This window comes from Lentzea californiensis, from assembly GCF_024648825.1.
Taxonomy (GTDB): Bacteria; Actinomycetota; Actinomycetes; order Mycobacteriales; family Pseudonocardiaceae; genus Lentzea; species Lentzea californiensis.
Genome location: NZ_JANBBE010000011.1, coordinates 225082 through 282201 on the forward strand (window position 1 = coordinate 225082; position 57120 = coordinate 282201).

The following is a 57120-nucleotide window of genomic DNA, read 5'->3' on the forward strand; positions in this document are numbered from 1 at the left end:
GGATGTCGCAGCACAGACTCGTGCTCATCGGCGCGACGATCGCGTTGGGCTACCACGGGCTGATGGTGTTCACCGACTCCATCTGGCAGGTGATGGCCGCGCAGTTGCTGCACGCCACCGTGATCTCGCTGATCATGGGCGTCGGCATCACGTACTTCCAGAGCCTCGACCCCGGCCGCCCAGGCCACGCCACGACGATGTTCAGCAACACCCAGATCGTCGGCGGCATGGTCGCGGGCGCGTTGCTCGGCGTCTCCCAGCAGCTGGGGTTTCGCTGGGTCTACGGCTTCAGCCTGGCGATGTCCGTCGCCGGACTCGCGCTCCTGCTGGTCGCGGGCTCACTGGATCGTCGAAGCGGTGACCTTCGGCTTGCCGCCCACGCCTAGGTAGAAGATCCCCTTGACGGTCTCGAAACCCAGGCTCGGGTTGCGGCGCAACGTGGAGCCCTCGACCGACATCGAGCCCGAGTTGTCGTTGCTGACGAAGAACACCGCGCCTCCGCCCTCGTTGGCCTGGTTGTCCTCGATCAGCGAACCGGCGACGCGCAGCGTGAACGTGTTGCCGTCGTTGTAGATCGCGCCGCCGCTGCCGCCACCCGGCGTGCCACCGCGGGCCGGGTTGGCGCCGCGGCCGATGGCCTTGTTGTTCTTCATCAGGCTGTTGAGCACGACCCAGGAGGCGCCGATGCTGCTCAGCGCGCCGCCGTTGGAGCACACGCCGCCCTCGAACGTGCTGCCCGTGACGTAGACCGGCACCTTCTCGGCCCAGTCGGTCACGCGGATCGCGGCACCGCCGAGGTCGGGGCCGCTGGTGTCGCACCTGTTGTTCGCGAAGCGGGAGTTCACGACCTTGAGCTGACCGCCGCGCACCATGATCGCGCCGCCGCCCCCTCCGTCGGCCGTGTCGCCGGTCGAGTTGCCGTCCGCGAGGGTGATGTTCTGGACCACGAGCCTCGGTGCGTTGTGGTCGAGAACTCGGCGCTGACCCTGGCCGCTCAACGTGATGCGGCCGCCGCCGTCGAGAACGGTCTTCGCGCGGACCTTCGCGGTCGTGGCCAGCGGGATGGTGAGCGGCTGCGCCCCGCAGCTGAAGGTGACGACCCCGCCGGCGGCGACCGCGTCGACCACGGCCTGCGACGTGCAGCTCGCGGGCGTGCCGGTGCCGATCACGCGGGTGGGCTTCGAGGTGTCCTCGGCGGCGGCCTCCGGCGGCACGGCGGTGGTGCCGTTCGGGTTGCCGAACTTCGCGACGGGAGGAGGCGGGGGCGGAGGAGCAGGCGGTGGGACGGCGCTGCTGCTGCTCGGCTGCGGCGTCGTCGTCACGACGGTGACGGTCTGAGGCGCCGAGGTCTGAGGTAACTGCGGTCCGGCGACGGGGGTACCGGGGATCGCCGTGCCGCAACCCGCCACGAGGGCGGCAAGCAGCACGACGGCCTGTCTACCTGAGGGCATGGCGGGCACCTTAAGCGGGCCGGGAGAGCTTGGCTACAGCCGTTCTCACGGGAAGATCGAGACGCTGAACCGGTTCTGCCGCCCCGGAACGCAACGAGATCAAGGCGTTCTGCAGGCGTTTTCGTTCTGTGACACGGGAACTGGGACAAGATCCGGCTTTTCGGGCCCGGTCCGCCGGGTGTGCGCAGGTGCGAGACGGTGCTTAGCTTGACTCACGAGTCAGGAATCAGGGTCTGCTCCGCCGGTTGCCGTCACGTTGCGTAGACGAAACAGTCCAGTTGCCTGCACAGCGTGCGGTCCATTGAGTCCAAACCATCCGTTCGTGAAAGAACCACGCGTTCGGGTGGCCCTATGTCCCTGGCACACTGCGCTCCGTGTCCACCCAGTTCCCCGACGAACCGACCGAGCGCCACCTGGCGCCCGACCCGGCGCTGATGGAGGCTGCCCGCGCCAGGGGTGCCGCCCGCTGGGCCTCGGCCGGTGAGCTCCCGGAGCAGCAGGAGAAGCCGCCGGCCGGTCCGCTCAAGCCCCGCGCCGCCGCGATCGTCGCCATCGCCGCGCTCCTCGTCCTCGGCGGGATCGCCATCGTGACGTTCAACGGTGGTTCCGGCAGCGGCACGGACGTCGCGCAGCCCTCGCACAGCTACATCCCCGGCCTGATCACCCCGCCGGAGGAGCTGCCGTCGGAGGCGACGTCGGTGAACGGCATGGACCCGTCACTCGCCTCGTCCGCCCTGGGCCTGGTGCCGACGACGACGCAGAACGCCGTTCCGCCGCCCGCCGCCGACACCGGCAGGGCTCCCGGCGGTGCCAAGTCGTTCACGACCGGTCCCGGCTGCGGCGGCTACACCAGCGTCGGCTCGTACCGCGACGGCCGCAAGGGCTGGGTCGACCACGGCGACGGCAGGTGCGGCTCGACGTTCGTGTCGATCCCGATGTCCGGCGACACCCGCCGCGACGACAGCTCGGCCTACGGCATGTGGACGTTCGCGGTGACCGGCACGTGCGACGTCTCCGTGCACGTCCCGCAGGGCGATCTGCAGCAGGTCGGGGGTAACCCGACCGTGTACTACGTCTTCGACCGCAACGGTGTCGGCGGCACCCCGATGGCGTCGTTCGCGATCAAGCAGGTCGACAAGCGGGGGCAGTGGGTAGCCGCCGGGAAGTTCAGGGCCAGCGGAAACCTGACCGTGCAGCTCGTCACCCGAGGTCAGGACTGGAACAGCTCCGGACCGACCTACGCCCATCACGCCGCGAGTGCCGTCAAGGCAGACTGCACGGTGTGACAAGAGATCTGCACCTGGTCCGGCACGGCGAGGCGACGAAGGACGAGTCCCGGCTGACGGCGCGTGGCCGCAAGCAGGCCGAGGCACTGGCGGAACGGTTGCGGGGCACGGGTTTCGTGGCCGTGCACCACGGCCCGTCGCCCCGTACCGCCGAGACCGCGTCGATCATCGCCGGCGTGCTGCGCGTGCCCTGCCGCGCCGAGGCGGCGGCGGGCGACTACGTGCCGCACTTCGTCCCCGACCACGACGAGTTCTTCGGCCGGTTCCCGGAGTCGGAACGCACTCGCGGTCCCGCGCTGGCCCACGAGGCCGAGACGCGGTTCGCCCGGCCCGGCGACGGCCCGGTGCTGGTCGTGACGCACTCGTTCCTGATCAGCTGGCTCGTGCGGGACGCGCTGGACGCCCCGCCCGAGCGGTGGCTGACGCTGAACCACGACCACGCGGCGCTCACGGTCATCCGCTACACGACCGGTGAGTCACCCCGCTTGGTCAGGTTCAACGACAGCGGTCACCTCAACTCGCTTTGAGCGTCAGCAGAGTGATCTCGCTGGGCGCGAAGACGCGCATCGGCGGGCCCCAGAAGCCGGCGCCGCGGCTGGTGTAGAGCTGGGTTCGGTCGCTGTGCCTGCTCAGGCCGGCGACCACCGGCTGCTGCAGCCGCACCAGGTAGTGGAACGGCCAGATCTGCCCGCCGTGCGTGTGCCCGGACAGCTGCAGGTCCACCCCGGCGTCGACGGCCTTCTTGATCTCGGACGGCTGGTGCGCCAGCAGCACGACCGGGGCGCCGGAGTCGGCGCCGCGCAACGCGAGCGCGAGGTCGGCGGCGTGGCCGGGCTCGCCGGAGTGGCTGGCCGTGATGTCGTCGATGCCCGCGAACACGAGCTTGGCGCCACCGCGCTCCAGTGCCACGTGCTCGTTGCGCAAGGCCTTCCAGCCCAGCCGGGTCATCAGGTCGATCCAGCCCTGCGCGTTCGAGTAGTACTCGTGGTTGCCGGTGATGTAGAAGCGGTGCCCGGTGTTCACGTCACCGAGCGGGGTGGCCTGCTCCAGGCGCTGCTCGGCGGTGCCGTCCGCGATGTCGCCGACGTGCACGGCGATGTCGGCGCCGAGGTCGTTGACCGCGTCGACCATGCCCCTCGACCACTTCGCGCGGTTGATGGCGCCGTAGTGCGTGTCGGTGATGACGGCGACGGTCAGGCCGTCGAACGCGGGGTCAAGCCGGGGAATCGTCACGTCTTGGCGCTTGATCCGCGGCACGCGCATCGCCTCGTACACCCCGTAGACCGTCACGGTGACGATGAGGACCGCGAGCAACACGGCGATGAAACGGGAGCGGAACGGGTTCTCGACACCGCTCAGCGCGAGTCCGAGCCGCACGACGTCGGTGATCAGCGTCCACACGAACGCGATCCACACGAAGCCCAGCAGGAACTGGGAGATCCGCGCGGCACGGTCGCTGCCGCGCTGGGTGAACAGCACGATCATCGTGATGGCGGCCGCGACGAACACGACGGCGGCGATCGGCCGGACCGGGTCGGGCCACTCCGCACTGGCCGCGAACAGCCCCTCGAACGGCACCCAGAACAGCAACGTCGTCACGCTGAAGAGGACGAGCGTGAACACCACCCGCCGAACCGTGATGCGGGGCCGAGTAGCGGTGGTCGTCATGCGCGCATCCTCCTGGGCTGGACGGTCTCAACCCATCTCAACGCACAGACCGGTCAGTTTGTTCGCTTCGTCCGCGATAGACGTCCATCACAGGTGTTTTCGCAGCTGAGGAGCAACCGTGAGAGAGCTGGAGAGTCCTCTGAACAACACCGGAAAAACCGCCTGACCCGACGACATAGAGTGGGCAACATGATCTTCTACACCGACGAGGAGAGCCGCACGCTGCGCACTGCCGTGTACGGCGCGATGCTGCTGGTTTCCCACGCCGACCCCGGCCCCGTGCTGGAGGAACGCTTCGCCGGCCTGCGCGCTCTCGCGAACCTGTCACCCGATTTACGCATCGTCCTGGGCAGCGCCCGCCCGTCCGTGCCCGCCGGCACCGACGAGGAGATCGAGCCCGTCGTCCTGGAGGCGCTGCGCTCCTCGATGAAGACCCTCGCGGCCAAGTCGCCGGAGGACGCCAGGGACTTCCCGCGCGCCGTGCTGGCGATCTGCCGCGAGGTGGCCGAGGCCGACGGCGTCGTCGTCGAGGCCGAGGACGCGATGGTGGCCCGCATCGAGGGCGCGCTCGCCCTGTAGTCCGTTCGCCGGGACCAGTGTCCGCATGCTGGGCGCTGGTCCGAACGGTCGATGGCGCGGAGCTGTCGCGGTGCCAGGGTGGGGTTCCTAGGGGAACACCATTCGGGGGAGTGCCGCTATGGAACTGTCGCGCCGCGAACTGCTGAGCCGCACCGGCCAGGCCGCCGCCGTCGCCACCGCCGCGTCCGCGCTCACGATCGGCACCGCCGCTCAGGCGGAGCCCGGCGAGCGGGTGAGGCTGACGCAGGGCACCAACATCTCGGTGTCGCGGTCGCGGGACGGCAAGTGGCTCGCCATCGACCTCGTCACCGCCATCTGGGTGCTGCCTTCCGCCGGCGGGGAGGCGCGCAAGCTCACCGACGAGCTGCAGGACGCCACGCTGCCGTCGTTCGGGCCTGGCGGCCAGATCGCGTTCCAGTCCTATCGGGACGGCAACTACCACCTCTACGTCATCGGCCTCGACGGCAAGGGGCTCAGGCAACTCACTCGAGGTGAGTACGACCACCGGGAGCCCGCGTTCTCGCCGGACGGCAGGCATCTCGCGTTCGTCAGCGACCGGGCCGGAAGTTACGGCGTGCACCTGCTCGAACTGGCCACCGGCACGATCACGCAGCTGACCGGGGTGCCGGACGAGGCCGCGGCGCCGCAGTGGTCGAGTGACGGCAAGCGGATCATCTTCACCGTCGGCAACGCGGCGGTCGACACCGTGACGCTGGACGGCGTGCGCGAACGGCTCGTCACGGCGCCGGCGGGCACGCAGTTGTTCGGGGCGGCGTTCGGGCCCGGTGGCCGGCCCAGCTACACGCGGATGCGGCCCGGTCAGGCCGAGCTGGTGCTCGGGACGACCGCGGTGGTCACGAGCGAGGACGTCTTCGGGTTCGCGCCGGTCTGGGACGGTGACAGCGTCCTCTACACCGCTGACGGCAAGATTCGCAGCCGTGCCGGCGGTTCCACAAAGGACATTCCGTTCGAGGCCACAGTTCCGGTGCGCACGAACCGCAGGCCGCACCGCACCAGGAACCTCACCGGCGGCCCGGTCAAGGGCATCGCCGGTCCGGTGGTGTCCAGTGACGGGAAGATCGCCTTCCGGGCGTTGAACGCGCTGTACGTGCTGAGCGGCGGCAAGGCCACGAAGCTCACGGACGGCAGGTACTTCGACTCCGACCCCGACTTCTCGCCCGACGGCGGGAAGATCGTCTACGCCAGCGACCGCACCGGCGTCGCGCAGTTGTGGTTGCGGGATCTCGCTTCCGGGGCGGAGGAGCTGTACGCGCCGGCGCCCCACGCGCAGATCACGCCCCGGTTCTCGCCGGACGGCACCAAAGTCGCCTACCTGGACCAGGACGGCCAGGTGTGGATCACCGACCGGCAGGCTCGCAGGCAGGTCACGCCCACGTTGTTCCAGCCCGGCCGCCCGACCTGGTCGAAGGACGGCGGCACGGTCGCCCTCGCCGCGGTGAAGCCGTTCTCCCGCCGGTTCCGCGAAGGCACCAGCCAGGTCCTGAGCATCGACCTCGTGAGCGGCGAGCTGAAGTACACCGAGCCGATGCCGTTCCGCTCGATCGCCACCCGCGGCGACGACGGCCCGGTGTGGTCGCCGGACGGCAGGCACATCGCGTTCGTCGTCGAGAGCGTCGCGTGGGTCGTCCCGGTCGACGGAAAGGGCACCTTCCAGGGCGAGCCGCGCCAGATCACCCGCGAGGTCACGGACTCGCTGGCGTGGCACGGCGACGACGCGCTGGTGTACCTGAACAACGGCCGGATCCGGAAGTCCACTCTGAACGGCAGGGTGACGACCATCCGGCACGGCCTGACCTGGCGCAAGCCGAAGGCGCCCGAACGCGAGGTGGTCCGCGTCGGCGCCTACTGGGACGGCGAGGCGCACGAGCTCAAGCGCAACGTCGACATCGTCGTCGAGAACGGCACCGTCCAAGAGATCCGCCCGCACCGCGGCAAGCCAGACGTCGACGCGCCAGGCCTCACCGCCATCCCCGGCCTGATCGACGCCCACAACCACTGGCACCTGCGCGGCCGCCAGTGGGGCGCGCGGCAGGGCAACGTCTGGCTCGCGTACGGCGTCACGACCGTCCGCTCACCGGGTGACCCGGTCTACCAGATGGTCGAGACCAGGGAGGCGCTGGCGGCGGGAACCCTGACGGGGCCGCGGTTCTACGCCACCGGCGAGGCCGTCGACGGCTCGCGCGTCTACTACAACTTCATGCGCCCGACGCTCAGCAAGGCCCAGCTCGACCTCGAGCTGCGCCGCGCCCACGAGCTCGGCTACGACATGATCAAGACCTACGTCCGCCTGCCCGTGGAGCTGCAACGCGCCGCCGTGCAACGGTCCCGGGTTCCGCTCTCGTCGCACTACCTGTACCCGGCCGCCAACATCGGCATGGACGGCATGGAACACGTCGGCGCCACCAACCGGCTCGGCTACTCCCACACCATCAGCAGGCAGGGCAAGGCCTACCAGGACGTGGTGGCGCTGTTCACCCGGTCCGGCATGTCGATCACGCCCACGCTGTTCCAGTCACGTGCCCTGTACGACAACGACAAGTCGCTGGTCACCGACGAACGCACCCGCGTGCTCTACCCGTCGTGGGAGTACGAGCGGTACCTGGCCGACGCCAACGCCCAGGGCACCCCGGCGGCCACGGCGTCCCGCGCGGTCCTGAAGGGCTGGGTCGAGTTCGCGCTGAACGTCCACCGGGGCGGCGGGTTCGTCATCACCGGCACCGACGCGCCGCTCGACAGCCCCGCCACCGCCACGCACCAGAACCTGCGCGCGCTCGTCGAATACGGCTTCACACCGAGGGAAGCGCTCATCACCGCGACCCGCAACCCGGCGAAGTGGCTGGGACTGCCGCTCGGCGCGATCAAGCCCGGTGCCGCGGCGGACATCGCGTTCGTGCGGGGCAACCCGCTGGCCGACATCAGAACGGCGGCGAACGTCGAGCAGGTCATGGTCGGAGGGGTGCTCCACCGGGTCCCCGACCTGCTCGAGCCCTACCGGCAGCAGCAACGGCAGGCCCTCACGATGTCAGCCGCGCTCGACCCGTTGCCGTCCGCGGAGAACAAGCACTGGTGGCACGAGCCGGAGTGGGCCGAGCGCGTCTGCTGCGATCACTGAACGGGTGCCGCGAAGCTCGGTTCCGCCGCTGCCAGCCGCGGTGCGGCCACGCCCAGTCGGCGTGCCTCCGCCAGCACGTCCCGGCAGATCGCCCGCGGCTCCTCGGCCGTGGGGTCGGAGTGCGTCGCGAAGTTGTCGCGCACCGGCCCGAAGTGAGCGGTCAGCCAGGCGAACAGGGGAGCCGCCAGCCAGGTCGGCGCGCGGAACAGCAGTGCACGGCGTCCCACGACGACACCTCGTGCCTCGACCAGCGGCAGCAGTTCGCGCCCGGCCAGCAACGCCTCGCGCAGGTCGCGCCTGCGTCCCGCGAGATCGGCCAGCGCGCCCAGCCTCAGCCCCTGCGAGAACAGCCCGGCGTCCGACACGAAGTGGATCAGCAGCCAGCCGCGGAGGTCCGGTTCCTCCTTGATCCGGAACCCCGCCTCGCGGAACACCCGCCGCACGGCCCGCCCCCGTTCCGTCTGCGGGCCGACGGTTCCGAAGAGGACGGACGGCAGGATGGCGCCACGCAGCACGCCGTTCTCGCCGAAACCGCCGCCCGCCTGGGGAAAGCCCCACGCGACCTGCTCGGCGGGCAGCGCGCCGATCGCGTCCAGCGGCTCGGCCCAGATGTTGCCGAACACCAGCACCGTGGCCTTGCCGGCGCGGGGTGCCAGGAAGTCCGCCGCCTCGGTCAACCGGTGGTGCCCCACGCTCAGCACGATCAGGTCGAAGTCGTGGTCCGGCGCCAGTTCCTCGCGCAGGCGCACCGGCCACTCCCGCACGACGCGCTGCCCCCGCAAGCTCCGCCGCATGTCGAGCAGGTCGAGGCTCGTCGTGTCCCCGTACTCCGCCGCGCGGCCGGGCCGGACGTAGAACTCGACGTCGTGCCCGGCCTGTTCCAGCGCCCAGCCGTACACGGTGGCGATCACGCCGCGGCCGAACATCAGGATCTTCACGGTCCACCTCGTGGGTTACGATATAAGTGGAGACAATCTCCACTTTTGAAGCTAGGGAGGCAGGTGCCGTTTGTCAACGCGAGGCAGTGACAGGCCGCTGCGTGCGGACGCCCAGCGCAACCGCCAGGCGCTACTGGTCAAGGCCAGGGAGCTCTTCGAGTCCGGGGAGTTCTTCGACCTGCGCTTCGACGACTTCGCCCGGCTGGCCGGCGTCGGCACGGGCACGCTGTACCGCCACTTCCCGACCAGGGAGGCGCTGGCCGAGGCGGTCTACCACGAGGAGGTCGTCGCGCTGTGCGACCGTGCTCGCCGGCTGCGGGCCACCTTGCCCGCGCTGGAGGCGTTGGCGACCTTCCTCCGCGATTTCGTCGACTACATGCACGAACACCACGGCCTGGCCCGGACGGTGGCCACGCTCATGACCACCGGCTCGGAGACGCTCGCCGAGGGCAGCAGGGCGCTGGAAGAGGCTGTCACCGGCCTGGTGGCCGCCGCTGCCGAGGAGGGGACCGTCCGGGGCGACGTGGGGGCCGGCGCCGTCATGATGGCGTTGCACGGCATCGGCGCGGCCCACGACCGCCCGGGGTGGCGGGCGGAGGCCGACGGTGTCATCACCCTGGTGCTGGACGGGCTCGTTCAGGGAGCCCAGCCGAGCAGCCCGAACGACTCCCCGGCCAGGTGACCGGTGATCCCGGCGGCGGAGTAGGAGAGGAAGTCCTCCGGCAGCGCGTCCAGCCCGAACCACCGCAGTTCCGAACACTTCTCCGGCTCGCGGTTGACCGGCTCCCCGCTCCACCGCCGGACCTCGAAGAACAGCCCGAGCCGCGGTTCCACGCCGGATCCGCTGGCGTGCAAGGTGTGCACGTGCCGCAGGTCACCGGGCTCGATCACCACCCCGACCTCCTCCGCGGCCTCGCGCACGGCACCGTCGAGCACGGACTCGCCCGCGTCGAGCTTGCCCGAGGGCAGGTGCCACAGGCCGTCGAACCGGGGGTCGGCGTCACGGCGCCGGGAGAGGAGCACCTTGCCGTCGCGCACGAGCAGCACGTGGACGTCGATCAGGTGGCGGTCGGCCATGGGCCCACCGTAAATGATCTGCGTCGAGCCGCGGGGCCGTGACACGATCTTGCCATGACAGCCTTCGCGACCCCCGAGAACATCGCCGCCCGCACCACTGCCGCACGAGACGCCGCGGTGGCGGCAGGTCGCGAACTCGGCCTGGAGATCACCGAGGGCAAGGTGCTCTACGAACTGTTCTCCGTCGTCGTGCACCTCGCACCGTCGCCCGTCGTGGCCCGGATCCCGACCGTCCTGCCGCACACCACGACCCTCGAGTCGCTGGCCAGGCGCCAGCAACAGGAACTCGACGTCGCGCAGTGGCTGCACGACCAGGGCACCCCGGTCATCCCGCCGAGCACGCTGGTGCCGCGCGAACCCGTGCAGCGCGACGGTTTCTCGATCACCTTCTGGCCGTTCACCGACGAGGACAAGTCCGCGGAACCGGACTACCTCAAGAACTCCGAACTCTCCGCCGACCTGCACGAGGCGCTGCGCGACTACCCGGGCGAGCTCGAGTTCCTGTCGTCGGCGGAACCGCGGTTCGTCCGCGAAGGCCTCGAAAAGCTCGAAGGCCTGGACATCGTCACCGCGGCAGACCTCCAGCGGGCACGAGCCGAATGGGAGGTCCTGGAGCCGCTCGTCAGCTCCCAGGCCGCCTTCGAGGCGAAGTTCCCCGGCATCGGACTGCAGCCCGTCCACGGCGACTCACCGCCCGCGAACATCTTCGCGAGCACCACCGGCCCGCTGTTCTCCGACTTCGAGCTGATCACCTACGGCCCGGTCGAATGGGACCTGGCCGGCCTCGGCCTGGAGTACGAGGCCGCCTACAACCGCGGCGCGCGCAAGAACGGCCTGCGCGAGCTCGACACGGAGGTGCTCCGGTTCGTCAACGCGGTCGGCGCGATCCGGGTGATCGCCTACCTGTCGTGCGCGGACCAGCTGCCCGCCATGGTCGACTTCATGCAGCCGTTCATCAACCAGTGGCGGGACACCGAGTCCTACGCGTGAGCGGCCGCGCGATCTCCTAGCCAGGCCACGATCTCCTCAGCGGGCAACGGCTCGCTGAGGAAGTACCCCTGCACCACGTCGCACCCGGCCTCGGCCAGAGCCGTCCACGTGTCCTGGTCCTCCACGCCCTCCGCGACGGCCTGCAACCCGAAGTTCCGGGCCAGCGCCACCAGGGCGTGCACGATCGCGCTGTCACCGGCGTCCGTGCACATGTGCGTCACGAACGACCGGTCGAGCTTCATCTCGTGCACCCGCATGCTGCGCAGGTACGAGATCGACGAGTAGCCGGTGCCGAAGTCGTCGATGGACAGCCGCACGCCAAGTTCGGTCAGGCCGCGCAACACCTCCACGGCGCGGTCCGGGTCCGAGATGATCGCGGACTCGGTGATCTCCAGCGTCAGCAGCCGGGCGGGCAGCCCGTGCCGCTTGATCAGGTCGGCCACGTCGCCGGGGAACTCGATGTGGTGCAGGCAGGCCGCGCCCACGTTCACCGAGACCGGCACCTCCCAGCCCGCGTCCGACCACGAACGGCACTGGCGCAGGGCCGCGTCGATCACGTACCGGGTCAGCGGCTCGATGAGCCCGTTCTCCTCGGCGATCGGGATGAACTCGTCCGGGCGCACCAGGCCGCGCGTCGGGTGCTGCCAGCGCGCCAGGGCCTCGACCCCGCACACCGCGCCCGTGTCGGCCAGCGCCTTCGGCTGGTAGTGCAGGAACAGCTCACCGCGGTCGATCGCGTGCCGGAGCTCCGTCACGGCCGTCAGGTGCGCGGCGCCGCGTTCGTGCAGGCGGGCGTCGTAGACGGCGACACCGGACTTCTCGCGCTTCGCCGCGTACATCGCGATGTCGGCGTGCCGCAGCAGTTCGTGGCCGTCGCCCGAGTCCGACGGGCACAGCGCCACGCCGACGCTGGCCGCTATCTCCAGCTCCAGGCCCTCCAGCGTCACCGGCATGGCCAGCGCCTGGAGGATCTTGTCGCCGACCATGCTCGCGTTCTCCGCCGAGCCGACGCCGGGCAGCAGCACGGCGAACTCGTCGCCGCCCAGCCGTGCCACCAGGTCCGTGTCGCGCACCGCCCACGACAGGCGGTTCGCCACCTGGCGCAGCAGCAGGTCGCCGGTGTGGTGCCCGAGCGAGTCGTTGACCTCCTTGAACCTGTCGAGGTCCACGATCAGCAACGCCAGCGGCTCGTCCTTCTTGCGCGCCTTGTCGACGGCCTGCTCCATCCGCCGCGCGAGCAGCGTCCGGTTCGCGAGGCCGGTCAGGGCGTCGTGGTGGGCCTCGTGCTCGTTCTTCGCGGCCTGGCGCAGGATCATGCGGCGCTGCCCGAGCAGCACCATGCCGAACAACGCGACCAGTGCCGCGTCCAGCACGAACACCACGATCTGCGCGATCCGCAACTGCGCGTTCTTCTCGTCGGCCGAACGCAGGTACTCGGTGGTGTCGAGGCGCTTGACCCCGATCGTCGAGGAGATCTGGCGCCGCAACGAGGAATGCGCGAGATCCGCCTGGTCCGCCTGCAACGGGTCGGTGCCGGCGACGACCGCGCGCAGCATGTCCGTGCTCTGGTCGTACAGGGCCAGCACCTTGCCGGCCTCCGCCGCGTCGGACGGCATGCCGTTGGCGCGCAGCCACTCCAGCTCGGCGCGCGCGGAACCGACGGAGTTCCGCAGCGGCTGGACGGTCTGCTCGGTCCGCGCGACCTGCAGGTCGCGCAACGCGTTGTCGGCGACGTTGATGTGCTCCAGCACGCGGGCCCACCGCTCGCTGGTCTCGTTGAGCTCGCGCACGTGCGCTGTCGTGGCCTGCGCGCTGATGCTGCTCCACAGCGCCAGCCCCGCCAGGACCAGCAGCCCGAACGTCAGCCCGACCGTCGCCACCCGTGCGGTGGCGCGGCCCTCCCAAAAGCTCACCGTGCCTGCTCCAACGGTCGCACCCAGCTCGCCGGATCCTCGACGAAGCTGTCGATCTGAGGCTGGAAGAACTCCCTGCGAGCCTTCTCGGACTCCTGCCGGTGCAGGACCTGGTCCAGGTTCGTCGTCGTCACCGTGAGTCCCGGCGTCTCGATCCAGCCCTCCGGCAGCGTCCCGCCGCCCTTCGCATGCCTTGCGAGCAGCCAGCCTGCCACAGCGCCCTTGAGGTAGTGCTCGGGAGAGATCGACGCCACCATCGCGCCGTCCCGCACCGCCTGCAACGTTCTCGGGTCTACCCCGAACCCGCCCACCAGCCACCTCGCCGACTTCTCGGTCTTCAACGCGGCGAGGTTGACGCCGTCGCAGTCGCCCGTACCAACGAACGCGAGGGCGTTCGGGTTCGCCGCCACGAGACGTTTCCACGCGTCGCGATTCGCGGCGTCGTCACGTTGCGTGTCGAACGGGCCCAGCACCACTACCCCCGGTAGCTTTTCGGCGAACCGCCCCCGGATTCCCTCTGCCCGGTCGTCGAACCCGGGGAGCCCGGGAGCGGTGTTTCCCAGCACCACGGTCCCGGTCGCGTCCGGGGGCATTCGGCGCATCAACTCGTCAGCCAGCTTTTCGCCGAGTTCGTAGTTGTCGTTACCGACGTGGAGTTTCACACCCGAACTCGCGGTGAGCCGCATGTCCACGCCGAGCACCGCGACGTGCTGAGCCAATGCCTCACCGATGGACGGCGCCATCAGCGAAGGCTCCGACGTCGCCACGGCGATTCCGCCTTTCGCGGCCATCGTCAAATCCCGGAACAACTCGACTTCCTTGTGCCCGTCCTGTCCGGGAGGACCGGTCACCGTCGCGCTGACCCCGCCGATTCGGCCGACGCCCTCGTGAAAGCCGCTGGTCATCTCCTGCGCGAAGGAACCACCGGTGCGCTTCACCACGAAACCGACGTGCGGTAACGCCTGCGACTCCGCAGCGGCGCCGCAGCCCGACAACAACACCAGACCCAGCACCAGCGCCGCAGCTCGCATGGATGACCTCGGGCTCGCTCGACCTACGGGGTGATTGATCTCCAGAGCGGCCGATGCTACATCGGATGGTGCCAAACCGGGACAACGCCTGCCGATACCGGCAAGCGCTTTCACGTCCCGAAACCGGTCAGGCGGGGTCGTAACCGAGGTTGGGGCGCAGCCACTGCTCGACTTCCGCGAGCGGCTTGCCGTACCGCGTCGCGTAGTCCTGCACCTGGTCGCGGCCGAGCCTGCCGACGGTGAAGTACTTCGCCTCGGGGTGCTGGAAGATCAGGCCGCTCACGCTCGCCGCCGGGTTCATCGCGAACGATTCGGTGAGCGAGATCCCGATTTCCTCTTCCGCGCCGAGCAGGTCGAACAGTTCGCGCTTCACGGTGTGGTCGGGGCAGGCCGGATAACCCAGTGCGGGCCGGATGCCGCGGAACTTCTCGGCGTGCAGGTCGGCGAGCTCCGGCTGGGCGTCCGGCTCGAACCAGTCGCGCCGGGCGCGCAGGTGGATCCATTCGGCGAACGCCTCGGCGAGCCTGTCCGCCAGCGCCTTCACCATGATGGCGCGGTAGTCGTCGTTCTGGGCCTCGTACTTCGCGGCCAGCTTTCCGGCGCCCAGGATCGTCACCGCGAATCCGCCGATGTGGTCGCCTTCGGGCGCCACGTAGTCGGAGAGGCAGCGATTCGGGCGCGACAACGGTTTCTTGGTCTGCTGGCGCAGCATCGGGATTCGCATACCGTTGTCGAGAAGGATGTCGTCGCCTTCGGAATGCGCGGGCCAGTAGCCGTAGACACCCTTCGCCTCGAACAATTCCCCGGCGACGATTTCGTCCAGCAACGTGGTCGCGTCGTCGTAGAGTTCGCGGGCCACCGGCTGGTCGAGGATCGCGGGGAACTTGCCTTTGAGTTCCCAGGCGAGGAACAGGAACGTCCAGTCGATGAACTCGCGCAGTTCACCCAGGGACGGGCTCAGCACACGGGTACCGGTGAATGCGGGCGTCGGCGATTCGGAGAAATCGACCTCTTCCCGATTCGCGCGCGCCTCTTCCAGCTTGAGCAACGGCACCGACTTGCGGTTCGCGTGCTGCTCGCGCAACCGGGCCTGCTCCACGCGGTTGGTGATGTTCAGCTCGTGGGCGCGCCGGTCGTCCAGCAGGTCGGAGACGACGCCGACGACCCGTGAGGCGTCGAGCACGTGCACGACCGGCTCGTCGTAGACGGGGGCGATCTTCACGGCGTTGTGCTGCTTCGACGTCGTCGCGCCGCCGATGAGCAACGGCAGCTTCATGCCGCGCCGCTGCATCTCCTCGGCGACCGAGACCATCTCGTCCAGCGACGGGGTGATCAGCCCGGACAGGCCGATGACGTCGGCGTGCTCCTTGATCGCGGTGTCGAGGATCTTCGCGGCCGGCACCATCACGCCGAGGTCGATCACCTCGTAGTTGTTGCAGCCCAGCACGACGCCGACGATGTTCTTGCCGATGTCGTGGACGTCGCCCTTGACCGTGGCCAGCACGACCTTGCCGTTGCCGCCCGCCGTGGCCTTCGGCTCGGCGTCCATGAACGGCTCGAGGTAGGCGACCGCGCGCTTCATCACGCGGGCGCTCTTCACGACCTGGGGCAGGAACATCTTGCCCGCGCCGAACAGGTCGCCGACGACCTTCATGCCGTCCATCAGCGGGCCCTCGATGACGTCGAGCGGACGCGGCAGGGCCTGGCGGGCCTCCTCGGTGTCCTCCTCGATGAAGTCGACGACGCCGTGCAGGATCGCGTGCTCCAGGCGCTTGCCGACCGGGGCCTCGCGCCACGACAGGTCGACGACGCGCTTCTGACCGGGGCCCTTGACGGTCTCGGCGTGCGTGACGAGGCGGTCGGTCGCGTCCTCGCGGCGGTCGAAGATGACGTCCTCGACCAGTTCCAGCAGGTCGGCCTTGATGTCCTGGTAGACGACGAGCTGTCCGGCGTTGACGATGCCCATGTCGAGTCCGGCCTTGACGGCGTGGAACAGGAACGCCGAGTGCATGGCCTCGCGGACGACGTCGTTGCCGCGGAACGAGAACGACAGGTTCGAGATGCCGCCGCTGATGCGGACGCCGGGACAACGTTCCTTGATCCGCGGCAGGGCGTCGATGAACGCCTTGGCGTAGCCGTTGTGCTCCTCGATGCCGGTCGCGACCGCGAGCACGTTCGGGTCGAAGATGATGTCCTCGGCCGGGAACCCGGCCTTCTGCGTGAGCAGGTCGTAGGCGCGGCCGCAGATCTCGACCTTGCGGTCGGTCGTGTCGGCCTGGCCCTGCTCGTCGAACGCCATCACGACGACACCGGCGCCGTAGTCGCGGATCGTGCGGGCCTGTCGCAGGAACGGCTCCTCGCCCTCCTTGAGGCTGATCGAGTTGACCACGCCCTTGCCCTGCACGCACCGCAGCCCGGCCTCCAGCACGGTCCACCGAGAGCTGTCGATCATCACCGGGATGCGGGCGATCTCCGGCTCGGTCGCGATGAGGTTCAGGAACGTCGTCATCGCCTGCTCGCCGTCGAGCAGGTCGGCGTCCATGTTGACGTCCAGCAGGTTCGCGCCGCCGCGCACCTGGTCCAGCGCCACGGTGAGCGCGGCGTTGTGGTCGTCGGCCTCGATCAGCCTGCGGAACTTGGCGGAGCCGGTGACGTTGGTGCGTTCACCGATCATCACGAACCCGGTGTCGGGGCCGATCTCGAACGTCTCCAGGCCGCTGTAGCGGGTGGTGTGCCGGGGCTTGACCACCTCGCGCGCGTCGATGCCGCGCACGGCGTCGGCGATGGCCTTGATGTGCGCGGGGGTGGTGCCGCAGCAGCCGCCGACGACGTTGACGATGCCGTTGCCCGCGAAGTCCTTCAGCAGGGCGGCGGTCTCGTCGGGGGTCTGGTCGTAGCCGCCGAACGCGTTGGGCAGGCCCGCGTTCGGGTGGCAGGCGACGTAGGTGTTCGCGAGTCGCGCCAGGTCGTTGACGTGCGGTCGCATCTCCTCGGCGCCCAGCGAGCAGTTCACGCCGACGACCAGCGGCTCGGCGTGCGCGATCGAGTCCCAGAACGCCTCGACGGTCTGGCCCGACAGCGTGCGGCCGGACAGGTCGACGATCGTCACCGAGATCCACAGCGGCAGGTCGGGCGCCACCTCGCGGGCCGCGGCGATGGCGGCCTTGCAGTTCAGCGTGTCGAAGATCGTCTCGATCAGCAGCAGGTCGACGCCGCCCTCGCGCAGTGCCGAGATCTGCTCCGCGTAGGAGGCCTTGACCTGCTCGAACGTGACGGCGCGGTACGCCGGGTCCTCGACCTTGGGCGACAGCGACAGGGTGACGTTGAGCGGGCCGACCGAGCCCGCGACGAACCGGCCGCCGAACTCGTCCGCGGCCTGCCGGGCGAGCCGCGCGCCGGCGAGGTTCATCTCGCGGACCCGGTCCTCGAGCCCGTAGTCGGCCTGGCCGATCGACGTGGCGGTGAACGTGTTGGTGGTCGTGATGTCCGCGCCCGCCGCGAGGTACTGCCGGTGCACGTCGAGCACCAGGTCCGGGCGGGTGAGGTTGAGCAGGTCCGGGTCGCCCGCGACGTCGAGGCGGTGGTCGCCGAACTCGGTGCCGTAGTAGTCGGCTGGCGAGAGCTTGGCCTCCTGGAACATCGTGCCCCACGCGCCGTCGAGCACGGCGATGCGAGAGTTCAACAGAGACCTGAGACCAGCCACGCGCGCTCCCGAGTAGTCGGAAGCGCCCTTGTCACGTGTGGTACGAGGCCGAGCGTGGCAGGCGCGAGGCCCGTTGCAGCGCTTCTCGGCTTCGCCGTCAAGGTTACCAATCACGACCATGGACCAGGAACCCGTCCCACTCCATAGGATGGCCGCTGTGACTGGAGAACGAGCGTTGGTGCTGGGCGGCGGTGGCGTCACCGGAATCGCCTGGGAGACAGGGGTTCTGCACGGACTGGCGGAGCAGGGCGTCGACCTGACGGGTGCCGATCTGTTCGTCGGGACGTCCGCCGGGTCCGTGGTGGCGGCGGAACTGGCGGGTGGTGCCCCGCTCGCGGACCTCTACGCGGGTCAGTTGCTGCCGCCCGACGGCGAGATCCCGGCCCGTCTCACTTCGTGGATGATCGTCAGGTACGCGCTTTCCTACGTGATGCCGGGAACGCCGGCGCGCAAGCGGGCCCGCCTCGGACGTGCCGCGCTCAAGGCCCGCACACCCTCCGAGGAGTCCAGGCTGGCGGTGTTCGACTCCCGGCTGTCCACGAAGGACTGGCCCGAGCGCCCGCTCAAGGTCACCGCCGTGGACGCCGCGAGCGGGAAGTTCGTGGCGTTCGACCGGGACAGCGGGGTGCCGCTGGTGAAGGCGGTCGCGTCGAGCTGCGCGGTGCCGCTGGTGTGGCCGCCGGTCAGCATCGACGGCAGCCGGTACATGGACGGCGGCATGCGCTCCGTGGCGAACGTCGACCTCGCCGCCGGGTACTCGCGGGTGGTGGTCGTCGCCCCGTTGACGCGGTCGGCCAGTCCTGCCGCGACGCCGGGTGCGCAGGCGGCGAAGCTCGGGGTGCCGTCGATCGTGATCAGTCCGGACCGTGCCGCGCTGGCCGCCATCGGCACGAACCTGCTGGACCCGGCCCGCCGCAAGCCCGCCGCGGAGGCGGGGTACGCCCAGGCCGTCTCGATCGTAGAGGCCGTGCGAAAGGTCTGGGAGTAGTTCCGCAACCGGTTCCGGCTCAGATGACTGGTCCGCACCTCTTGTCCGAAGTTGACCGGCCCGCCTATGGTCGCCGCGATCGCCCTTTTAGGCAGGTTTGTTAACCATTGATTTGGAGGTGGTTGTGGACAGACGATCGGCGTTGGCGGCGGTGAGCGCGGCCGGGCTCGTGATTGGTCTCCTGGTGGCGGGGACGACCAGTGCGACGGCCGCGGACCCGCTGGTGTCGCAGGGCAAGGCGGTCACGGCGTCCTCTGTCGAGGGTGCCGGGCTGGAGGCGGCGAAGGCCGTGGACGGCGGCACGACGACCCGGTGGGCCTCGGCGGAGGGCAGTGACTCCGAGTGGCTCCGGGTCGACCTCGGCTCGGCGCACTCGGTCAGCCGTGTGCGGCTGAACTGGGAGGCCGCGTACGCCAGGGGCTACCGCGTGCAGACCTCTCCGGACGACTCGGCGTGGACGGACGTGTTCTCGACGAGCACCGGTGACGGTGGCGTCGACGACTTGACGGTGTCCGGCACCGGGCGGTATTTGCGGGTCCTCGGCACGGCTCGCGGCACGCAGTGGGGGTACTCGCTGTGGGAGCTCGAGGTCTACGGCGTGGCCGGCGGCAACCCGCCGACGACCACCACGACGACGACCCCGCCCTCGAACGGACTCGGGTACGCGTTCGGCAGCCGGAAGACGCCCTACGCGGCGGGCATCCTGCGGCCCTCCGGTGCGACGTCCACCTTGGACGCCGCGGTGGTGGACTACTACCAGCGCTGGAAGTCCGCGTTCGTGCGGCAGAACTGCGGCAACGGCTGGTACCAGGTGATCTCACCCGATGCCGACCACCCGTACGTCGCCGAGGCGCAGGGCTACGGCATGGTGATCACCGCGCAGATGGCCGGGGCGGACCCGGACGCGCGGAGGATCTTCGACGGCCTGGTGAAGTGGAAGATCGACCACCCGTCCTCCATCAACCGCGATCTCCTCGCGGCCGAGCAGGACGTGAACTGCCGCAGCGTCAACGGCGGTGACGGCGCCACGGACGGCGACATGGACGTGGCCTACGGGCTGCTGCTCGCCGACCGGCAGTGGGGCAGCACCGGCACGTACGACTACAAGCAGCTGGCGGTCCGGCACGTCAACGCGATCAAGGCCAGCGAGGTCAACCCGTCGACGAACCTGCTCAAGCTGGGCGACTGGTCCAGCGCGGGCGACCAGTACTACTACCTCTCGCGGTCGTCGGACTGGATGGCCGACCACTTCCGGGCGTTCCGGAAGGCGACGGGGGACGGGGCGTGGGACACGATCCGCGCCGCGCACCAGAACCTGATCGGGCAGTTGCAGCAGAACTTCGCGCCGGGCACCGGTCTGCTGCCGGACTTCGTGGAGAACACGAACTCCTCCCCGCGCCCGCCCGCCGGCCAGGTGCTGGAGAGCGTGAACGACGGCAGGTACTACTGGAACGCCTGCCGCGTGCCGTGGCGCATCGGCGCGGACGCGGTGACCAGCGGTGACTCCCAGTCGCTCGCGGCGTCGCGCAAGCTCAACACGTGGGTGAAGTCCAAGGCGGGCAGCAACCCCGCGAACATCGCGATCGGCTACCAGCTCAACGGCACGCAGCTCTCCGGTGGCAGCGCCGCGGCGTTCTTCGCGCCGTTCGCGGTGGCGGCGGCGACCGATCCAGGTAGTCAGGCGTGGCTGGACTCGTTGTGGAACAGGATGCTGCAGACGCCGATCGACGGCGGCAGCTACTTCTCCGCGAGCATCCAGCTGCAGGTGATGATCACGGTCACGGGCAACCACTGGGTGCCCTGACCTGCACTGTCCGATCGCGCACAACTGGTCGGTACCTCTTGTCGAGGTGCTCTGACCTGCATACCGTCGCCAACCACTCGCATTGACAGCTTTATTAACTAATTGCTGGAGGCGGTCGTGGGCGGCAGAACGACGGCGTTCGGGGCGGCCGGGCTCGTGCTCGGCCTCCTCGTCGCGGGAACGACCATCGCATCGGCGGCGGACCCACTGGTCTCCCGCGACAAGGCGGTGACGGCCTCCTCCGTCGAGGGATCGGGATTCGAGGCGGGCAAGGCGGTCGACGGCAGCACCTCGACCCGCTGGGCCTCCGTGGAGGGGCACGACCCCGAATGGCTCCGGGTCGACCTGGGCTCGGTCCACACGATCAGCAGGGTGAAGCTGAACTGGGAGGCCGCGTACGCCAGGTCGTACCGCGTGCAGACCTCTCCCGACGGCTCCGCCTGGACCGACGTGTACTCGACCAGTGCCGGTGACGGCGGCATCGACGACCTGACGCTGTCCGGTTCCGGCCGGTACGTGCGCGTTCACGGCACTGCTCGCGGCACGGCGTACGGCTACTCCCTGTGGGAGTTCGAGGTCTACGGCGTGGGCGGGGGCACCCCGACGACGACCACGACCCCGACGACGACCACGACGACTCCGCCCTCCAGCGGCCTCGGCTACCCGTTCGGCAGCAGGCAGACCCCGTACGCGGCCGGCATCCTGCGCCCGTCCGGTAGCACGTCCAGTTTGGACGCCCAGATCATCGAGTACTACAAGAAGTGGAAGGCCGCGTTCGTCAAGCAGAACTGCGGCAACGGCTGGTACGAGATCATCTCGCCGGACGCCGACCACCCGTACGTCGCCGAGGCACAGGGTTACGGCATGGTGATCACCGCGCAGATGGCCGGTGCCGACCCGGACGCGAAGAAGATCTTCGACGGGCTGCTGAAGTACAAGCTCGCCCACCCGTCGGTCAACAACCCCGACCTGCTGGCCGCCGAGCAGGACACCTCCTGCAAGAGCGTCAGCGGCAGCGACAGCGCGACCGACGGCGACATGGACACCGCCTACGGCCTGCTGCTGGCCGACCGGCAGTGGGGCAGCACCGGCACGTACAACTACAAGCAGCTCGCGGTCAGGAACGTCAACGCCATCAAGAAGAGCCTGGTCAACCCGAACACGAACCTGTTGCTGATGGGCGACTGGTCCAACTCGGGCAACAGCAGGCAGTACTACGGCTCCCGCTCCTCCGACTGGATGTCCGACCACTTCCGGGCGTTCCGCAAGGCGACCGGCGACTCGGCGTGGGACACGATCCGCACCAAGCACCAGGACGTGATCGCCACACTGCAGTCGAAGTACGCGCCGAGCACCGGACTGCTGCCGGACTTCGTGCAGGACACCAACTCCACGGTGAAGCCCGCGGTCGGCGAGATGCTCGAACGGGCCGACACCGACGGCAAGTACTGGTACAACGCGTGCCGCGACCCGTGGCGCATCGGCGCGGACGCCGCACTGACCGGTGACACCAAGTCGCTGGCGGCCGCCCGCAAGATGAACTCGTGGATCAAGGGCAAGACCGGCGGCGACCCGAACAAGATCGCGGTCGGCTACTCGCTCGGCGGCACCCAGATCGAGAGCGGCAGCGACGCGGCGTTCTTCGCGCCGTTCGCGGTCGCGGCCACGACGGACGCGGGCAGCCAGGCGTGGCTGGACGCGTTGTGGAACAAGATGCTGAACACGCCGGTCGACACGAACACGTACTTCGGCGCGAGCATCCAGCTCCAGGTGATGATCACGGTGTCCGGCAACCACTGGATCCCGTAACCCCTCCGCCCTGCCGCCGTGCTGAACGCGGCGGCAGGGCGATTTCGTCGAAAGGGGTTGACCTTGACCCAGGGTCAAGGTTCGAGGGTAGGGGCATGGACAACGACTTCATCGCCCGGACCGCCGCCCGCTTCGACATCCCCGGCGCCGCCGTCGCCGTCTTCCACGACGGGCGGGAACACCACTTCAGCCACGGCGTGACCAGTGTCGAGAACCCGTTGCCGGTCACCGGGGACACGCTCTTCCTGCTCGGCTCGGTCACCAAGACCTACACGGCCACCGCGATCATGCGACTGGTGGCCCAGGGCCGGATGTCCCTGGACGCGCCGGTGCACGAGTACGTGCCGGAGCTCCGGCTGATGGACGACCGGTCGTTCACCGTCCGGCAGCTGCTGAACCACACGTCCGGCCTCGACTGGGGCACGCTGGTGGACACCGGCGAGGGCGACGACGCCCTGGCCCGCCACGTCGGTGAGCTCGCGATCCTGAAACTGGTCGGGGCGGCGGGGGAGCGGCCGTCGTACAGCCAGTCCGGGTTCAACCTGGCCGGGCGGATCATCGAGAACGTCACCGGGCAGACGTACGAGCAGGCCATGACGGCGTTGCTGCTGGAACCGCTCGGACTCGGCAACACGCACTTCGACCGGGACGCGGTGATGACCCGCCGGTTCGCCGTCGGGCACGAGAAGGGCGAGATCGCGCGGCCGTGGCGGCACTGGCGGGCCAACAACCCCGGTGGAGGGATCGCGGCCTCGGCGGCGGATCTCCTCGCGTGGGCCCGTTTTCACCTGAGCGACGGCGACGGGATCGACTTCGCGGAGATGCGCAGGCCCACGGCGGTGTTGCGCGGCAGCAACCTCGGTGACGCCATCGGGGTCGGCTGGTTCCTGCGCGAGATCGATGGCGTGCGGACGATCGGGCACGGCGGTTCGTCCAACGGGCAGTTCGCCGAGCTGCTGATCGTTCCCGAACGCGGCTTCGCGGTGGTGTCGGTCGCGAACCAGGGGCCGGACGGCATCCCGTTCAACCAGGCGGTGGTGCGGCAGGCGTTGGAGGACCACCTCGGCGTCGTGGACCGCGATCCAGAACCGTTGCCGTACAACGCATCGAAGGCCGCCGAGGCCGCTGGAGGCTACGGCAACGACTCGATGATGATGACCATCGACGACACCGGGACCGGGCTGGTGCTGGAGGTGCTGATCCGGCCGGAGATCCGGGAGTCCGCCGAGGTGGAACTGCCGGCGGACCACGCGCCGTTCCCGATGGGGCTGCTGCCGCGCGACGAGTACGTGATCACCGGCGGTGCGTTCGCCGGACAGCGGGGGTTCTTCAGCCGCAACGCTTCCGGCGAGATCACCGGCGTCGATCTCGCCGGTCGGACGTTCGGCCGGGTGCGATGATGGCGCCATGATCACGATCGGTCAGCTCGCCCGGTACGCGGGCGTGACGATCAAGGCGGTGCGGCACTACCACAAGGTCGGGCTGCTGCCGGAACCCGAGCGCGACCACTCCGGCTACCGGCGCTACACCGCCCGGGACGCGGTCGGCCTGGTCAAGATCCGCGCGCTCGCCGAGGCCGGTGTGCCCCTCGCCCGCGTGAAGGAACTGCTCGCGGCGGGGGAGGAGGAGTTCGCCTCTTCGATCACCGAGATCGACGAGGCGCTACGCCGCCGTGAGGAGGAGATCCGGCAGGCTCGCGAACGGGTGGTGCGGCTTAGGGCCGGCGACGCGCTGTTCGTGACCGCGGAGGCGGCCGTGATGCTGGACCTGTTGCGGGAACTGGGAGTCAGCGAGCGGGGCGTCCGGATGGAACGCGAGGTCTGGGTGCTCATGCAGGCCGTCGCCCCGGACGAGGCGGCGGTCTGGCTCGCGGACAAGACCGAGTCGCTCGCCGACCCCGAGTTCCGGCGGATCTACCTGGCCTACGACGAGGCCTTCGGCTTCGCGGCGGAGGATCCGCGGCTGCCCGCGCTGGCACGGCGGGCCGCCGCCTGGCTGGAGCGGCGGCCCGCGATGCCGATGGCGGATCCGGAGGTCACCGCGCTGGCCATGGCGGCGGCCGGTGCCTCGTCACCGGCCTGGGACCGGATGGCCGCGCTGAGCCGGACACCCTGACGTGGATTCGTGGCGACTCCAGGGCTCAGAACAGGGTGCGCAGGAAGGCCGGCCCGCCCTCCTCGGCGTTCAGCCCTTTCTCGACGAACGCGATGTTGTGGTGGAACGAGATCCCGCTGATGTTGCGTTCCAGGTACGAGCCCTCGCCGCGCGGATCCCGCACCTCGGCCTGGTTCAGTCCGTCCACGAAGGACTTGAGCATCCCCATCGACGTGCCGGCGGTCGCCTCGGGGTGGCCGCCCCAGCTCGGCCAGTACGCGGTCTGCAGGTCCTCCACGACGTAGAGGCCGCCCGCGCGGACGTGCGGGAACAGCGCGTGGAACGAGGTCCGCACGTGCTCGTTGAGGTGGCTGCCGTCGTCGATGACCACGTCGAACGGTCCGAGCTCGCGCCCCAGGCGGTCGAGGAACGCGGCGTCGGACTGGTCGCCCAGCACGGTCATGATCCGCGGGCCGCTGACGTTCTTGCGCGCGATGTCGAGGCCGTGCACGAGGCCGCGCCGGAAGTACCGCTGCCACATCCGCAGCGAGCCGCCGCCGCGGTCCGGGTCGTCGTAGCCGCCGATGCCGATCTCCAGCACCCGCACGGGCTCGTCGCGCAGGCGGGCGAAGTGGCGTTCGTAGTGCTGCGTGTACCAGTGCAGGTCGCCCCACTTGTCCGAGCCGTGCTCCACGGCCAGCTCGCCCAGGTCCCGGTCGCCCGGCTTGAGCGCGGACAGGAGCTCCTGGACGGACCGCGCGACGCCCTTGCGGTCCTGGAACCACCCGGCGATGCCGCGTTCGTCGAGATCGGGGTCCGGGGTGGTGACGGCGAGGCTCGGCCAGGGCCGGGCGCCGGTGCCGTAGAGGCCCCTGACGGCGTCGGCCAGGTCGAGCGTGATCACCACTTCGGCGTCCGTGCACAGGTGGGCGGTGGTGTGGCCGTCGAAGTTCAGGTCAAGGCGGACGGCGTGCTCGCCCGTCTCCCGCAGGACCTCGGCGGTGACGGCCTCGGGCGTGAGCCTGCGGATCGTGTCGTCCAACAGGTCGCGTCCGGCCGTGGCGGCCTGCAGCAACGGGGCTGGAACCGTCCACCGGGCGGTGTCGAACACAGGGTTCCCCTCGTCTGGCTTGAGTCTGGCTTGAGCGTGTCCGTTTTACGATCGAATGCATGGGGATCCGACGGATGTCTTGCATGATCTTGGCCGTGGTTCTGGTCGTGTCGGGTGCGGGACCGGCACAGGCGGGAGCGCGGCAGTTGTTGTACTACAACCACGCATGGGGAACGCTCGACCGAGCCACCGCGGACGCGGTCGAGCACTCGCGTTACCTCAAGGACTTCGCGGATCTCGAGGTGCGCACGACGACCGGAGCGGACGGCAAGGTCTGGACGGGGCGTTACCTTCGCGGCCGCGAGACCTACATGGAGGTCTTCGGGCCGGGTGACGTGCCGGGCAAGGACGGTGAACCGGGGTCCGCCGGTCTGGGGCTCTCCACCGAGCACGACGGTGACATCGAGAAGCTCAAGGCCCGGCTGCTCGCCGCGGGTGAGAAGCCGATCGACTTCCAGCAGACCCGCGACTTCGGCGACGGCAAGCCGGTGCCGTGGTTCGACTCGCTGTTCCTGATCGAGAAGTACGAGAGGTTCGGCGCCTGGGCCATGGAGTACCGCGACGAGTACATGGACGACCCGCGCAGCAAGGTCGGGCCCGCGCGGTTCCCGGGCGACGTGACGCGTCAGCGCTACCTCCCGGACGTGTACGAGGACAAGGTGATGCGCGACGTCACGCTCGTCCGCATCGCCGTCACCGCCTCGGACCTGGCGGACACCGTGCCGTTGCTGCGCGCCGGCGGGTTCTCGCTGCGGACCGGGCCCGGCTCGGTCGTGGCCACGCGCGGTGGCACCACGATGCGGTTCGACGAGGCGCCGCCGACGCGGATCGGGCTCAAGCGCGTCGAGTTCGCGCTCAACCGCCCGGTCGCGAAGCACGTCGAGGAGCTCGGCACGTCCACGCTGGTGGTGGGTCCGGGCAAGCGGGCGGTCTGGACTTTCTGACACCCTGGTCCACACGGATCAACGAACGGGGTGTCGGCGGGTGTCGCTGGTCGGGCGGGATCGGGAACGGGAGCGGCTGGCCGCGCTGGCGGCCTCCGGCGGCTCGTTGCTGGTCCTCGGTGAGCCCGGCGCAGGCAAGTCGGCGCTACTCGCCTCGCTCGACGGTCACCTGGTCGTCGGGGTCGAGGCCGAACAGGACCTGCCCTACGCCGGACTGCACCAGGTCCTGGACCCGTTCCTCGACCTGTCCTCTTTGCCCGGTGTGCGGCGCGCGGCGCTGGAAGTCGTCTTCGGACTGTCCGACGGCGCGGCGCCGCCCGTGCACCTCGTCGGGCTCGCCGCGCTGGAAGTGCTGAGCGCGGCGCGGTCCGTCGTGCTGGTCGACGACGCGCACTGGCTGGACCGGGCGAGCCAGGACGTCCTCGGCTTCGTGGCCCGCCGGCTGTCCGGCACCGCCCTGGTCGTGGCCGCCCGGACGCCGGTGTTCGCCGGAGTGCCCACGCTGGTCCTGGAACCGCTGGCCGCCGCGGAGGCTCGTGCGGTCCTCGACGCCGTCGCGCCCGGCCTGGACGCCGGACGCCGCTCGTGGGTGCTCGCGCGGGCGGCCGGGAACCCGCTGGCGCTCACCGAACTCCCGTTCGGCGGCGACTCCCTGGAGGAGACGTTCGCCGCGCGTGCCTCGGCGTTGCCCGCGGAGGTGCGGTCGGCGTTGCTCGTGCTGGCCCTCGGCGGTGCGTGCGGCACGGACCTGACGCCCGCGGTCGAGGCCAGGCTGGTCGACTCCGGCGGCGCGTTCCGGCACCCGTTGATCAGGTCGGCGGTCGTCCGCGCGGCCGGTGCCTCGGAGCTCCGTGACACCCACCGCCGCCTCGCCTTCGCGACCGAGGAGCCGGACCGCCGCGCGTGGCACCTGGCCGGCGCCACGACCGGTGCCGACGAGAACGTGGCCTGCCTGCTGGAGAAGACCGCGGACCGGGCGCTGCGGCGAGGTGGTGCGGCAGCCGCGGTCAGCGCGTTGGAACGGGCCGCGGAGCTGGGCGACGACGCCGAACGGGCCCGGCGGTTGTTGCGAGCGGCCGAACTGGCGGCGGAGGCGGGACGGCGCGACGACGTCGAACGCATCCTGCTGGACGTGCGCGGCTTGGACCTCACCGCACGGGAGCGCGCGCTCGTGACGTGGCTGCCCACGGCGTTCGACGACGGTGTGGGCGAGGGCGTGGCAGGGCCGGGCGAACTGGTCGGGCTGGCCGAGTCCGTGGTGTCCGACGGTGACGTCGAACTGGGCCTGCGGATCTTCTGGAGCGTCGCGATGCGGTGCTTCTGGGTGGAGCCGGGTGCCGCCGTCCGGGAGCGGATCGCCGCTGTCGCGCGCCGGCTGCCGATCGACCCGCGCGATCCGCGCATGCTGGCGATGACGGCTTACGTGTGCCCGGTGCAGCAGGGCGACGCGGTGGTGGCCGGGCTGCGCGGCCGTGCGGTGACCGACGACCCAGCCACCCTCCGCCTGCTCGGCAGCGCCGCGCTCCAGGTCGGTGCGTTCGCCGACTCGGTGCGCTTCTCCGTCGCCGCCCAACCGGGTTTCCGGGCGCAGGGCCAGTTCGGACTCCTCGCCAGGGCTCTGGCCGTGGAGGCGTGGAGCCGCACCCGCCTGGGGGACATCGCCGCCGCGGAACCGGTGGCCCGGGAAGCCGCCCGCCTCGCCGAGGAGACCGGCCAGCCGTACATGCGCGGCCTGGCCGCCGCCGTCCAGGCCGAGATCGCCGCCCTGCGCGGTGCGTACGACCGCTCCGCCGACCTGGCCGCCGAAGCCGAACGCATCGGCCTGGCGGCGGGTGCTCGCCCGGTCCTGGCCACCGTCCAGCTGGCCAGGAGCCTCGCCGCACTGGGCGAGGGCCGCTACGCCGACGCGTTCGCCGCCGTCCGCCGCGTCCACGACCCGGCCGACCCCGCACACCAGCTGGCCCTGCGCCGCTACGTGCTGCCCGAGCTGGTCGAGTCCGCGACCCGCAGCGGCAACGCCGACGAGGCCCGCAAGCTCGTGGAGGAGCTCGACACCACCACCCGGTCGCCCGCGCTGGCGTCCGGCCTGAGGTACGCCCGCGCCCTCCTGGCGCCGGACGACGAGGCCGAGGCGTTGTTCGAGGCGGCACTCGACGCGGAGAACTCACCGTGGGACCGGGCCCGCGTGCAGCTGGCGTTCGGCGCGTGGCTGCGCAGGCAACGCCGCGCGGCCCATGCCCGCCCGCACCTCAAGGCGGCCGCGGAGGCGTTCGAGGCGTTCGGCACCGGGGACTGGGCGGAACGGGCGCGCGAGGAACTGCGGGCGTCGGGCGAGTCGCGGGGCGGCGGCGGCGAGCTGACCGGGCACGAGCTGACCATCGCGCGAATGGCGGCTGACGGGTTGACCAACAAGGAGATCGGGGAGCGGCTGCACCTGTCGCACCGGACGGTGAGCACGCACCTGCACCGGATCTTCCCCAAGCTCGGCGTCACGGCGAGGGCGGAGCTGCGGCAGGCGCTGGCGGACTCCGGATGACGTACCGCGCCGCCGTCACCTGACGCTCGCTACCCGCCACGCGCGCGTCCTACCGTCGACGCCATGATCAGCAGGCGTCAGTTCTCCCAGGCAGTGGCCGTGGCCGGCCTCGCGGCACCGCTCGTCACCGCGACCGCCCACGCCTCCCAGCCGGCCTGGGGCCCGATCAGGCAGGTCAGGGCCGGCCTGCTCGACATCGGTTATGCGGAGATGGGCCCCGCGGACGGCCCGGTCACCGTCCTGCTGCACGGCTGGCCGTACGACATCCACAGCTTCACCGACGTGGCACCGGCACTGGCGGCGCAAGGGCACCGCGTCCTCATCCCGTACCTCCGAGGCTACGGGCCCACGCGGTTCCTGCACGCGCACACGAAGCGCAACGGCCAGCAGTCCGCGCTGGCCGGTGACGTCATCGCGTTCATGGACGCCCTGAAGATCCGCAAGGCGACCGTCGCCGGGTTCGACTGGGGCGCGCGGACGGCGTGCGTCACCGCGGCGCTCTGGCCGGAACGCGTCCGGGCGCTCGTCTCGGTCAGCGGCTACCTGGTCGTGAACCTGCGGCAGAACCAGGAACCGTTGTCACCGCAGGCCGAACTCGGCTGGTGGTACCAGTACTACTTCGCGACGGACCGCGGCGTGAAGGGCTACGAGCAGAACTCCTACGAGTTCAACAAGCTCATCTGGAAGCTCGCCTCGCCCCGGTGGAACTTCGACGAGGCCACCTACGCCCAGAGCGCGACGGCGTGGAAGAACCCCGACCACGTCGCGATCGTCATCCACAACTACCGCTGGCGCCTGCAGCTCGCGCGGGGCGAGCACCGCTACGACGGGCTCGAGCGCGAGCTGCAGGCCAGGCCGGTGATCAGCGTGCCCACGATCACGATCGCGAGCGACTTCGACGGCCCCACCAAGGACGGCATGGCGTACCGCGGGCAGTTCAGCGGCCGTTACGAGCACCGCGTCCTCGACGGCATCGGCCACAACGTCCCGCAGGAGGACCCTCAGGCGTTCACCAAGGCGGTGCTCGACGTCAGCTCGTGAGCCGAGGCGGTGTCTGACGATTTCGTTCGGTGAGAGGCGCGGGCGAGCGATTCGTGGACGGTGTCGCCGCGACGGCCTCATACCGGCCGTATTCGGGCGTTGCGGCGGCGCCGTCCGCGGATCCCTCGGCCGCTACTATCGCCCGACGGAATTGTCGGACACCGCCTACTTCTGGCTGGCGAGCCGGTACGCCGCCGAGCCGATCAGCTCCAGTGACACCTGCAGCCGTTCCAGGCTGATGTTGTCGCGGATCGTGTCCTCCGGGGTGTGGTAGATCGGCTCCAGCTGCGCCGGCCCGCCCTCGCCGCGCCAGCTGAAGTTCGCCGACGCCATGCCCTTCTCGTGGAACGGCACGTGGTCGCTCGACCCGCGCGCCACCGGTCCGTGCACCCTCGGGTCGTAGCCGAGCCTCTGCGCGGCGGCGCGGACTCCGGCCGTCGTGGCGTTGTCGGCGCCGTCCACGGACAGCAGCCAGTACGCCGTGGCCGGGTCGTGGCTGGTGGCGACCATGTCGTTCTGGAACACGCCCTTGATCCGCGCGATCTCCTCCGGCGGGAGTTGCGAGACGTAGTGCCGCGACCCCAGCAGGCCCTGCTCCTCCGAACCCCACAACGCGAACCGCAGCGCCTTGTGCGTGGGCAGGTACCGCAGGACGCGGGCCAGTTCGAGGCAGAGGACCGTGCCGCTGCCGTCGTCATTGGCGCCCGGTGAGCCCGGCACCGTGTCGTAGTGCGCGGTGACCATGACGACCCCGTTGTCCCGCCACGGGAACGTCGCCGGCCGGTCCGCGATCACGTTGTAGGACGTGAGGTTCGGGTGGTGGACCGTGCTGATCGTCAGCTCGCCGGTGCCCTGCGCGCGCAGCTTCTCCGTGTGCACCTGAGCGAGGCCGATGACCGGCACGGTGACGTTGCGGTCGAGCGTGGGGGAGAAGGCGCTGGACTTGCTCGCCGTCGCGGAGATCCGGCCCAGGACCACCGCCACCGCACCGCGTTCGATCGCCGCGTGCGTCGGCGCGGAGCCGGCGGGGGCGTTGACGTAGAACGCGATCTTGCCGGTGAGGTCGGGCAACGCACCGTCGGTGACCTCGACGAACGGGGCCTTGACGGTGACGCCGAGCGAGCCGAAGCGCGAGGCGCCGGCCTGCCAGCCGCCGTTGACGTCGGCGAGGTACTTGTCCGGCACGGTGAACGGCTGCGTCGTCACCTGGTACCGCAACGCCTTGAGCTCGCGGACGAGGAAGTCACGCGCACGGTGCTCCGACGCGGTGCCGCCGATGCGCGGCCCGATCCGGTCGCTCAGGACCTTGAGGTGTTCGAGCGCGTTGCGCGCACGGACCCTTGCCACGACGGGGAAGTCGCCGAGGTCGAGGTCCGGCAGGTGTGAGGCGCCCGGCCGCTGCTCGCCGGCCGCGAGCGCGCTCGCGGGGTTGGCCACGACGGCGGCCACCCCGGCCGCCGCCGCGAAGAAGTCACGTCTGCGCAAGTCGTCCCCCATCTCCCGAAGTTCTCCGGGGGAACGTAGGCAGGACGACGGGCGCGGGACAAGCGACGAAGGCATGTATCGAAGTTTGGTTCGATGAGAGTCGCGCTTGAGGTGGTTCCTGGTGGTGCGGCCGAATGGCCCGCATACCGGTGTTGTATGTGGGTCGTTCGGCCGTGCCACCAGGGGCCGCCTCGGGCCCGGCTATCGCGGACTAGACTTCGATACAGGCCTTAGTGGCTGGCTTTCACCATCTGGTCGCCGGCGTGGTCGAGCACCAGGTCCTGAACCTGCTTGCGCGCGTCCACCCTCGCCTTCTGCACGCAGGCCATCAGCTGCGCCGCGAGCAGTTCTGGTTCGAGCTCGCGCACCTCGGGGCTCAGCGCGATGCCCGTCGTGAGGCCGTTCGAGTCGACCGTCACGCTGATGCCGCCGCGCGTGGCTTCACCGCTGACGGCCGAGAGCAGCGTGACCAGGTCGAGGTAACGGCGCTGCTCGCGTTCGGCGGCCGCGTCACGGCCCTCCTCCCACCACGTGATCCGGCGGCGCAGCAAGGCCTGCGCGGTCGCCGGATCCGCCACGGGAACCGTCCACGAGCCGGACGCGGTGTGCAGCATGATCGCGTGCGAATGCGCTGTCACGCGGAGGATGCGGGCGAACGACACCCCGGCGTCCACCCGCGAACCGTGCCGCGTGGTCCAGTCGACGCGGTCCGTGCCGATCACCACGCGTGCACCGCTGCTGTCGAGCACGAGCGGGAACGCGGTCGACCCGAGTTCGAGGATCGGAGCCGAGAGCAGCGACCGGTGGGCCAGCCGGGCGAGTGCGCTGGCCGATCCGGCGCCGAGCACCCCGGCCGCGCACAACGCCTTCACCGCGATCGCCGCGCCGGGGCTGAGCCGCAACGCGATGCCCGAGCCCGGCAGCACACCGAGCACGAGCTGCGCGCCCGTCATCAGGGTGGTGGCGGGCAGCCACGAGTGCGGATCGCTCAACCCGTTGCGCCGCAACCAGGACAGCAACGCCCACGCGCACGCCGCCGCGGCGACCGCCGGAATCGCCGACCACCACGGCATGATGCGCTGCCCCGCCGAGGTCATTCCGGCCAGAACGATGCACACGATGCCGATGGCGACGGGCAGGACACCGACCGAGAGCAGCAGCAACGTCCTGGTGCGACGCCACCGGGCAGCGAGTGCGTGGACGACCTGGGGATCGTTGATCAGAGGGATCGCGTGGGGGATGAGCGTCATGTGGGCGCTCCTCGTCAGCTCTCCGCCGCCACGCTGTGTGGCGTGCGAGCCGACCAGACTTCCCGGCGCACCTGACCGTTAATATGCCTCAAATGTCCAGATCAGGCAAGCCCTGTCCACTGTGGACGATCAGGGCGCCGTCGTCTTCGCCCGCCTCCCGAGCAGCACGTCGACGGCCAGGAAGATCACCAGGGTAACGCCGAGCAGCGGCACGAACCACCCCGCGAGCAGCGTGCCGAGGCCGAGCGCGATCAACGCTCCGCGCGGGGCCTTGCGCCACTGACCACGCGGGGTCGGACGGCCGAAACCGTTCGTGGGCCTGCGCTTCCACCACATGCGGTAACCGAGCACGACCGAAGCGACCAGTCCACCGCCGATGAGCAACAGCAGCAACTGGTTGGGCCAGCCGAACAGCACACCCATGTGCGCGTCGATGCCCCACCTCGTCAGCTTCGCGCCCAGCGGGAACTCGTCGAACTTCAGCGAACTGACCACCTCTCCGCCGTGCACCGCGACGGCGTCTCCCTGGGAGGGCAGGCCCTTCTCGATCTCGGCCACCTTCCAGGCACCGTCGGGGGTGACGGGAAGACTGATCTCGACCGCCTTGGCGTCGATGCCGGACAGCTTCGCGGCACCGGACACGGTGTCGATCTCGCCGTGCCCACCGGCGGACGAGGTGCTCGAACCGTGGTCGCCGTGGCTCTCACCGGCGCCGGGCATCTTGAGCGCCGGCGTGGACCAGCCGACCGCGGTGCGGAGCATGGCGACGTTCTCGCCCGCGTAGGCCGACCACGTGAGGCCGGTGGCGGACAGGAACAACGCGCCGGCCAGCACCCATACGCCGATCAGCCCGTGCGTCCGGATGCGCTTGCTGTTGCGTGCCCGGGACACCCACAGGACCAGGCCGCCCAGCGCGACGACCCACAGCCAGGAGGCGGCGAGCTCGCTGTAGAGACGGCCGGGTTCACCGAGCATCAGGTTGCGGTGCAACTGGTCCAGCGTCGTGCGCAGCGGCAGCACGCCGCTCGACCCGTAGACCACGAGATCACCGGTGACGCGCCCGGTGCCGGGGTCGACGAAGACCGCGCGGCGTTCGGACTCGCCCAGGCCCTTCTCGGAGAACAGGACGCGGGTCGTGTCACCGGGCTCGGGGGCGGGCCGGACCGCGACGAGCTCACCCTGAGGTGACGTCGCGAGCGCGGCGTCGACCTGCTTGGACAGCGGGAGTTGTTGCGCGGTCGCGGGAACGCGGAGCTGATCGGAGTAGACCCACGACTCCAGTTGCGGTGTCAGGGCGTACAGCACGCCGGTCAACGCGGCGATCAGGATGAACGGGCCGACGAGCACGCCGGCGTAGAAGTGCAGGCGCAGGAAGAGTCCCCGCCACGCGAACGACGTGCGTGACGGAGCGGCTGTGGTGGTCATGGTGCTCCCAATGGGCGTGAACAGGGGCAGGACCGCTCGGTGAGCGGCCCTGTGAAGGGGATTCAGACCTGTTCAGCCGGAGGACCGCGCCACGACAGCACGTCCAGGAAGACGATCGCGGTCGGCGCGGGCGAAGGCGTGGCGACGACCAGGGGTGCGGTGGCGGGCAGGACGGCGAGCCTGCGGGGCAGCGCGGCCGTGACCGCGCGGGCGAGCGCGAGCACGGACCGTTCCGCGGCGGCGAGCACGACGACCGTCAGTGCCGTGGCCACGACGTGCGAGGCGATCATGCGCGCCGGTTCGGCCTCGTGCGTGTGACGGAACGCCGCGAGCGACACCAGCACGTGCATCGCGAGCTGCCCGCCGCCGATCAGCAGGAGCAGCTTCCGCCAGGCCAGCTCGTGCCGGGCGAACCCGGCCGTCGCCCACGTGAGCAGCGCGACGAGCGAGAAGACCAGCCCGGCGTCGGGCAACTGCCCGTCCGCGCTGGAGTGCGCGAGAACCGCGAGCGTCCCGTTGACGATGCCGACGGCAGCACAGCGCGCACGGCGCAGCGGAGCAGTCGGCAGGGTCACGACCAGCAGCTTAGCGGCAGAATTGGTAGAAACCACCCTACGGATGTTCGGGAAGAACGGTTCAATGCTGCGGTGATCTCCTACCGCACCGATCTCCACGGACTGACCGAGACCGATCTCGCCGGGTTCTTCGTGGGCTGGCCCACGCCGCCGTCGCCCGCCCAGCACCTCGCCGTGCTGCGCGGGAGCTATCGCGTGGTGATCGCGCGTTCAGGGGACGACGTCGCCGGCTTCGTGAACATGATCAGCGACGGCGTGCTGACCGCGTTCGTCCCGTGGCTGGAGGTGCGGCCGGAGTTCCAGGGCCAGGGCATCGGCACGGAGCTGATGCGGCGCATCGTGGCCGAGGCCGCACACCTGTACTCCGTCGACCTCACGTGCGACGACGCGTTGCGTCCGTACTACGAGCGCCTGGGCATGACCGCGCTGACGGGAATGGGACTGCGCAACCGCTCCGCGATCTAGATGCCCTCGAGGTCCAGGGTCTGCTGGTGCGGGCCCCCGGTGAACGAACTGGTGAGCAGCCCGGCGGAACGGCAGCGCCCGCACGTCACCGGGGACGTGGTCGCCTTGAAGCGGGTGAAGTCCCAGCTGCCGGTGCCGACGTGGCAGCCGGGGCCCGGCACCTCCAGCCCGAGCCAGCCCTGCAGCCGCACGGCGTGCACGACGTCGGACCCGTCGAGGTAGCCGTTGAGCCGCCCCGCGAACCGGTTGCGCGCCTCTGCCGCGGGCGCGCTGAGTGCCTCCTGCAAGAGCGAAATGCCGTTCATGGACCCGATTCAACCTCACCCCGGCGCGTCGAGCCGGGCACCACGCCGCTCCAGCACGGTGAGGCTCCTGGCACACCACCGCACGTTGTCCCGCTCGAACGACAAGCCGCGCAACAACGTCAGGTACGGCCCGACCCGTTCGGCGGTGGCCAGGAAGTCCTCTTCCGAACGGCCGTCGAGCAGCTTGGCCCTGAGCCGTTCGTAGCGCGCGACCTTCGCCTCGGCCCACTGCTTGCGTTCGCGGATGGAGGCCAGCACTCCCTCGATATCACCGGAGTCCGCCGCCAGCACCGCCACCAGCAGCTCGTCCCGGATCGCGGTGGGTTTGTGCGGCCCGGCCGTGAACCCCGTCAGCTCCTCGCGGCCGAGCTCGGTGAGCGAGAACAGGCGCTTGTTCGGCCGGCGTTCCTGCTCGACCGTCCTGGCGACGATCAGCCCGTCCGCCTCCATGCGGTCCAGCTCCCGGTAGAGCTGCTGCGGCGTGCAGATCCAGAAGTTCGCCACCGACGCGTCGAACGCCTTGGCCAGGTCGTAACCGGACGACTCCCCGTCGAGCAGGGCCGCCATCACGGCGTTGCGCAGCGACATAGCAGCAGGTTACGGTGCTCCGACCTAGTCAACAAGTTGAGTATGTGAGGGCGTCGCTGTGAACGCATTCCGCAAAGCGGTCGAAGCACGGGACACCGAGGCGATGGCGGCGTGCCTGGCCGACGACGTCGTGTTCACCAGTCCTGTCGCGTTCACGCCGTACCCCGGCAAGCCGATCACCGCGGCGATCCTGCGCGGGGTGATGCGGGTGTTCGAGAACTTCCGCTACGAACGCGAGATCGTCGACGGCCAGAACCACGCGCTGGTGTTCCGCACCGAGGTGGGCGGCAAGGAGATCCAGGGCTGCGACTTCCTGCACCTCAACGCCGACGGGCTGATCGACGAGTTCACCGTCATGGTGCGGCCGCTGTCCGGCGCCCAGGCCCTGTCCGAGGCGATGGCCGCCCAGTTCGAGCAGATCAAGGCCGAGGCGCTGGAAGCGTTCAACTCCTGACGCAGACCCTCACGCGGCTCTTTCGTACACGCTCACGTGCCGCTTGCTGTCCGCGACGAACGGTTCGCCGTTCCAGCCGCCGTGCCGCTCGCGCAGCCGCAGACCCGCGATCCGCGCCATGAGGTCGAACTCGGACGGGTAGGACAGCCGCTGCCGGATCGCGCCGAACCGGATGCCGTCCGCGCCGATGTGCACGTGGTTCTCGTCGAGCATCTGGGTGACCGGGTCGTAGCGGTTGACGTCCAGCTCGACGTGGTCCACCTCGACGGCCTCCACGTCGATGTACTGGTTGCGTTGCCGCGCCGCCCAGCTCGGCACACCGCACTCGATCACGAACACGCCGTCCGGGGTGAGGTGGCGCGCGGCGTTCTCGAAGCACCGCACCTGGTCGTCCTGGGTGAGCAGGTTCGTGATCGTGTTGTAGACCAGGTACACCAACGGGTACGTGCGGCCGGTGCCGGCTCTGGACATGTCGCCCATGACCACGTCGACGTCGGCGCCACCGGGTTTCTCCCGCATGCGCGCGACCATGCCGGGGGAGAGCTCGACGCCGTCCACCTCGACGCCGGACTCCTTGAGGGGCAACGCGATGCGGCCCGTGCCGATCGCGAACTCCAGGGCGCTCCCGCCGAACGCCGCGAGGAAGCGGACGGTCTCGGCCTCGTCGCCGCGGGGTGAGTTGTCGTAGTTCTCGGCCGTTTCGGGACTGAAACTCGGGTTGAATCCCTTCACCCACCCCACGCTAGCCGTCGGCGCCACCGAGTTTTCGCCGAGGAAGTGAGCGCAGCAACGCCAGGTCGTGCAGGTCCCTCTCCCGCGGTTCGTAACCCTGGTGGAAGAGCAGCTGTTGTTCGGCCGACAGGCACCGCACGGGCGTGCCGAGGATCGTGCCGGTGACGAAGCACTCCGCCGGGTAGTGGAACGGCTCGCCCGGCGTCAGCGAGGACTGCTCGGCGCTACCGTCCTCCGCGAACCGCAACGGGTGCAGGTCGATCTCGCGCCCGTCCGGATCGGTGAGCACGAACCGGACCGGCCGCCACGACAGGGTTTCCGCGAACCCGCGCGCGGCGAGCGCGGCGACGACCTGTGGTTCCTGCTCCTCGCGGTGCATGAGGTCGAGGTCGCCGTGCGGCCGGGTCTGTTCACCGGCCAGCGCGTCGACGCCCCATCCGCCACCGTGCAGATGTCGAAGTCCTGCAACGCTGCCAAGATCGCGAGCACGTCCTCACCGGTCACGCGCCACATCGTGCAACCGCGGCGAAAACCGCGCCACCGCATTCGCGCCGGTGCTGCTAGCTTGGAGGTCGTGCCGGACTTCAAGCTGCCGCTCTACGGCGCTGACACCGAACGCGGCGACCTCGCTCCCTGAGTCGTCCCGTTCCTCCGCCACCTCTCGCACCTTCGCCTCGCACGGGGAGCTTTGCCATGCGTTCGTTCATCCACGCACTGCCCAAGGTCGAACTGCACGTCCACCTCGTCGGTTCGGCCGGCCTCGGCACCGTCCTGGAACTCGCCCGGCGCCACCCCGAGGCGGGTGTGCCCACCGACCGCGCCGAACTGGAGCGCTTCTACACGTTCCGCGACTTCGACCACTTCTTGAAGGTCTTCTGGGCGGTGCAGTCGATGCTGAAGGGCCGCGCCGACGTCCACACCCTCGTCGTCGGCCTGGCCCGTGAACTGGCACGGCAGAACGTCAGGTACGCCGAGGTCACCGTGACGCCGCACAACCACCTGACGGACGGCATGTCCGGCGACGAACTCCTCGCGGGACTCGAGTCCGGGCGCGCGGAAGCCTCGGCGCTGGGGGTCGACCTGGCGTGGTGCTTCGACATCCCGGGCGAGAAGGGCCTGGTCGCCGGCCGGGAGACGCTGGCGTTCGCGCTGTCCGAACGCCCCGGCGGCCTCGTCTCCTTCGGCCTCGGCGGCCCGGAGGAGGGCATCGGGCGCGCCCAGTTCGCGCCTTTCTTCGACGCGGCAAGGGAAGCGGGCCTGCACAGCGTGCCGCACGCGGGGGAGACCACCGGCCCGGAGACCGTCTGGTCGGCGGTGCGCGACCTGCGGGCCGAGCGCATCGGCCACGGCACGAGCTGCCACCAGGACCCGGCGTTGCTGGAACACCTGGCGCTGAAGGGGATCGCGCTGGAGGTGTGCCCGACGTCCAACGTCCGCACGCGGCAGGTGGCGTCGATCGAGGCGCATCCCGTGCGGCAGATGCTCGACGCCGGTGTGGTGGTCACGCTGAACACCGACGACCCGCCGTTCTTCGGCGCGACGCTGGAAGGCGAGTACCTGGCGGTGGCCACCGCGCTCGGCCTCGGACACGCGGAGGTCGCGAAGCTGGCGGAGAACGCCGTGCTGGCCTCGTTCCTGCCGAACGACCGCAAGACGCCGCTGCTGAAGGAGATCGCGAACGTCCTGTCGTCGGTTGGCTGAACGTCCGGTATCTGGTCGGCGGCACACGACGTGGTGGTTCGGGCACCATGGAGGGGCAATGACATCAACCTCGGGGGTCTTGTGAAAAGAACGATCGTCGTCCTCACCGCGGTTCTCGCTGCTCTTGGGATCGCTCCCACGGCCAACGCGACCCGCTCCACCTCGCTCGTGGTGCTCGGTGACTCGTACGCCTCCGGCACCGGCGCGGGGTCCTACCAGGACGGAACCGCCGGCAACTGCTGGCGCAGCGACAACTCCTACGGCGAACAGGTGGCCGCCGGCCTGCGCGCGGCCGGCAGGCTCGGTTCGTTCGCCAACGTGAGCTGCAGCGGTGCCGGCACCGCGGACCTCTCCCGCCCGTTCAAGGACCGTCCGGCCCAGCTGGACGCCCTGCGGCGCGGCACCGACCTGGTGCTGCTCACCGTCGGCACCAACGACATCGACTACGCGACGTACGGCGGCACCTGCATCCAGGCGGACTGCACGGGTGCACCGACCGAGGCGATCCTGGCCAGGCTGCCGCAGATGGGCAGCAACGTCACGGCCCTGCTCACGGAGATCCGCAAGCGCAGCCCGTACGCGCGAGTGGTAATCGTGGGCTACGGCCGCCAGGTGTCCGCTTCGGACAACCCGCCCGGCGCCACGCTCGACCCGATCTGCGGTGAGGGCGTCCTGACCACCGCGGAACGCAGCGAGGGCAACCAGGTGGCCGACGGCATCGACGCCACCCTCCGCGCCGCCGTGGCCAAGGCGGCGCACAAGGGCGTCAACGCCACGTTCGTGAGCCCGTTCTCCCGCCCGGACACGTTCGAAGGCCACGCGCTGTGCGAGTCGGGCACGCCGTTCCTGCGTGGATTCGACGCGCTGGCACCGGGTCAGGAGGGACCGGAGGCCGTGTTCCACCCGAACCAGCAGGGCCAGACCGCACTGGCATCGCTCGTCCGGGTCTAGTCAGATGACGGTTGCTTCCGCCCTCCCAGCGGGTGAGCGGAAGCAACCGTCTTGGCGATGGACACCGGCGGGACGGGCGAGGATCGTGCAGCACGTGGAACGGGTCGTCGAGGTGGCGGACTTGGACGCAGCGCACGAGGTGTTGAACGCGGCCTACGGCCAGATGCGTCTCAACGCCGGCATCGAGCACCCTCACATGTGGATGTCGTCGCGAATACACGGTCACGTCCGGTTCGACGAGCTGCACGGGCGCATCGCGCTGGAGGTCAGCGTCGACCCGATGAACAACTTCGTCTTCGGCCACACGGGCGCAGGGATGGTCTACTACGGTTCGGGTGGCGAGGACCGCTTCTGGATGCCCGGTGACGTGTTCCTGTGCGCACCACCCGAAAGTCCCTTCGTCGGGGCGATCCTCGACCCGCGGCTGTCGACGGTCACGCTGACCCAGTCGCTGATCGACGAGGTGGCCGACGGAGTTCGGTTCGCGGGTTTCCGGCCGGCCTCGTCCCGGGACGCGGCGGTGTGGTGGTCCACCTGCGTGCACCTGCGTGACCAGGTGCTGCCGCGGTTCGGCGACAACCCACTGGTGACGGCGAACGCGACCCGCCTGCTGGTGAGCACCACCCTCGCCGCGTTCCCGAACACCGCACACGCCGCGCCGACGCCTGGTGACCGGCGTGACGCGCACCCGAGAAGCCTCCGCCGTGCGGTCACGTTCATCGAGGACAACGCCGAGACTGACATCTCCGCCGCCGACATAGCGCGTGCGGCTCGCGTGTCCATCCGCGCGTTGCAACTCGCTTTCCGCCGCCACCTCGCGACGACACCAATGGCGTATCTGCGGGGCGTGCGTCTGTCGTGCGCCCATGAAGACCTGAGAGCGGGCAACGGTTCTGTCACCGAGATCGCGGCCAGATGGGGTTACGCCCGTCCGAGTGTCTTCGCCGCGCACTACCGCACCGCGTACGACGTGTCGCCGTCGAAAACCCTGCGGTCAGGTTGAGGCGCTTCGTTTTCCGGTCCCGGACTTCGTTTCCGCTGCTATCGTCCGCGCCCGCGGTGCGGTGAAGTGGTTCATGACCGCCTGCGAGACCAGTCCGTTCACCGTGCGGACAGAACGCTCCGGCACCCGCTTCGTCGCCACCTGCCAGGGCGAGATGGACATGACGACCTGCGACGTGTTCTTCGCGGCCGTGCTGCCCGGCATCGTGGACACGACCACAGACCGCGTAGCGATCGACCTGGCCGACGTGACGTTCCTGTCCGCGGGCGGCCTGCGCACGTTGCTGCTCCTGCTCTGCGCGGCCCACCACAACGGCAAGTCGTTCACCGTGCACCACACCCAGCCGCAAGTCCGCCGCGTGCTGGACCTGTTCGGCTTCACCACCTTCAAAGCAGGTCTTGTGTGGGAGACGACCATGTCGCCGCCGAGCCCTCACCACTAGCTTGACCAGCTATGTTGCTCCCGCTGGTACTGGTGCTCGCGCTGACCCCGCCGACGTCCGCGATGACGGTCCCCGGCGCGGAACACCAGCAACTCGCCCGCCTGACCGACCTCACCACGACCGGCCTCAAGGCCACCGGCCACACCGACCCGGCGGACTGGGCGGGCCTCACGAGCACCGCCCTGCCCGTCCCCGCCGCGGTCCCGGGCATCCAGATCGACGGCTACTTCCCGGACACCTCGCGCACCAACACCAACCACGGCTGGCACGACTCCCAGTTCGTGGTCAGACTGCCCGACCACTGGAACGGCGGCCTGGTCGTCACCGGCGCCCCGGGAGTCCGCGAGCAGTACGCCAACGACCGCGCGATCTCCGACTGGGTCCTGTCCCGCGGCTACGCCTTCGCCTCCACCGACAAGGGCAACACCGGAGCCCAGTTCTACCGCGACGGCCGCGCCATGGAGGAGTGGAACCACCGCTTCACCCAGCTCACCATCGCAGCGAAGTCCGTTGTCTCCCAACGCTACGGCCGAACCCCGCGCCGAACCATCGCCACCGGCATCTCCAACGGCGGCTACCTGGTCCGCTGGCAACTGGAGAACCGCCCGCACCTCTACGACGGCGGCGTCGACTGGGAGGGGACGCTGTGGACGGTCAAGGGCCCGAACCCCCTGACGTTCCTGCCACCCGTGCTCCGCGCCTACCCGGCCTACCTGGCAGGCGAACCGGGCGCGCACGAGGCGATGGTCGCGGCGGGCTTTCCGGCCGGTACGGAATTCCTGTGGGACTACCACTACCGCTACTACTGGGACCTGACGCAGCGGATCTACCGCGAGGAGTTCGATCCCGGGTTCGACGGGGACCTGGAGGCCGGGGTGCCTTTCTGCGCTCCCGGTACTCCTGCCTGCGATGCGGACTACTCGTACGCCTCTCGGCGTCGTGTCGCCGGGCCCGCGGTGTCCCGGGTCGCGTTGACCGGGAAGGTGAAGCGGCCTTTGCTGACTGTGCACGGGACTTACGACGTGTTGCTGCCGATCAGCCAGGATTCGGATGTGTACGCGGGTATGACGCCTGATCGGTTGCACCGGTACTACCGGGTGGAGCAGGGGACGCACGTGGATGGGCTGGTCGATGCCCATCCAGATCGGTTGCGGCCTCTTGCGCCTTGCCATCGGACGGCGTTCGTGGCTTTGGAGCATTGGCTGGACGGGGTGGAGCCGCCTCGGTCGGCGACCTTGCCGCGGCCGGCCGACGTGGCCACCTGCCCGTTGTCGTGATGGCGAGGCCCCGCCCACCCAGGGGGCATACCACCACACCACCCAGCAACGACCTTATCGCCGCGCCCGCCCTGTCAAGCCCCCTCCGCGCGGATCTGTGGACAACTCGGCCTCACCGAACGGAAAGCCCGGAGTTGTCCACAGATCGCCGAGCAGCGTCTTGACAACGCCGATACGGCGCTAGGTTAAGTGGAGGTCGGTGGCCTGCCCCCTGGGTGGGCGGGGCCTCTCGCCAGCCCCGCGATCTTGGCCGAACCCGGTCTGGTCGGCCACCGAGGACCGCTCGCAGCTCCTCACCGACTGCCACCACAACGCCCTGCGCGTGGCGGCCGGACTCCAGGCACGCACCATCGCGTTCCCCGCGATCTCCACCGGCATCTACCGCTGGCCGGTCGAGGACGCCGCCCGGATCGCTCGCGCCGCCGTCGAGGACGCCCCGGTCGAGCTGATCAGGTTCGTCCTGTTCGACCAACGCACCTACGACGCCTTCGCGCGTCCGTAGCCGGGATCTCCAGCGCCGAACGTCACCGGGTCACGGTGCTTTCCCTGACCTGCAGGGAGAACGGCGTTTCGACGTTCTCGAGGGCGTCGCCGGACTCGACGCGCCGGTGCAGCAGGTCGACGGCGGCCTGGGCGATGGCGGCCTTGTCGGGGGCGACGGACGTGAGCGACGGAGAGCTGTAAACGCTTTCCTCGTTGTTGTCGAAGCCGACGACGGCGAGGTCCTGGGGAACGCGCACGAAACGTTCGCCCGCCGCTCGCATGGCGCCGATGGCCAGGAGGTCGTTGAAGCAGAACACGGCGTCCGGTGGGGTGCGCAGGTCCAGCAGCGACCTCATCGCGGCGGCGCCGTCGGCTCGGTGGTAGTTCAGCGCGGGGACCACGAGTTCGTCCACGAACGGCAGTGAGGCCTCGGCCAGGGCTCGGCGGTAGCCCTCCAGGCGCAGGGCGGCGGTGCCTCGGTGGGGGTGGGCGCCGATCGCGGCGATGCGCTGGTGGCCCAGTGAGATCAGGTGGCGGACGGCGGCCTGGGCCGCGGCCACGTTGTCGATGCCCACGCGGGAGATCGGGACGTCGACGGCGTGCTCGCCCAGCAGGACGGCGGGGACCGGCAGCTGGAAGTCGTCCACCTGCAGGGCCTCCGGGCTGAGGATCGCGGCGTCCACCAGGTGCGGGCCCAGGGAGGCCAGTGCGGAGCGTTCGCCGGCCAGGGTGCCGAACGTCTGCTCGATCAGCACGTTCCACTCGTGGTCCTGGGCGGCGGCGATGACCAGGCCGGCGAGCTCGGCGAAGTACGGGATCGAGAGCTCGGGCAGGACCAGGGCGATGAAACCGGTGCGGCCGCGGCGCAGGTTGCGGGCGCCCAGGTTCGGGCGGTACCCGGTCGCCTCCAGCGCCTCCTCGACGCGGCGGCGGTTGTCCGGTTTCACGAACGAGTAGCCGTTGACCACGTTCGACACGGTCTTCACCGAGACGCCCGCCAGCCGAGCGACGTCCTTGAGCGTGGCCAACACAGCCTCCAAAGAAGTACCGGGAAAAGTACCGGGAAGTCCCCAGTCTTTACAACGTTGGAACAACGATGCAAATCTAGCGCCTGAGAGCGCGTCCACGCATAGCCCGCCGTGTAGGAGCCAACGATGTCTCGCATGTTGCTCATCGCCGTCGCAGCCTTGCTCGTGACGGGGTGCACCAGCAGGGAAACCCCGACGACCGCGACCAGTGGAGGGCCCGCCGCGTCTGCCGCGCAGAACCAAAGTGCTGGTCCCGGCTGTGCGCGGAGCACGACCGGATACCCGCAGGTCGACGTCGAGGGCGCGGTGGTCGGCTTCTCCCAGTCGGAGAAGGAAGCCAACCCGTTCCGCACCGCGGAGACCGCGTCGATCAGGGACGAGGCCGCGAAGCGGGGCGCCGAACTGCTCTACACGAACGCGCAGAGCGACCTGAACAAGCAGATCAGCGACATCAAGTCGATGATCGACCGCGGGGCGAAGCTGCTGATCGTCGCGCCGCTCAACTCCGACGGCCTGCAGCCCGCGTTCGACGCGGCCAAGGCCAAGCAGGTGCCGGTCATCACGATCGACCGCAAGGTCACGTCGAAGCCCTGCACCGACTACCTCACGTTCATCGGCTCCGACTTCGTCGAACAGGGCAAGCGCGCCGCCCAGCAGATGATCAAGGCGACCGGCGGCACGGGCAAGGTCGCGATCCTGCTCGGTGCCTCGGGCAACAACGTCACGGTCGACCGCACCAAGGGCTTCAAGGACGGCATCGCCGGCACCCCCGGCCTGACCGTCGTCGCCGAGCAGACGGGCGAGTTCGACAGGTCCAAGGGGCAGGCCGTGATGGAGCAGCTGATCCAGAGCAACCCGGACATCACCGCCGTGTACGCCGAGAACGACGAGATGGGCATCGGCGCCGTCACCGCTCTCAAGGCCGCCGGCAAGCAGCCGGGCAAGGACATCAAGATCGTGTCCGTCGACGGCACGCGCAACGCCGTGCAGCTCATCGCGGACGGCAGCTACACCGCCGTGGTCGAGTCCAACCCGCGCTTCGGCCCGCTCGCGTTCGACACGCTGGAGAAGTTCGGCAAGGGCGACGAGATCCCGCAGAACATCGTGATCTCCGACGACGAGTACGACTCGGCGAACGCGGCGCAGAAGCTCGGCAATGCCTACTGATCCGGTGATCGAGGTCGCCGGCGTGACGAAGACGTTCGCCGGCGTCCGGGCACTCGGCGACGTGGACTTCACGCTCCGGCGCGGCGAGATCCACGCGTTGGTCGGGGAGAACGGCGCCGGCAAGTCGACGCTGATCAAGGTGCTGACCGGCATCCACACCCCGGATTCCGGTTCCATCACCCGCAACGGGCACATCTCCACGATCTACCAGGAGGTGAACCTCGTTCCGCTGATGAGCGTGTCCGCCAACCTGTTCCTCGGCCGCGAGCCGCGCAACCGGTTCGGCCTGATCGACCGCGCCCGCCGCGACGCCGACGCCGCGGAACTCCTGCGGGGCTACGGCATCACGGCGGACGTGAGCAGTCCGCTCGGGACGCTCGCGGTCGGCGAGCAGCAGATGGTCGCGCTGGCCAGGGCCGTCGCGGCGGACGCGGACGTCGTGATCATGGACGAGCCGACGTCGTCGCTGGAACCGCGCGAGGTCGAGACGCTGCTCGGCGTCGTGCGAAAGCTCCACGAGGCGGGCATCGCGATCATCTACGTCAGCCACCGCATGGACGAGCTCTACCGGATCTGCGACACAGTCACGGTCCTGAGAGACGGTGCGAACGTTCACAGCGGTCCTCTCAAAGAACTTCCGCGCATCGAACTGGTCTCGCTGATGCTCGGCAGGTCGGTCAAGGAGATCGAGAAGCACGGCACCACTGCGTTCGGCGAAGGTCACCAGGCCGACACGCAGCCGGTGCTGGAAGCTCGAGACCTCACGAGCAAGCCGCGCATCGGCGGTGTCGGCGTGTCGATCCGGCCCGGTGAGGTCGTCGGCCTCGCCGGCCTGCTCGGATCGGGCCGCACCGAGACCGCGAAGGCGATCATCGGCGCGCTCCCGCTCGACCGCGGCACCGTGCTCGTCGCGGGCAAGCCGGTGGCGCACAACGTGAAGGCGTCGATGAGGGCGGGCATCAGCATGCTCGCCGAGGACCGCAAGACCGAGGGGATCATCCCGAACCTCTCCGTGCGCGAGAACATCGTGCTGGCCGCGCTACCCAGGCTCAGCAGGTTCGGCGTGACCAGCAGGTCCAAACAGGACCGGATCGTCGACACCTTCGTCAAGCGCCTGCGCATCAAGGTGTCCAGCCCTGAGCAGAAGGTCGCGGAACTGTCCGGCGGCAACCAGCAGAAGGTGCTGCTGGCCAGGTGGTTGTGCACGGAACCCAGGATCCTGCTCCTCGACGAACCGACGCGCGGCATCGACGTCGGCGCCAAGGCCGAGGTGCAGGCGCTGATCGACGAACTCGCGCGGGAAGGCCTGGCGGTGCTGCTGATCAGCTCGGAGCTGGACGAACTGCTCGACGGCGCGGATCGTCTCATCGTGCTGCGCGACGGATCGGTCGCCGGCGAGCTGGAAGGCGACCAGTTGACCCGTGAGCACGTGCTCACGGCCATCGCGGCGGAGGTGACGGATGACTCAGGAGACCACGCAGGCAGCCACCAGGACAGCCGCTAGCACCACAGCGGCGCGGACGCGCTGGTTGCAGGACAACGGTGTCTACGTCGCCGTCGCCGTGCTGCTGCTGTTCAACGCCCTGTTCACGGCCAACTTCCTGACGCTGGGCAACTTCACGACCCAGCTCGTGCAGGCCGCGCCCGTGCTGATCGTCGCGCTCGGCATGGCGCTGGTGATCGGCACCGAGGGTGTCGACCTGAGCGTCGGCGCGGTGATGGCGCTGGCCGCCGCGGTCATCCCGCTCTACCTCGGCGCCGGTCCGCTCGTCGCCATCATGATGGCGCTCGTCGTCGGCGTGCTGGCGGGAGCGTTCAACGGGTTCCTCGTCGCCAGGGTCGGCATCCAGCCGATCGTCGCCACGCTCGCGCTGCTGGTGGGCGGACGCGGCCTCGCGCTGGTCATCGCGGACGGGCAGCTCGTCCAGCTGCACGACGAGACGTTCCTGGAGCTCGGCACCGGTGACGTGGCCGGCATCCCGATCAGCGTGCTGATCGCGGGTCTGCTGGCGCTCGTCGTCGCGGGCCTCACGAACCGCACCACGTTCGGGCGCCAGCTCGTCGCGATCGGCGGCAACCGCAAGGCGGCCACGCTCGCGGGACTGCCGGTCAACCGGGTGCTGATCGGCGTCTACGCGATCACCGGCGTGCTCGCCGCGATCGCGGGTGTGCTGGCCACCTCCCGGCTCGCCGCCAGCGACCCGGCGGACATGGGTCTGCTCATGGAACTGTCCGCGATCACCGCGGTGGTCGTCGGCGGCACCCCGCTCACCGGGGGCAAGGTCCGCGTGCTCGGCACGGTGTTCGGCGTGGTCCTCATGCAGCTCGTCCGGGCCACCCTGATCAAGCACAACCTGCCGGACTCGATCGCGCAGATGATCCAGGCCGCGATCATCATCGCCGCCGTGTACGTGGCACGGGAGCGCCGATGACTGTGTCTGAAACGAGTAGGCGGCACAGGGCGGTGTTGCCCAAGGCGGCGAGGACGAAGGTCCTGCAACGCCAGGGCGCCGCCGTGGCCCTCGTGCTGATGGTCGCGGTGTCCTGGCTGGTCTTCCCGCGTTTCGGCAGCCTCGACAACCTGCGCGACCTCGCCCTGCAGGGCTCGTTCCTCGTGGTGATCGCGATCGGGATGACGTTCGTGATCATCACGGGCGGCATCGACCTGTCCGTCGGCTCGCTCTACGCCCTCGGCGGCGTGCTCGCGGCCTGGGGCTCGCAGTACGGGTTCCTGGCAGCGCTCGCACTGCCGTTGGCGGTGTGCGGGTTGATCGGCCTGATCAACGGCCTGCTGATCGCGCGCACGAACATGGCGCCGTTCATCGTCACGCTGGCGTCGCTGCTGTTCGCCCGCGGACTGCTGCTGGCGATCACCGACGAGGGCGCCAACACCTACCAGATCCCGGCGGACAGCGCGTTCGTCGAACTGGGCCGCGGCACGGTCTTCGGCTTCGGCTACCCGATCTTCGTCGCGGCCGTGCTCGCCGTCCTGGGCGGCATGGTCCTCAACCGCACCAACTTCGGCCAGAACGTGTTCGCGACCGGCGGCGCCGAGCAGTCGGCGGTCCTGCTGGGCGTGCCCGTCGCGAAGACCAAGGTCCTCGTCTACACGATGAGCGGCACGCTGGCGGGTCTCGCCGGCGCCCTGACCGCCGCCTATCTGCAGTCGGGCGTCACGGTCATCGGCGTCGGCCTCGAACTGGACGCCATCGCGGTCGTCGTCATCGGCGGAACCCTGCTGACCGGTGGCATGGGCACGATCCTCGGCACCGTGATCGGGGTCGGCCTGATCAAGGTCATCCAGAACGTCATCAACCAGATCGGCACGCTCGACAGCAACTACCAGTCGGTGGTCAGCGGCGTGTTCTTGCTCATCGTCGTCGTCCTGCAGCGAATATTGCGAAGATAGGAGAGCCATGACCAGACGCGTCCTGGGCGTGATGGTCTCGATCCTGATCACAGCAACCTTCCTGACACCCACAGCGCACGCCGCGGAGTGGGTGCCGAAAGTCCCTCCGCTCTCGACACCCTGGACCTCCCAGGTGTCGCCGACGAATGCCCTGCCCGAGTACCCGCGACCGCAACTGCAGCGCCCGGAGTGGCAGAACCTCAACGGTGTCTGGGAGTTCGCCGGGGCACCGAACCTGAGCAACCCGCCCATCGGCCGGCCACTGGCCGAGGGCGTGCTCGTGCCGTACCCGATCGAGTCCGCGCTGTCAGGGATCAAGCGGCACGAGGACAACATGTTCTACCGCCGCACCTTCACCGTTCCGTCCTCTTGGAACGGTCGTCAGGTCAAGCTCAACTTCGGAGCGGTGACCTGGGAGACGCGGGTCTGGGTCAACGGCAGGCAGGTCGGCACGCACACCGGCGGCTTCGACGCGTTCTCGTTCGACATCACCTCGGCGCTGGTGGCCGGCACGAACGAGATCGTCGTCGGCGTCACCTCGACGGTCGACGGCAGCCGCTATCCGATCGGCAAGCAGCGCCGCGACCCGAGCGGGATCTTCTACACCGCGGCGTCCGGCATCTGGCAGACGGTCTGGCTGGAACCGGTGCGGGCCGCGAACATCACGCGTCTCGACACCACCCCGAACGTCGGTGCGGGCGCGCTCGACCTGGTCGTGCAGGGCACCGCGGGCCAGCCGGTCACCGCCGAGGTGCTCAGCGGCGGGCAGGTGGTCGGCCGGCAGACCGGCACGACCGGTAGCTCCCTGCGGGTGCCGGTGCCGAACGCCCGGCTGTGGTCGCCCGACGACCCGTTCCTCTACGACCTGCGCGTGACGCTGGCCGGCGGGGACGCCGTGACGGGCTACTTCGGCATGCGCTCGCTCGGCAAGGCGATGGTCGGCGGCGTCATGCGGCCGTTGCTGAACGGGAAGTCCGTCTTCCAGAGCGGCACGCTGGACCAGGGCTACTGGCCGGACGGCATCTACACCGCGCCGACCGACGAGGCGTTGCGCTTCGACCTCGAACGCCAGAAGGCGCTGGGGTTCAACATGGTCCGCAAGCACATCAAGGTCGAACCCGCGCGGTGGTTCTACCACGCCGACCGGCTCGGCCTGATGGTCTGGCAGGACATGCCGTCCGTCGACTCGATCGACGAGGCGCCGAACTCGCACGCGAACTACGAGTCCGAGCTGCGCCGGATGATCGACCAGCTCAAGGGCATCACGTCGATCGTGCAGTGGGTGCCGTTCAACGAGGGCTGGGGCGAGTACGACGCCGGCCGGATCGTGAACCTGATCCGCTCGATCGACAACACCCGGCTGATCAACCACAACTCGGGGTCCAACTGCTGCGTCTCGGACCCCGATCCCGGCAACGGCGACGTGATCGACGACCACCACTACCAGATCTCGGCCAGCACCCGGCTGCCCGACGGCAACCGGGTCGCGATGCTCGGCGAGTTCGGCGGCCTGGGGCGCAGGGTCGCCGGCCACGAGTACCAGCCGGGAGCCGGATTCGCCTACGGCGCCCTGTACCCGGACGAGCAGTCGCTCACCAAGCGGTACGAGGAGGTCATCAAGCAGGTCCAGCGGCTCGTGCACACGCGTGGGCTGTCCGCGATGGTCTACACCGAGCCGTACGACGTGGAGAACGAGGTCAACGGCTTCTACACCTATGACCGGCGCGTGCTGAAGATGACCGAGTCGCGGGTGCGGGACGTCAACCAGAGGGTGCTCGCGGTCGCCCGCGGCACGGCGGTCAGCCCGGACGACGTGGTGTCGTTGCGCGTCACCACGACCGGGTACACGAACCGCTACCTGCGCCACCAGGACTCACTGGCCCGCACCGACGTCATCGGCACGGACCTGTCCCGGCTGGACGCCACGTTCCACCCGCGCCCCGGACTCGCCGACGCGGCCTGCCTCTCGTTCGAGTCGCGGAACTTCCCGGGCCAGTTCCTCAGGCACAGCAACGGACGCATCCGCACGGACGTGAACAACGGCACGATCGCGGCCGATGCCACGTTCTGCGCGCGGGAGGGCTCGGGCGGCACCGCGCTGGAGTCGTTCAACGTGCGCGGTTCCTTCGTGCGGCACTTCAACGAGGGCGTCTACCTGGCGCGCTCGGGCGGCCCGAACCCCTGGGACACCGCGAGTTCCTTCGCGGCGGACTCCACCTGGGCGATCGGCACCGGGTTGTGGCGCAGCGGCGCGGACCTGCCGCTGGACCAGGCCCGCTCGTTCCGCGTGACCTCGCCCGGCTTCACGGATCGCTACCTGCGGCACCGTGAAGGCCTGGCGCGCACGGACGTCGTCAACGCCTCCAGCGCCGCACTGCTGAAGTCGGACGCGACGTTCATCGTCCGCCGCGGTCTCGCCGACCCGACCTGCTACTCGTTCGAGGCCCGCACCATCTCCGGGCAGTTCCTGCGGCACGCGGACTTCCGCGTCCGGCTCGGCACCAACGACAACACCGACCTGTTCCGCCGCGACGCGACCTTCTGCGCGCAGCAGGGCAGTGGCGGTGTGCGGCTGGAGTCGGTCAACGAGCTCGGCACCAACATCCGGCACTACCAGGAGGAGGTCTGGGCCGCCTCGAACGGCGGCGCACATGCGTACGACAACCCTGCCTCGTACAACCAGGACGTGAGCTGGGCCGTGAGCTCACCTTGGGCACCGTAGGAGAGAACATGCTGCTACGCATGGTCGCCTGATCGGTCCACCGGGACGCGCACTCGACGCGCGTCCCGGTGGATCTCCTAGTTGAACATGATCTTCTTGGCCACGGCCTTGCCGGGCGGCGTGCGCAGCAGCGTGAACGCGAACTCGGCGAGTCCCGGGCCGCGGACGAGCGACAGTCCGCGCCGCAGCTGGGACCTCAGCAGGTAGCGGCGCCGCATCGCCGCGCCGTCGTAGTGCTCCAGCACGTACCTGTTGCCGCTGCGCAGGTAGTCGAACGTGACCGAGGCCGCGAGCTCGGACATCCGCATGCACGGGTCGAGCCCGCCCGCCGTGAGCGGCGAGACCGCGCCCGCCGCGTCGCCGACCAGCAACCCCTGCGGCGACACGATCCGGCGCAGCAGCCCGCCGACCGGGATGGGCCCGCCCCTGCGCTTCACCGGGCCGGTGGGCTCCGGCGTCGGGAAGCTGTCGCGGAACCGTTGCAGCAACTGGGGGAGCGGCGCGGTGAACCGGTCGGCGCGGCCCGCCAGCCCGACGTGCGCGTGCTCGCCGTCGTCGATGACCCAGGCGATGTAACCGGGTGCGAGCCGCGGGTCGGCCACGCAGTGGAACGTCGGCGTCGCACCGGTGCGGACCGGGTAGACCTCCTCGATGCCGGTGATCAGCTGCCGGTTGACGTCGAGGCCGAGGGTCTTCGCGACGGTGGACCGGGCGCCGTCCGCGCCGATCGTGAAGCGGGCCTTCGTGGACTTCGCGGGGTAGCTGGAGTTCAGGCTGACGCGCGCGCCCGCCCGTTCGGCGTCCTCGACCGCGGTGGCGTAGATGCCTTCCATGTCACCGACGCGGAACTCGTCGCGCGGGCTCAGGAGTTCCACCGGATTTTCGCCGGACGGCGGGTAGAGCAGCACGCGCCGGACCGCCGGGCCCAGGTGCGGGAGCTCGTAGTCGTCGAGGGTGCGCCGGACGAAGATCCCGGTCGTGCGGATGCCGGTCTCCAGACTGGTCCTGCGCTCACAAACGGCCACGTCGAGGCCCGCTTCGGCGAGCAGGCGCGCGGTGTTGAGGCCGGCCAGCCCGGCGCCGACGACGAGCACGTCCACGGTGTCCATGCCGCCGACGCTAGATCCGATCGCCGGGCCACCTCCCGTTTCCCGGCAACACCTTCACCGGATCTGCACCGTTTCTCCACAGATGTGAGCCCTTGACACGCCAGAGGCCCGTCGCAGATGGTGTGCCTACCGCTGCCTCGAATCGCCGCCCTGGTTCGAGGAGGAACACCGATGGAGTTGTTCAACCGCCGCACCGCGATGCTCGCCATCGCGGCCACGCCACTGGCCGTGGGTGTGGCGTCTGCTGATGTAGGTGCCATGGCGTTCGTGCAGAAGTGGGCCCCGAACCCCGGTTCGGAGGGCCTCGGCGCGTTCGCCGGCATCGAGGACGACCGCTCGAACTCGCACCCCTCGGCCACGCACATCTTCGCCGAGAGCAACCAGTACCGGTTCGTGATGCACAAGTCCGATAGGGACGGTGCTGACCGGCAACGCAACGAGGTGCGCGCCATCCAGACCGGCGGCACCCGGCACGACATGAAGAAGGGCGAAACCTGGCGCTTCAACTACCAGATGTACATCCCCGCGTCGTTGAAGGGCACCACCAGCTTCTCGCACATCTTCCAGGTCAAGCACACCGGCGTGGACTCGCCCGTGGTCACCATGTCGTTGTTCCGCTCGGGGTCGCTGGAGACCGTCGAGATGAGACTGTTCGGCGCGGGCCAGGCGAAACTCGGCAGCACGCCGCTGGCGCCGTTGCGCAACCGGTGGATCGACGTCGAGATCGAGATCAAGGTCGCCGACTCCGGCAGCCTGCGCTACTCGCTGAAGGACGGCGGCACGACCGTCGTCAACGCCTCGCGCTCCGGTTTCGACACGTGGCTGGGCGGTGACCAGGCGCATCCGAAGTGGGGCATCTACCGGAGCGTCAACGACTCCGCGCAACTGCAGGACACCTATCTCTTGCTGCGCAACATGAAGGCGTACCGGAACGAATAGTGGGTGTTCCCAGAACCGCGTCGAGAGGTGAGAATTGCTCGCGTGGGGGACATTCACGGAAGAACCGTCGAGAGCAGGGCCGGTGTCACCGCCTTCCTGGCGGGGGTGTGGCTGATCGCCGCGCCTCCGGTCCTGCACTTCGGCGCGTCACTGCACGCCTTTCGCCCGTACTGGGTGTCCATGGGCATCGCCGTCGTGATCATGCTGCTCGGCATGGTGCGCGCGATGGCCCCGTTGGACGTGCCGCTCATCCGGCCTGTGACGATCGCACTGGCGGTGTGCCTGATCGTCGTCGCGTTGGTGCGCACGGATGGTGGCAGTGCGGCTGTTTGGCTCAACCAACTGGTCGTCGGCGTTCTCGTCGCGTTGTCGGCCGCGCTGGCTTTGTTGATCAGCCTGCGCAGGTGAGTCGCGGCGTGCACCTGAGGCGCCGAGCGGACCGGCATTCGCTCACGCCGGTCCTCGTCAGCCGCCGGTGAATCAGTCGATCACGGCCGTGGCCTCGACCTCGACCAGGTGCTCCGGCACGTCCAGCGCGGCGACGCCGATCAGCGTGGCGGGCGGCTTCGCGGTCTCACCGACCTTCTTCATGGCGTTCTCGATGCCCTCGAGGAGCGCCGGCATCTTGTCCGGCGTCCAGCCCACGACGTACACCCGGACCCTGGCCAGGTCCTTGAACGACGCCCCCGCGGCCTTCAGCGCGGTGTGCACGTTCACGTAGGCCTGCTCGGTCTGGGTGGCGAGGTCCGGCGCGGCGTCCCAGGCGACCTGCCCGGCCAGGTAGATCGTCTTCGCGCCGCTCGCGACGGCCACGTGGTGGTAGACGTCGATCTGCGGCAGCTCTTCGGAGTTGATGAGCGTGACGGCCATTGCGGTTCTCCTGTTGGCTCTCTTGTGGTTACTCACTCACCGTAGGAGAGTGGGAGGCGACCTGGAAGAACGCACTTTTTCGAGAGTGGGGCACCACGAGGTGAGCAAGCAGCTCAGCGGCGATCTGGCCCGCGCGGATTCCCTGGCACGCGAGATCTTCTCCGACATCGCCAACAAGTGGGCGCTGCTGATCGTCGAGACCATCGGCGACAGCACGAAGCGCTTCACCGAGCTGAAGACGGAGGTCGACGGCATCAGCCACAAGATGCTGACCCAGAACCTGCGGCTCCTGGAGCGCAACGGCCTCGTGTCGCGCGTCGTGCACCCGACCGTGCCGCCGCGGGTCGACTACACGCTCACGGAGCCGGGGCAGGCGTTGCGGGCGACCGTGGACGCGATGTGCGCCTGGACGACGCGGTACCTGGGTGAGATCGAGGAGGCGCGCAGTCGCTTTGGTCACTCTTCTTGATAGTCACTTGTCGGTGACTATATGGTGGGGGCATGACCGAGAAGAAGATCATTGCTGTGGTGGGAGCGACCGGCGAGCAGGGCGGCGCGGTGGCCCGGGCGTTGCTGGCCGACGGGGAGTTCGCGGTGCGGGCGCTGGCTCGCAACCCCGAGGCGGCCGCGGCCCAGAAGCTCGCCGCGCTGGGGGCCGAGATAGTCCGGGCGGACCTGTACGACGTCGAAAGCCTGCGGAAGGCGTTCGACGGGGCGTACGGCGCCTACCTGGTGACGCCGTTCTTCACGCACATGTCGGCCGCCAAGGAACTGGAAGAGGTCAAGAACCTCGTTGCGGCCGCGAAGGGGCTGCACCACGTCGTGTGGTCGACGCTGGAGGACACCCGCGAGGTGATCTCGCTCGACGACGACCGGATGCCGACGCTCGACGAGAAGTACAAGGTGCCGCACTTCGACGTGAAGGGTGGCGAGGCGGACCCGTTGTTCGAGCAGGCGGGGCTGCCGACGACGTACGTGCGGATGTCGTTCTACTGGAACAACCTGCTGCGTGGCATGGCGCCGCATCGCGCGGCCGACGGTTCGCTCGTGCTCTCGTTGCCGATGGGGGAGAGCCGGATCTCCGGGATCGCCACAGAGGACATCGGCAAGGCGATCGTGAGCGTGCTCAAGCACCCGGAGAAGAGCGTCGGGCAGACGATCGGCCTCGGTGCCGAGCACCTGACCGGTCAGGAGGTCGCGCAGGCGTTCAGCGACGTGCTCGGCGAGGATGTCAGGTACGAGCCGTTGTCGCACAACGACTTCCGCGCGCTCGGCTTCCGCGAGGCGGTGGAGATCGGGAACATGCTCCAGTACTACACGGAGTTCGACACGCACATCCTGCCGCGCCGCGACACCGGGCAGACGCGTGAGCTCGTGCCGGCGTGGCTGACGCTCCAGGAGTTCCTCGCCGCCCACCGCGAGGACATCGTGATCGGCTAGTAGCCGTGCGAGACCTCGGCGAAGACCTTCTTGAATTCGGCGAACCGTTCCTGGCCGACGCGTTCCGCGAGCCTGGCCTCGATCTCGGAGATGATCCTCTTGGCCAGGACCATCTGGTCGAGGCCACGCTCGGTGGGCACGACCAGCTTCGCCCTGCGATCCGCTGGGTCTGGCCGGCGGGCGACGTAGCCGAGGCGTTCGAGCTCGTCGATCAGCGTGCCGACGACCTGCTTGTGCTGGCCGGAGCGTTCGGACAGCTCGCTCGCGCGCGTGCCGTCCTGGGCGATGTAGGCCATGACGGCGCCGTGGCGGGGACGCAGGTGCTCGTGGCCCGCCTCGGCGAGGCGGGTGAACAGTTCCTTGTGGAACCCGGAGAGCAGGTGCGCGGAAAGGACGCCGACGTCTGGCATGGCGACGATGTTAACCCGGCGGCGGCCGAGTCCGAAGAGGACGGACGAACTCGGCACGCACGACGCCGGAGATCGGCACGGGCGCTGTGCGAGCAGGACTGAGCGCGTGAGGTCCCGCTGACCGCTTCCCGGCTCCGCAACCAGGTCACGAGGTCCTCGAACCCGTTGCGCAGGGGGCGTCCAACGGCGTGGCTCTCTCGGAGGACTCGGCATCGGCTGGCTGACACGGTGGCCGCGGCCGCGTGCCCGCTCCGAGCGTGCGTCCAGAAAGCGAACGCGGGCAACGACACGATCTCGGTGCTGAGCCGCGCAACGCCGCCGGCTGACCCGATCTGGTCAGCAACGGCGGGATCCCGCCCGTGTCCACGTGGCTGAGCAGCTCCGCGCCTTCGCCGAGCCGTCCGGTGGCCTCGTAGAACCGGGTCAGCGCCATCGCCGCGGCCGCGTCGAGCCGCGCCGGGTCCTCGGCCGCCGCCCAGTGCAAGGCGGCCCGGACGTTGGCCGCGTCGAGGGCACCGAACGTCGAACCGGCGCGCAACCTGTCGAGGTAGTGCGAGGCGATCCGGGCGCGGGCGCCGGGGGAGTCGAGCTGCTCGGCGGCCAGTTCGGCGACGGTGTCCGGCAGCGTGTAGCGCGAGGTGTCGCCGTCCGGGGTGAGCCGGACCAGGTTGATGTCGACCAGTTCGGTCAGCTCCGGCAACGGTTGTACGAGCAGCGTTTCGAGGTCTTCCAGGCGGACGCCGCCGTGGAAACCGCCCAGGAAGCGGAACGTGGTGCGCGCCTCGGCGGTCACC

At 69.7% G+C, this 57120-nt stretch carries 54 protein-coding genes (2 of these 54 cut by a window edge); 33 read left to right on the forward strand and 21 right to left on the reverse strand.

From position 1 onward, the window contains the following. Positions 1-386 carry the 3' portion of an MFS transporter gene (locus LX88_RS33010; protein ID WP_258951697.1) on the forward strand. 778 nt of this gene lie to the left of the window's left edge, so only the last 386 of its 1164 coding nucleotides appear in the window; its start codon lies off the left edge, out of view; it ends in the stop codon at positions 384-386. Here LX88_RS33010 and LX88_RS33015 read toward each other — a convergent pair. Beyond that, a complete protein-coding gene (locus LX88_RS33015) occupies positions 339-1451 on the reverse strand; it encodes a hypothetical protein (protein WP_258951698.1) in 1113 nt (370 codons plus the stop codon). The two genes, LX88_RS33010 and LX88_RS33015, sit on opposite strands and share 48 nt — an antisense overlap. Before the next feature lie 374 nt (positions 1452-1825). Here LX88_RS33015 and LX88_RS33020 point away from each other — a divergent pair, with 374 nt between their 5' ends. Together LX88_RS33020 and LX88_RS33025 are read left to right on the forward strand one after the other, a co-directional pair. Continuing rightward, positions 1826-2737 (forward strand): hypothetical protein, encoded by a 912-nt coding sequence (locus LX88_RS33020; protein ID WP_258951699.1) that lies wholly within the window; start codon positions 1826-1828, stop codon positions 2735-2737. Beyond that, positions 2734-3264, forward strand: a complete 531-nt coding sequence (locus LX88_RS33025) for a histidine phosphatase family protein (RefSeq protein ID WP_258951700.1) — start codon at positions 2734-2736, stop codon at positions 3262-3264. The genes LX88_RS33020 and LX88_RS33025 overlap by 4 nt, the downstream gene beginning before the upstream one ends. Here LX88_RS33025 and LX88_RS33030 read toward each other — a convergent pair. Beyond that, positions 3251-4405: a metallophosphoesterase gene (locus LX88_RS33030; protein ID WP_258951701.1), complete on the reverse strand. Its 1155-nt coding sequence runs from the start codon at positions 4403-4405 to the stop codon at positions 3251-3253. The genes LX88_RS33025 and LX88_RS33030 overlap by 14 nt on opposite strands. Before the next feature lie 189 nt (positions 4406-4594). On the opposite strand from LX88_RS33030, the gene LX88_RS33035 reads away from it, so the two are divergent. Next, the gene (locus tag LX88_RS33035; protein ID WP_258951702.1) at positions 4595-4984 is read left to right on the forward strand and encodes a hypothetical protein; all 390 of its coding nucleotides are present in this window, start codon (positions 4595-4597) and stop codon (positions 4982-4984) included. A 118-nt stretch (positions 4985-5102) separates the two neighbouring features. Then, entirely contained in the window at positions 5103-8117 is a 3015-nt protein-coding gene (locus tag LX88_RS33040) for an amidohydrolase family protein (RefSeq protein WP_258951703.1), read from the forward strand. Here the strand turns inward: LX88_RS33040 and LX88_RS33045 are convergent. Continuing rightward, the gene (locus LX88_RS33045) at positions 8111-9055 is read right to left on the reverse strand and encodes a ketopantoate reductase family protein (protein WP_258951704.1); all 945 of its coding nucleotides are present in this window, start codon (positions 9053-9055) and stop codon (positions 8111-8113) included. The genes LX88_RS33040 and LX88_RS33045 overlap by 7 nt on opposite strands. 70 nt (positions 9056-9125) lie before the next feature. On the opposite strand from LX88_RS33045, the gene LX88_RS33050 reads away from it, so the two are divergent. Then, on the forward strand, positions 9126-9737 hold the full coding sequence (locus LX88_RS33050; protein WP_258951705.1) for a TetR/AcrR family transcriptional regulator: 612 nt from the start codon (positions 9126-9128) through the stop codon (positions 9735-9737). On the opposite strand, the gene LX88_RS33055 is transcribed toward LX88_RS33050, so the two are convergent. Beyond that, positions 9692-10132, reverse strand: coding sequence for an NUDIX hydrolase (locus LX88_RS33055; RefSeq protein WP_258951706.1), 441 nt, complete (start codon positions 10130-10132; stop codon positions 9692-9694). The genes LX88_RS33050 and LX88_RS33055 overlap by 46 nt on opposite strands. Before the next feature lie 54 nt (positions 10133-10186). Here LX88_RS33055 and LX88_RS33060 point away from each other — a divergent pair, with 54 nt between their 5' ends. Further along, positions 10187-11122, forward strand: coding sequence for a phosphotransferase (locus tag LX88_RS33060; protein WP_258951707.1), 936 nt, complete (start codon positions 10187-10189; stop codon positions 11120-11122). On the opposite strand, the gene LX88_RS33065 is transcribed toward LX88_RS33060, so the two are convergent. From LX88_RS33065 to metH, 3 genes are all read right to left on the reverse strand, one after another. Beyond that, positions 11113-13035: a putative bifunctional diguanylate cyclase/phosphodiesterase gene (locus LX88_RS33065; protein ID WP_258951708.1), complete on the reverse strand. Its 1923-nt coding sequence runs from the start codon at positions 13033-13035 to the stop codon at positions 11113-11115. The genes LX88_RS33060 and LX88_RS33065 overlap by 10 nt on opposite strands. Beyond that, on the reverse strand, positions 13032-14066 hold the full coding sequence (locus tag LX88_RS33070) for a sugar ABC transporter substrate-binding protein (RefSeq protein ID WP_258951709.1): 1035 nt from the start codon (positions 14064-14066) through the stop codon (positions 13032-13034). Before LX88_RS33070 ends, LX88_RS33065 begins: the two co-directional genes overlap by 4 nt. Before the next feature lie 127 nt (positions 14067-14193). Beyond that, positions 14194-17769, reverse strand: a complete 3576-nt coding sequence (metH, locus tag LX88_RS33075; RefSeq protein WP_258951710.1) for a methionine synthase — start codon at positions 17767-17769, stop codon at positions 14194-14196. A gap of 157 nt (positions 17770-17926) precedes the next feature. Here metH and LX88_RS33080 point away from each other — a divergent pair, with 157 nt between their 5' ends. The 5 genes from LX88_RS33080 (at position 17927) to LX88_RS33100 (ending at position 24485) form a co-directional block, all read left to right on the forward strand. Continuing rightward, positions 17927-18757 carry a patatin-like phospholipase family protein gene (locus tag LX88_RS33080; protein WP_258951711.1) on the forward strand — a complete coding sequence of 277 codons (831 nt, stop codon included), beginning with the start codon at positions 17927-17929 and terminating at the stop codon, positions 18755-18757. Positions 18758-18881: 124 nt separating this feature from the next. Then, the gene (locus tag LX88_RS33085) at positions 18882-20561 is read left to right on the forward strand and encodes a glycosyl hydrolase family 8 (protein WP_258951712.1); all 1680 of its coding nucleotides are present in this window, start codon (positions 18882-18884) and stop codon (positions 20559-20561) included. A gap of 117 nt (positions 20562-20678) precedes the next feature. Further along, positions 20679-22370 (forward strand): glycosyl hydrolase family 8, encoded by a 1692-nt coding sequence (locus LX88_RS33090; RefSeq protein ID WP_258951713.1) that lies wholly within the window; start codon positions 20679-20681, stop codon positions 22368-22370. A 95-nt stretch (positions 22371-22465) separates the two neighbouring features. Next, on the forward strand, positions 22466-23770 hold the full coding sequence (locus tag LX88_RS33095; protein ID WP_258951714.1) for a serine hydrolase domain-containing protein: 1305 nt from the start codon (positions 22466-22468) through the stop codon (positions 23768-23770). A gap of 7 nt (positions 23771-23777) precedes the next feature. Next, positions 23778-24485: a MerR family transcriptional regulator gene (locus tag LX88_RS33100; protein WP_258951715.1), complete on the forward strand. Its 708-nt coding sequence runs from the start codon at positions 23778-23780 to the stop codon at positions 24483-24485. Positions 24486-24510: 25 nt separating this feature from the next. Here LX88_RS33100 and LX88_RS33105 read toward each other — a convergent pair whose 3' ends face one another. Beyond that, positions 24511-25575 carry a class I SAM-dependent methyltransferase gene (locus LX88_RS33105; RefSeq protein WP_258951716.1) on the reverse strand — a complete coding sequence of 355 codons (1065 nt, stop codon included), beginning with the start codon at positions 25573-25575 and terminating at the stop codon, positions 24511-24513. An 83-nt stretch (positions 25576-25658) separates the two neighbouring features. Between LX88_RS33105 and LX88_RS33110 the strand changes: the two genes are divergently transcribed. The 3 genes from LX88_RS33110 to LX88_RS33120 all read left to right on the forward strand — a co-directional run bounded on the left by LX88_RS33110 (position 25659) and on the right by LX88_RS33120 (position 30096). Next, positions 25659-26519 carry a DUF5829 family protein gene (locus tag LX88_RS33110; protein ID WP_258951717.1) on the forward strand — a complete coding sequence of 287 codons (861 nt, stop codon included), beginning with the start codon at positions 25659-25661 and terminating at the stop codon, positions 26517-26519. A 40-nt stretch (positions 26520-26559) separates the two neighbouring features. Then, complete coding sequence (locus tag LX88_RS33115) at positions 26560-29055, forward strand: helix-turn-helix transcriptional regulator (RefSeq protein ID WP_258951718.1); 2496 nt, start codon at positions 26560-26562, stop codon at positions 29053-29055. Between the two features lie 63 nt (positions 29056-29118). Then, positions 29119-30096, forward strand: coding sequence for an alpha/beta fold hydrolase (locus tag LX88_RS33120; protein WP_258951719.1), 978 nt, complete (start codon positions 29119-29121; stop codon positions 30094-30096). A gap of 165 nt (positions 30097-30261) precedes the next feature. Here LX88_RS33120 and LX88_RS33125 read toward each other — a convergent pair whose 3' ends face one another. The 4 genes from LX88_RS33125 to LX88_RS33140 form a co-directional block, all read right to left on the reverse strand. Beyond that, on the reverse strand, positions 30262-31593 hold the full coding sequence (locus LX88_RS33125) for a M28 family peptidase (RefSeq protein WP_258951720.1): 1332 nt from the start codon (positions 31591-31593) through the stop codon (positions 30262-30264). A gap of 218 nt (positions 31594-31811) precedes the next feature. Beyond that, positions 31812-32831, reverse strand: a complete 1020-nt coding sequence (locus LX88_RS33130) for a YbaB/EbfC family nucleoid-associated protein (protein ID WP_258951721.1) — start codon at positions 32829-32831, stop codon at positions 31812-31814. 129 nt (positions 32832-32960) lie between these two features. Continuing rightward, the gene (locus LX88_RS33135) at positions 32961-34256 is read right to left on the reverse strand and encodes a PepSY-associated TM helix domain-containing protein (protein ID WP_258951722.1); all 1296 of its coding nucleotides are present in this window, start codon (positions 34254-34256) and stop codon (positions 32961-32963) included. 62 nt (positions 34257-34318) lie between these two features. Then, a complete protein-coding gene (locus tag LX88_RS33140; RefSeq protein ID WP_258951723.1) occupies positions 34319-34831 on the reverse strand; it encodes a hypothetical protein in 513 nt (170 codons plus the stop codon). A gap of 72 nt (positions 34832-34903) precedes the next feature. On the opposite strand from LX88_RS33140, the gene LX88_RS33145 reads away from it, so the two are divergent. After that, the gene (locus LX88_RS33145) at positions 34904-35296 is read left to right on the forward strand and encodes a GNAT family N-acetyltransferase (protein WP_258951724.1); all 393 of its coding nucleotides are present in this window, start codon (positions 34904-34906) and stop codon (positions 35294-35296) included. On the opposite strand, the gene LX88_RS33150 is transcribed toward LX88_RS33145, so the two are convergent. Both LX88_RS33150 and LX88_RS33155 read right to left on the reverse strand, forming a co-directional pair. Then, positions 35293-35601, reverse strand: coding sequence for a hypothetical protein (locus LX88_RS33150; RefSeq protein ID WP_051770467.1), 309 nt, complete (start codon positions 35599-35601; stop codon positions 35293-35295). The two genes, LX88_RS33145 and LX88_RS33150, sit on opposite strands and share 4 nt — an antisense overlap. 15 nt (positions 35602-35616) lie before the next feature. Further along, on the reverse strand, positions 35617-36189 hold the full coding sequence (locus tag LX88_RS33155) for a PadR family transcriptional regulator (RefSeq protein ID WP_258951725.1): 573 nt from the start codon (positions 36187-36189) through the stop codon (positions 35617-35619). A gap of 58 nt (positions 36190-36247) precedes the next feature. Between LX88_RS33155 and LX88_RS33160 the strand changes: the two genes are divergently transcribed. Beyond that, a complete protein-coding gene (locus LX88_RS33160) occupies positions 36248-36643 on the forward strand; it encodes a nuclear transport factor 2 family protein (protein ID WP_258951726.1) in 396 nt (131 codons plus the stop codon). Positions 36644-36652: 9 nt separating this feature from the next. On the opposite strand, the gene LX88_RS33165 is transcribed toward LX88_RS33160, so the two are convergent. Both LX88_RS33165 and LX88_RS33170 read right to left on the reverse strand, forming a co-directional pair. Next, on the reverse strand, positions 36653-37375 hold the full coding sequence (locus tag LX88_RS33165) for a class I SAM-dependent DNA methyltransferase (RefSeq protein ID WP_258951727.1): 723 nt from the start codon (positions 37373-37375) through the stop codon (positions 36653-36655). 10 nt (positions 37376-37385) lie between these two features. Further along, positions 37386-37826, reverse strand: coding sequence for a nucleotidyltransferase domain-containing protein (locus LX88_RS33170; protein WP_307791660.1), 441 nt, complete (start codon positions 37824-37826; stop codon positions 37386-37388). Between LX88_RS33170 and LX88_RS33175 the strand changes: the two genes are divergently transcribed. The 7 genes from LX88_RS33175 to LX88_RS33205 all read left to right on the forward strand — a co-directional run bounded on the left by LX88_RS33175 (position 37749) and on the right by LX88_RS33205 (position 43251). Continuing rightward, complete coding sequence (locus LX88_RS33175) at positions 37749-38012, forward strand: hypothetical protein (RefSeq protein ID WP_258951728.1); 264 nt, start codon at positions 37749-37751, stop codon at positions 38010-38012. The genes LX88_RS33170 and LX88_RS33175 overlap by 78 nt on opposite strands. A 56-nt stretch (positions 38013-38068) precedes the next feature. Further along, positions 38069-39076: an adenosine deaminase gene (add, locus tag LX88_RS33180; protein WP_258951729.1), complete on the forward strand. Its 1008-nt coding sequence runs from the start codon at positions 38069-38071 to the stop codon at positions 39074-39076. Between the two features lie 81 nt (positions 39077-39157). Next, positions 39158-40027, forward strand: coding sequence for an SGNH/GDSL hydrolase family protein (locus LX88_RS33185; protein ID WP_258951730.1), 870 nt, complete (start codon positions 39158-39160; stop codon positions 40025-40027). 94 nt (positions 40028-40121) lie between these two features. After that, the gene (locus LX88_RS33190; protein ID WP_258951731.1) at positions 40122-41030 is read left to right on the forward strand and encodes a helix-turn-helix transcriptional regulator; all 909 of its coding nucleotides are present in this window, start codon (positions 40122-40124) and stop codon (positions 41028-41030) included. A 73-nt stretch (positions 41031-41103) separates the two neighbouring features. After that, entirely contained in the window at positions 41104-41472 is a 369-nt protein-coding gene (locus LX88_RS33195) for an STAS domain-containing protein (protein WP_258951732.1), read from the forward strand. A gap of 11 nt (positions 41473-41483) precedes the next feature. Further along, positions 41484-42749: a tannase/feruloyl esterase family alpha/beta hydrolase gene (locus LX88_RS33200; protein ID WP_258951733.1), complete on the forward strand. Its 1266-nt coding sequence runs from the start codon at positions 41484-41486 to the stop codon at positions 42747-42749. Positions 42750-42948: 199 nt separating this feature from the next. Beyond that, entirely contained in the window at positions 42949-43251 is a 303-nt protein-coding gene (locus LX88_RS33205; RefSeq protein ID WP_372511467.1) for a macro domain-containing protein, read from the forward strand. 22 nt (positions 43252-43273) lie between these two features. On the opposite strand, the gene LX88_RS33210 is transcribed toward LX88_RS33205, so the two are convergent. Then, positions 43274-44263 carry a LacI family DNA-binding transcriptional regulator gene (locus LX88_RS33210; protein ID WP_258951734.1) on the reverse strand — a complete coding sequence of 330 codons (990 nt, stop codon included), beginning with the start codon at positions 44261-44263 and terminating at the stop codon, positions 43274-43276. Between the two features lie 123 nt (positions 44264-44386). Between LX88_RS33210 and LX88_RS33215 the strand changes: the two genes are divergently transcribed. The 5 genes from LX88_RS33215 to LX88_RS33235 are packed head-to-tail and all read left to right on the forward strand — an operon-like array spanning position 44387 to position 51558. Next, positions 44387-45427: an ABC transporter substrate-binding protein gene (locus LX88_RS33215; protein WP_258951735.1), complete on the forward strand. Its 1041-nt coding sequence runs from the start codon at positions 44387-44389 to the stop codon at positions 45425-45427. Further along, a complete protein-coding gene (locus LX88_RS33220) occupies positions 45417-46931 on the forward strand; it encodes a sugar ABC transporter ATP-binding protein (RefSeq protein ID WP_258951736.1) in 1515 nt (504 codons plus the stop codon). The genes LX88_RS33215 and LX88_RS33220 overlap by 11 nt, the downstream gene beginning before the upstream one ends. After that, positions 46888-47859, forward strand: a complete 972-nt coding sequence (locus LX88_RS33225; protein WP_258951737.1) for an ABC transporter permease — start codon at positions 46888-46890, stop codon at positions 47857-47859. Before LX88_RS33220 ends, LX88_RS33225 begins: the two co-directional genes overlap by 44 nt. Continuing rightward, on the forward strand, positions 47856-48836 hold the full coding sequence (locus LX88_RS33230) for an ABC transporter permease (RefSeq protein WP_258951738.1): 981 nt from the start codon (positions 47856-47858) through the stop codon (positions 48834-48836). Before LX88_RS33225 ends, LX88_RS33230 begins: the two co-directional genes overlap by 4 nt. A 7-nt stretch (positions 48837-48843) precedes the next feature. Further along, entirely contained in the window at positions 48844-51558 is a 2715-nt protein-coding gene (locus LX88_RS33235; protein ID WP_258951739.1) for an AbfB domain-containing protein, read from the forward strand. A gap of 77 nt (positions 51559-51635) precedes the next feature. Here LX88_RS33235 and LX88_RS33240 read toward each other — a convergent pair whose 3' ends face one another. Continuing rightward, positions 51636-52667 carry an FAD-dependent oxidoreductase gene (locus LX88_RS33240; RefSeq protein ID WP_258951740.1) on the reverse strand — a complete coding sequence of 344 codons (1032 nt, stop codon included), beginning with the start codon at positions 52665-52667 and terminating at the stop codon, positions 51636-51638. A 171-nt stretch (positions 52668-52838) separates the two neighbouring features. Between LX88_RS33240 and LX88_RS33245 the strand changes: the two genes are divergently transcribed. Further along, the gene (locus tag LX88_RS33245; protein ID WP_258951741.1) at positions 52839-53606 is read left to right on the forward strand and encodes a Tat pathway signal sequence domain protein; all 768 of its coding nucleotides are present in this window, start codon (positions 52839-52841) and stop codon (positions 53604-53606) included. Positions 53607-53648: 42 nt separating this feature from the next. Continuing rightward, positions 53649-54014, forward strand: coding sequence for an SPW repeat domain-containing protein (locus LX88_RS33250; protein WP_258951742.1), 366 nt, complete (start codon positions 53649-53651; stop codon positions 54012-54014). Positions 54015-54086: 72 nt separating this feature from the next. Here the strand turns inward: LX88_RS33250 and LX88_RS33255 are convergent, their stop codons facing one another. Next, positions 54087-54476: a RidA family protein gene (locus LX88_RS33255; protein WP_258951743.1), complete on the reverse strand. Its 390-nt coding sequence runs from the start codon at positions 54474-54476 to the stop codon at positions 54087-54089. A gap of 85 nt (positions 54477-54561) precedes the next feature. Here LX88_RS33255 and LX88_RS33260 point away from each other — a divergent pair, with 85 nt between their 5' ends. Then, positions 54562-54945, forward strand: a complete 384-nt coding sequence (locus LX88_RS33260) for a winged helix-turn-helix transcriptional regulator (protein ID WP_258951744.1) — start codon at positions 54562-54564, stop codon at positions 54943-54945. Between the two features lie 32 nt (positions 54946-54977). After that, positions 54978-55916, forward strand: coding sequence for an NmrA/HSCARG family protein (locus LX88_RS33265; RefSeq protein WP_258951745.1), 939 nt, complete (start codon positions 54978-54980; stop codon positions 55914-55916). On the opposite strand, the gene LX88_RS33270 is transcribed toward LX88_RS33265, so the two are convergent. Both LX88_RS33270 and LX88_RS33275 read right to left on the reverse strand, forming a co-directional pair. Then, on the reverse strand, positions 55913-56326 hold the full coding sequence (locus LX88_RS33270; RefSeq protein ID WP_258951746.1) for a MarR family winged helix-turn-helix transcriptional regulator: 414 nt from the start codon (positions 56324-56326) through the stop codon (positions 55913-55915). The genes LX88_RS33265 and LX88_RS33270 overlap by 4 nt on opposite strands. Before the next feature lie 145 nt (positions 56327-56471). After that, on the reverse strand, positions 56472-57120 hold the 3' portion of the coding sequence (locus LX88_RS33275; protein ID WP_258951747.1) for an ATP-binding protein. 950 nt of this gene lie beyond the right edge of the window; the window shows 649 of its 1599 coding nt (coding positions 951-1599); the start codon falls outside the window, past its right edge — the gene reads right to left on this strand; the stop codon is at positions 56472-56474.

Excerpts from the sequence above, each read along its gene's own strand:
- LX88_RS33055 (WP_258951706.1), bottom strand. The coding sequence starts at position 10,132 with ATGGCCGACCGCCACCTGATCGACGTCCACGTGCTGCTCGTGCGCGAC.
- LX88_RS33220 (WP_258951736.1), top strand. The coding sequence starts at position 45,417 with ATGCCTACTGATCCGGTGATCGAGGTCGCCGGCGTGACGAAGACGTTC.
- LX88_RS33225 (WP_258951737.1), top strand. The coding sequence starts at position 46,888 with ATGACTCAGGAGACCACGCAGGCAGCCACCAGGACAGCCGCTAGCACC.
- LX88_RS33035 (WP_258951702.1), top strand. The coding sequence starts at position 4,595 with ATGATCTTCTACACCGACGAGGAGAGCCGCACGCTGCGCACTGCCGTG.
- LX88_RS33235 (WP_258951739.1), top strand. The coding sequence starts at position 48,844 with ATGACCAGACGCGTCCTGGGCGTGATGGTCTCGATCCTGATCACAGCA.
- LX88_RS33030 (WP_258951701.1), bottom strand. The coding sequence starts at position 4,405 with ATGACGACCACCGCTACTCGGCCCCGCATCACGGTTCGGCGGGTGGTG.
- add (WP_258951729.1), top strand. The coding sequence starts at position 38,069 with ATGCGTTCGTTCATCCACGCACTGCCCAAGGTCGAACTGCACGTCCAC.
- LX88_RS33150 (WP_051770467.1), bottom strand. The coding sequence starts at position 35,601 with ATGAACGGCATTTCGCTCTTGCAGGAGGCACTCAGCGCGCCCGCGGCA.
- LX88_RS33215 (WP_258951735.1), top strand. The coding sequence starts at position 44,387 with ATGTCTCGCATGTTGCTCATCGCCGTCGCAGCCTTGCTCGTGACGGGG.
- LX88_RS33015 (WP_258951698.1), bottom strand. The coding sequence starts at position 1,451 with ATGCCCTCAGGTAGACAGGCCGTCGTGCTGCTTGCCGCCCTCGTGGCG.
- LX88_RS33195 (WP_258951732.1), top strand. The coding sequence starts at position 41,104 with ATGACCGCCTGCGAGACCAGTCCGTTCACCGTGCGGACAGAACGCTCC.
- LX88_RS33240 (WP_258951740.1), bottom strand. The coding sequence starts at position 52,667 with ATGGACACCGTGGACGTGCTCGTCGTCGGCGCCGGGCTGGCCGGCCTC.
- LX88_RS33060 (WP_258951707.1), top strand. The coding sequence starts at position 10,187 with ATGACAGCCTTCGCGACCCCCGAGAACATCGCCGCCCGCACCACTGCC.
- LX88_RS33125 (WP_258951720.1), bottom strand. The coding sequence starts at position 31,593 with ATGGGGGACGACTTGCGCAGACGTGACTTCTTCGCGGCGGCGGCCGGG.
- LX88_RS33110 (WP_258951717.1), top strand. The coding sequence starts at position 25,659 with ATGATCTTGGCCGTGGTTCTGGTCGTGTCGGGTGCGGGACCGGCACAG.
- LX88_RS33100 (WP_258951715.1), top strand. The coding sequence starts at position 23,778 with ATGATCACGATCGGTCAGCTCGCCCGGTACGCGGGCGTGACGATCAAG.
- LX88_RS33155 (WP_258951725.1), bottom strand. The coding sequence starts at position 36,189 with ATGTCGCTGCGCAACGCCGTGATGGCGGCCCTGCTCGACGGGGAGTCG.
- LX88_RS33230 (WP_258951738.1), top strand. The coding sequence starts at position 47,856 with ATGACTGTGTCTGAAACGAGTAGGCGGCACAGGGCGGTGTTGCCCAAG.
- LX88_RS33245 (WP_258951741.1), top strand. The coding sequence starts at position 52,839 with ATGGAGTTGTTCAACCGCCGCACCGCGATGCTCGCCATCGCGGCCACG.
- LX88_RS33265 (WP_258951745.1), top strand. The coding sequence starts at position 54,978 with ATGACCGAGAAGAAGATCATTGCTGTGGTGGGAGCGACCGGCGAGCAG.
- LX88_RS33120 (WP_258951719.1), top strand. The coding sequence starts at position 29,119 with ATGATCAGCAGGCGTCAGTTCTCCCAGGCAGTGGCCGTGGCCGGCCTC.
- LX88_RS33255 (WP_258951743.1), bottom strand. The coding sequence starts at position 54,476 with ATGGCCGTCACGCTCATCAACTCCGAAGAGCTGCCGCAGATCGACGTC.
- LX88_RS33040 (WP_258951703.1), top strand. The coding sequence starts at position 5,103 with ATGGAACTGTCGCGCCGCGAACTGCTGAGCCGCACCGGCCAGGCCGCC.
- LX88_RS33070 (WP_258951709.1), bottom strand. The coding sequence starts at position 14,066 with ATGCGAGCTGCGGCGCTGGTGCTGGGTCTGGTGTTGTTGTCGGGCTGC.
- LX88_RS33095 (WP_258951714.1), top strand. The coding sequence starts at position 22,466 with ATGGACAACGACTTCATCGCCCGGACCGCCGCCCGCTTCGACATCCCC.
- LX88_RS33270 (WP_258951746.1), bottom strand. The coding sequence starts at position 56,326 with ATGCCAGACGTCGGCGTCCTTTCCGCGCACCTGCTCTCCGGGTTCCAC.
- LX88_RS33135 (WP_258951722.1), bottom strand. The coding sequence starts at position 34,256 with ATGACCACCACAGCCGCTCCGTCACGCACGTCGTTCGCGTGGCGGGGA.
- LX88_RS33200 (WP_258951733.1), top strand. The coding sequence starts at position 41,484 with ATGTTGCTCCCGCTGGTACTGGTGCTCGCGCTGACCCCGCCGACGTCC.
- LX88_RS33130 (WP_258951721.1), bottom strand. The coding sequence starts at position 32,831 with ATGACGCTCATCCCCCACGCGATCCCTCTGATCAACGATCCCCAGGTC.